46 protein-coding genes, 1 other RNA gene and 4 pseudogenes are annotated in these 50548 nt (G+C 72.9%); 28 read left to right on the plus strand and 23 right to left on the minus strand.

The window, feature by feature from the left end:
* The 6 genes from B9S58_RS04890 to B9S58_RS04915 all read left to right on the plus strand — a co-directional run.
* Positions 1-938 (plus strand): acyl-CoA dehydrogenase family protein (locus B9S58_RS04890; protein ID WP_258044187.1); only part of this gene is annotated, 938 nt, incomplete at its 5' end.
* A 43-nt stretch (positions 939-981) separates the two neighbouring features.
* On the plus strand, positions 982-2175 hold the full coding sequence (locus tag B9S58_RS04895) for a lipid-transfer protein (protein ID WP_103530899.1): 1194 nt from the start codon (positions 982-984) through the stop codon (positions 2173-2175).
* A 129-nt stretch (positions 2176-2304) separates the two neighbouring features.
* Complete coding sequence (locus B9S58_RS04900; protein WP_103530900.1) at positions 2305-3762, plus strand: DHA2 family efflux MFS transporter permease subunit; 1458 nt, start codon at positions 2305-2307, stop codon at positions 3760-3762.
* Between the two features lie 212 nt (positions 3763-3974).
* On the plus strand, positions 3975-4829 hold the full coding sequence (locus B9S58_RS04905) for a MaoC/PaaZ C-terminal domain-containing protein (protein ID WP_103530901.1): 855 nt from the start codon (positions 3975-3977) through the stop codon (positions 4827-4829).
* Positions 4830-4877: 48 nt separating this feature from the next.
* Positions 4878-5954 carry a Zn-dependent alcohol dehydrogenase gene (locus tag B9S58_RS04910; RefSeq protein WP_103530902.1) on the plus strand — a complete coding sequence of 359 codons (1077 nt, stop codon included), beginning with the start codon at positions 4878-4880 and terminating at the stop codon, positions 5952-5954.
* Positions 5955-6037: 83 nt separating this feature from the next.
* Positions 6038-6985, plus strand: a complete 948-nt coding sequence (locus B9S58_RS04915) for a 3-oxoacyl-ACP reductase (RefSeq protein WP_103530903.1) — start codon at positions 6038-6040, stop codon at positions 6983-6985.
* A 430-nt stretch (positions 6986-7415) separates the two neighbouring features.
* Here B9S58_RS04915 and B9S58_RS04920 read toward each other — a convergent pair whose 3' ends face one another.
* Entirely contained in the window at positions 7416-8759 is a 1344-nt protein-coding gene (locus B9S58_RS04920) for a hypothetical protein (RefSeq protein WP_103530904.1), read from the minus strand.
* A 210-nt stretch (positions 8760-8969) separates the two neighbouring features.
* On the opposite strand from B9S58_RS04920, the gene B9S58_RS04925 reads away from it, so the two are divergent.
* The 4 genes from B9S58_RS04925 to B9S58_RS04940 all read left to right on the plus strand — a co-directional run bounded on the left by B9S58_RS04925 (position 8970) and on the right by B9S58_RS04940 (position 13056).
* Positions 8970-10004: an ABC transporter substrate-binding protein gene (locus B9S58_RS04925; protein WP_103530905.1), complete on the plus strand. Its 1035-nt coding sequence runs from the start codon at positions 8970-8972 to the stop codon at positions 10002-10004.
* Positions 10005-10151: 147 nt separating this feature from the next.
* Positions 10152-10988, plus strand: a complete 837-nt coding sequence (locus B9S58_RS04930; protein ID WP_103530906.1) for a Nif3-like dinuclear metal center hexameric protein — start codon at positions 10152-10154, stop codon at positions 10986-10988.
* Positions 10985-11728: a zinc ribbon domain-containing protein gene (locus tag B9S58_RS04935; RefSeq protein WP_181009190.1), complete on the plus strand. Its 744-nt coding sequence runs from the start codon at positions 10985-10987 to the stop codon at positions 11726-11728. The genes B9S58_RS04930 and B9S58_RS04935 overlap by 4 nt, the downstream gene beginning before the upstream one ends.
* Complete coding sequence (locus tag B9S58_RS04940) at positions 11728-13056, plus strand: bifunctional RNase H/acid phosphatase (protein ID WP_103530908.1); 1329 nt, start codon at positions 11728-11730, stop codon at positions 13054-13056. The genes B9S58_RS04935 and B9S58_RS04940 overlap by 1 nt, the downstream gene beginning before the upstream one ends.
* Before the next feature lie 107 nt (positions 13057-13163).
* Here B9S58_RS04940 and eda read toward each other — a convergent pair whose 3' ends face one another.
* Both eda and yaaA read right to left on the minus strand, forming a co-directional pair.
* Positions 13164-13814: a bifunctional 4-hydroxy-2-oxoglutarate aldolase/2-dehydro-3-deoxy-phosphogluconate aldolase gene (gene eda / locus B9S58_RS04945; protein ID WP_103530909.1), complete on the minus strand. Its 651-nt coding sequence runs from the start codon at positions 13812-13814 to the stop codon at positions 13164-13166.
* Between the two features lie 92 nt (positions 13815-13906).
* Complete coding sequence (gene yaaA / locus B9S58_RS04950) at positions 13907-14707, minus strand: peroxide stress protein YaaA (RefSeq protein ID WP_103530910.1); 801 nt, start codon at positions 14705-14707, stop codon at positions 13907-13909.
* Between the two features lie 218 nt (positions 14708-14925).
* Between yaaA and B9S58_RS04955 the strand changes: the two are divergent.
* A pseudogene (locus B9S58_RS04955) lies at positions 14926-15684 on the plus strand (RNB domain-containing ribonuclease); the annotation flags it as partial.
* On the opposite strand, the gene B9S58_RS04960 reads toward B9S58_RS04955, so the two are convergent.
* Both B9S58_RS04960 and B9S58_RS04965 read right to left on the minus strand, forming a co-directional pair.
* A complete protein-coding gene (locus B9S58_RS04960) occupies positions 15594-16466 on the minus strand; it encodes a hypothetical protein (protein WP_258044188.1) in 873 nt (290 codons plus the stop codon). The pseudogene B9S58_RS04955 and the gene B9S58_RS04960 overlap by 91 nt on opposite strands.
* On the minus strand, positions 16463-17209 hold the full coding sequence (locus tag B9S58_RS04965; RefSeq protein ID WP_103530911.1) for a MerR family transcriptional regulator: 747 nt from the start codon (positions 17207-17209) through the stop codon (positions 16463-16465). The genes B9S58_RS04960 and B9S58_RS04965 overlap by 4 nt, the downstream gene beginning before the upstream one ends.
* A gap of 191 nt (positions 17210-17400) precedes the next feature.
* Here B9S58_RS04965 and B9S58_RS04970 point away from each other — a divergent pair, with 191 nt between their 5' ends.
* Both B9S58_RS04970 and rnpB read left to right on the plus strand, forming a co-directional pair.
* Positions 17401-17970: a Uma2 family endonuclease gene (locus tag B9S58_RS04970; protein ID WP_103530940.1), complete on the plus strand. Its 570-nt coding sequence runs from the start codon at positions 17401-17403 to the stop codon at positions 17968-17970.
* A 57-nt stretch (positions 17971-18027) separates the two neighbouring features.
* Positions 18028-18436, plus strand: an RNA gene (rnpB, locus tag B9S58_RS04975) — RNase P RNA component class A.
* A 35-nt stretch (positions 18437-18471) separates the two neighbouring features.
* Here rnpB and B9S58_RS04980 read toward each other — a convergent pair.
* The gene (locus B9S58_RS04980) at positions 18472-18876 is read right to left on the minus strand and encodes a hypothetical protein (protein ID WP_103530912.1); all 405 of its coding nucleotides are present in this window, start codon (positions 18874-18876) and stop codon (positions 18472-18474) included.
* A 171-nt stretch (positions 18877-19047) separates the two neighbouring features.
* Here B9S58_RS04980 and B9S58_RS04985 point away from each other — a divergent pair, with 171 nt between their 5' ends.
* Complete coding sequence (locus B9S58_RS04985) at positions 19048-19548, plus strand: GNAT family N-acetyltransferase (RefSeq protein ID WP_103530913.1); 501 nt, start codon at positions 19048-19050, stop codon at positions 19546-19548.
* 16 nt (positions 19549-19564) lie between these two features.
* Here B9S58_RS04985 and B9S58_RS04990 read toward each other — a convergent pair whose 3' ends face one another.
* The 3 genes from B9S58_RS04990 to B9S58_RS05000 form a co-directional block, all read right to left on the minus strand.
* Positions 19565-20467 (minus strand): glycosyltransferase family 2 protein, encoded by a 903-nt coding sequence (locus B9S58_RS04990; RefSeq protein WP_103530914.1) that lies wholly within the window; start codon positions 20465-20467, stop codon positions 19565-19567.
* A gap of 79 nt (positions 20468-20546) precedes the next feature.
* Positions 20547-21206, minus strand: a complete 660-nt coding sequence (locus B9S58_RS04995; protein WP_103530915.1) for a GNAT family N-acetyltransferase — start codon at positions 21204-21206, stop codon at positions 20547-20549.
* A gap of 55 nt (positions 21207-21261) precedes the next feature.
* A complete protein-coding gene (locus B9S58_RS05000; RefSeq protein WP_258044190.1) occupies positions 21262-22716 on the minus strand; it encodes an MFS transporter in 1455 nt (484 codons plus the stop codon).
* 109 nt (positions 22717-22825) lie between these two features.
* On the opposite strand from B9S58_RS05000, the gene B9S58_RS05005 reads away from it, so the two are divergent.
* Positions 22826-23452 (plus strand): TetR/AcrR family transcriptional regulator, encoded by a 627-nt coding sequence (locus B9S58_RS05005; RefSeq protein WP_181009188.1) that lies wholly within the window; start codon positions 22826-22828, stop codon positions 23450-23452.
* A 67-nt stretch (positions 23453-23519) separates the two neighbouring features.
* Entirely contained in the window at positions 23520-24542 is a 1023-nt protein-coding gene (locus B9S58_RS05010) for a hypothetical protein (RefSeq protein WP_103530916.1), read from the plus strand.
* A gap of 61 nt (positions 24543-24603) precedes the next feature.
* Here the strand turns inward: B9S58_RS05010 and B9S58_RS05015 are convergent, their stop codons facing one another.
* Together B9S58_RS05015 and B9S58_RS05020 are read right to left on the minus strand one after the other, a co-directional pair.
* Positions 24604-25488, minus strand: coding sequence for a PhzF family phenazine biosynthesis isomerase (locus tag B9S58_RS05015; RefSeq protein ID WP_103530917.1), 885 nt, complete (start codon positions 25486-25488; stop codon positions 24604-24606).
* A 128-nt stretch (positions 25489-25616) separates the two neighbouring features.
* Positions 25617-26390, minus strand: coding sequence for an SDR family oxidoreductase (locus B9S58_RS05020; RefSeq protein ID WP_103530918.1), 774 nt, complete (start codon positions 26388-26390; stop codon positions 25617-25619).
* 144 nt (positions 26391-26534) lie between these two features.
* Here B9S58_RS05020 and B9S58_RS05025 point away from each other — a divergent pair, with 144 nt between their 5' ends.
* Positions 26535-28202: an alkaline phosphatase gene (locus B9S58_RS05025; protein WP_103530919.1), complete on the plus strand. Its 1668-nt coding sequence runs from the start codon at positions 26535-26537 to the stop codon at positions 28200-28202.
* 41 nt (positions 28203-28243) lie between these two features.
* Here the strand turns inward: B9S58_RS05025 and B9S58_RS05030 are convergent, their stop codons facing one another.
* Entirely contained in the window at positions 28244-29239 is a 996-nt protein-coding gene (locus B9S58_RS05030) for a Gfo/Idh/MocA family protein (protein ID WP_103530920.1), read from the minus strand.
* An 88-nt stretch (positions 29240-29327) separates the two neighbouring features.
* Here B9S58_RS05030 and B9S58_RS05035 point away from each other — a divergent pair, with 88 nt between their 5' ends.
* Positions 29328-30719 (plus strand): multidrug effflux MFS transporter, encoded by a 1392-nt coding sequence (locus tag B9S58_RS05035; protein ID WP_103530921.1) that lies wholly within the window; start codon positions 29328-29330, stop codon positions 30717-30719.
* A 20-nt stretch (positions 30720-30739) separates the two neighbouring features.
* Here the strand turns inward: B9S58_RS05035 and B9S58_RS05040 are convergent, their stop codons facing one another.
* Entirely contained in the window at positions 30740-32062 is a 1323-nt protein-coding gene (locus B9S58_RS05040; protein WP_103530922.1) for a hypothetical protein, read from the minus strand.
* A 219-nt stretch (positions 32063-32281) separates the two neighbouring features.
* Here B9S58_RS05040 and B9S58_RS05045 point away from each other — a divergent pair, with 219 nt between their 5' ends.
* A complete protein-coding gene (locus B9S58_RS05045; protein WP_103530943.1) occupies positions 32282-33280 on the plus strand; it encodes a small ribosomal subunit Rsm22 family protein in 999 nt (332 codons plus the stop codon).
* Positions 33281-33347: 67 nt separating this feature from the next.
* Here B9S58_RS05045 and ddaH read toward each other — a convergent pair.
* A pseudogene (gene ddaH / locus B9S58_RS05050) lies at positions 33348-34184 on the minus strand (dimethylargininase); the annotation flags it as partial.
* Between the two features lie 183 nt (positions 34185-34367).
* Between ddaH and B9S58_RS05055 the strand changes: the two are divergent.
* Together B9S58_RS05055 and B9S58_RS05060 are read left to right on the plus strand one after the other, a co-directional pair.
* Positions 34368-35018 (plus strand): TetR/AcrR family transcriptional regulator, encoded by a 651-nt coding sequence (locus B9S58_RS05055; protein ID WP_103530924.1) that lies wholly within the window; start codon positions 34368-34370, stop codon positions 35016-35018.
* A 165-nt stretch (positions 35019-35183) separates the two neighbouring features.
* Entirely contained in the window at positions 35184-35930 is a 747-nt protein-coding gene (locus B9S58_RS05060; RefSeq protein ID WP_103530925.1) for a bifunctional DNA primase/polymerase, read from the plus strand.
* A 64-nt stretch (positions 35931-35994) separates the two neighbouring features.
* On the opposite strand, the gene B9S58_RS05065 is transcribed toward B9S58_RS05060, so the two are convergent.
* The 4 genes from B9S58_RS05065 to B9S58_RS05080 all read right to left on the minus strand — a co-directional run bounded on the left by B9S58_RS05065 (position 35995) and on the right by B9S58_RS05080 (position 40178).
* Positions 35995-37017 (minus strand): hypothetical protein, encoded by a 1023-nt coding sequence (locus B9S58_RS05065; protein WP_103530926.1) that lies wholly within the window; start codon positions 37015-37017, stop codon positions 35995-35997.
* Positions 37018-37150: 133 nt separating this feature from the next.
* Complete coding sequence (locus tag B9S58_RS05070) at positions 37151-37990, minus strand: heme ABC transporter ATP-binding protein (protein WP_103530927.1); 840 nt, start codon at positions 37988-37990, stop codon at positions 37151-37153.
* Entirely contained in the window at positions 37987-39105 is a 1119-nt protein-coding gene (locus B9S58_RS05075) for an iron ABC transporter permease (protein WP_181009189.1), read from the minus strand. Before B9S58_RS05075 ends, B9S58_RS05070 begins: the two co-directional genes overlap by 4 nt.
* Positions 39102-40178 (minus strand): hemin ABC transporter substrate-binding protein, encoded by a 1077-nt coding sequence (locus tag B9S58_RS05080; RefSeq protein ID WP_103530928.1) that lies wholly within the window; start codon positions 40176-40178, stop codon positions 39102-39104. Before B9S58_RS05080 ends, B9S58_RS05075 begins: the two co-directional genes overlap by 4 nt.
* A 134-nt stretch (positions 40179-40312) precedes the next feature.
* Between B9S58_RS05080 and B9S58_RS05085 the strand changes: the two genes are divergently transcribed.
* From B9S58_RS05085 to B9S58_RS05095, 3 genes are all read left to right on the plus strand, one after another.
* Entirely contained in the window at positions 40313-41788 is a 1476-nt protein-coding gene (locus B9S58_RS05085; RefSeq protein ID WP_103530929.1) for an HtaA domain-containing protein, read from the plus strand.
* 92 nt (positions 41789-41880) lie between these two features.
* A complete protein-coding gene (locus tag B9S58_RS05090) occupies positions 41881-43527 on the plus strand; it encodes an HtaA domain-containing protein (protein WP_103530930.1) in 1647 nt (548 codons plus the stop codon).
* Positions 43528-43641: 114 nt separating this feature from the next.
* Entirely contained in the window at positions 43642-44319 is a 678-nt protein-coding gene (locus tag B9S58_RS05095) for a PhzF family phenazine biosynthesis protein (RefSeq protein ID WP_103530931.1), read from the plus strand.
* 33 nt (positions 44320-44352) lie between these two features.
* Here the strand turns inward: B9S58_RS05095 and B9S58_RS05100 are convergent, their stop codons facing one another.
* Both B9S58_RS05100 and map read right to left on the minus strand, forming a co-directional pair.
* Positions 44353-45018 carry a heme oxygenase (biliverdin-producing) gene (locus B9S58_RS05100; RefSeq protein WP_103530932.1) on the minus strand — a complete coding sequence of 222 codons (666 nt, stop codon included), beginning with the start codon at positions 45016-45018 and terminating at the stop codon, positions 44353-44355.
* Between the two features lie 254 nt (positions 45019-45272).
* On the minus strand, positions 45273-46130 hold the full coding sequence (map, locus tag B9S58_RS05105; RefSeq protein ID WP_103530933.1) for a type I methionyl aminopeptidase: 858 nt from the start codon (positions 46128-46130) through the stop codon (positions 45273-45275).
* A gap of 58 nt (positions 46131-46188) precedes the next feature.
* Between map and B9S58_RS05110 the strand changes: the two genes are divergently transcribed.
* Positions 46189-46425, plus strand: a complete 237-nt coding sequence (locus tag B9S58_RS05110) for a hypothetical protein (RefSeq protein ID WP_103530934.1) — start codon at positions 46189-46191, stop codon at positions 46423-46425.
* 136 nt (positions 46426-46561) lie between these two features.
* On the opposite strand, the gene B9S58_RS05115 is transcribed toward B9S58_RS05110, so the two are convergent.
* On the minus strand, positions 46562-47872 hold the full coding sequence (locus B9S58_RS05115) for an MFS transporter (protein WP_103530935.1): 1311 nt from the start codon (positions 47870-47872) through the stop codon (positions 46562-46564).
* Positions 47873-47945: 73 nt separating this feature from the next.
* A pseudogene (locus B9S58_RS05120) lies at positions 47946-48184 on the minus strand (hypothetical protein); the annotation flags it as partial.
* A gap of 199 nt (positions 48185-48383) precedes the next feature.
* Here B9S58_RS05120 and npdG point away from each other — a divergent pair.
* Both npdG and B9S58_RS05130 read left to right on the plus strand, forming a co-directional pair.
* A complete protein-coding gene (gene npdG, locus B9S58_RS05125; protein ID WP_103530936.1) occupies positions 48384-49094 on the plus strand; it encodes an NADPH-dependent F420 reductase in 711 nt (236 codons plus the stop codon).
* 79 nt (positions 49095-49173) lie between these two features.
* On the plus strand, positions 49174-49353 hold the full coding sequence (locus tag B9S58_RS05130; RefSeq protein ID WP_103530937.1) for a hypothetical protein: 180 nt from the start codon (positions 49174-49176) through the stop codon (positions 49351-49353).
* Positions 49354-49370: 17 nt separating this feature from the next.
* Here B9S58_RS05130 and B9S58_RS05135 read toward each other — a convergent pair whose 3' ends face one another.
* Positions 49371-50177 (minus strand): site-2 protease family protein, encoded by an 807-nt coding sequence (locus B9S58_RS05135; protein ID WP_103530938.1) that lies wholly within the window; start codon positions 50175-50177, stop codon positions 49371-49373.
* A 180-nt stretch (positions 50178-50357) separates the two neighbouring features.
* Between B9S58_RS05135 and B9S58_RS05140 the strand changes: the two are divergent.
* Positions 50358-50548, plus strand: a pseudogene (locus tag B9S58_RS05140) (helix-turn-helix domain-containing protein); the annotation flags it as partial.

Here is a 50548-nt window from a genome sequence, read left to right on the forward strand (position 1 = left end):
GCGCGGGTCCCGTACAACAGCTGGCGATCCAGCAGGAGTCGAGAGAGCAGGGCATCCGGCTCAGCGATCTCTCCATCGCCACCTGGGTGGTGCCGTCCCTCATCGCGTACGGCACCGAGGAGCAGCGCGAGCGCTATCTGCCCGCGACCCTGCGCGGCGACCTCCAGTGGTGCCAGCTCTTCTCCGAACCCGACGCCGGCTCCGACCTGGCCGCGCTGCGCACCCGCGCCGTACGGACCGACGAGGGGTGGCGGATCACCGGGCAGAAGGTCTGGACGAGCGCCGCCCGCACCGCCGACCACGGCATCCTGCTCGCCCGCACCGACCCGGACGTGCCCAAGCACCGCGGGCTCACCTACTTCCTGGTCGACATGAAGAGGGCCCGGGGCATCGACATCCGTCCGCTGAAGGAGATCACCGGCGAGGCCCTCTTCAACGAGGTCCGCTTCGACGACGTCCTGCTGCCCGCCGACGCCGTCGTCGGCGAGGTCGGCGGCGGCTGGCGGGTCGCCCGCAACACCCTCGGCAACGAACGCGTCCACATGGCCGACCAGATGACCTTCGACAGCGGACTCGAAGCCCTGATCGCCCGCTCGGCCGGGCTGGACGACACGACCCGCACCCGGATCGGCGCGCTCGCCGCCGAGGCCCACGCGCTCGCCTGCGTCGGCCTGCGCACCACCCTCCAGCAGGTCTCCGGCCGCGAACCCGGCGCCTGGGCCTCCGTACGCAAGCTCGTCCAGACCGTCCACCAGCAGAAGGTCGCCGAACTCACCCTCGAACTCCTCGGCCCGGACGGTGCGGTGGACGAACCGGAGGCGGGCGAACAGGCCCTGCACGGCTTCCTGATGTCCCGCTGCCTGACCATCGCCGGCGGCACCACCCAGATCCAGCTCAACGTCGTCGCCGAACGGATCCTCGGCCTCCCCCGGGACTGACCGCAGAAGAACAGAAGAACAGAAGAACAAGAGGAGTCGGAAGATGAAGGCCTACATCGTCGGCGTCGGCATGACGAAGTTCGAGAAGCCCGAGACCCGCGACTGGCAGTACTGGGACATGGTCCGTGAGGCGGGCGCCGCCGCACTGGAGGACGCCGGGATCCGCTACGACCACGTCGAGCAGGTCCCCGTCGGCTACTGCTTCCAGGCCTCCACCGCCGGACAACGGGCCGTCTACGAACTGGGGCTGACCGGGGTCCCCGTCTACAACGTCAACAACAACTGTGCCACCGGCTCCACCGCGCTGATGCTGGCCCGGCAGTTCGTCGAGGGCGGCGGCAGCGACTGCGTCCTCGCCGTCGGCTTCGAGAAGATGGCCCGCGGCCCGCTGGGCGGCGGCACGGACGGCGGTGGCGACTTCGCGACCTCGCCCGTCGCCCGGCACTACGGGATCATGGCCGCCGGCCACGGCTTCGAGATGTCCCCGCCCACCGCCCAGATCTTCGGCAACGCGGCCCGCGAGCACATGGACCGGTACGGCACGACGCCCGCGCAGCTCGCGGCGGTCGGGGCCAAGAACCACCGCCACTCCATGAACAACCCGTACGCCCAGTTCCGGGACCCGTACACGGTCGAGGAGATCCTCGCCGCCCGTACCGTCCACCGCCCCCTCACCAGACTCCAGTGCTCGCCCACCTCCGACGGGGCGGCCGCCGCCGTCGTCGTCTCCGAGCGGTTCGTCGAACGGCACGACCTGGGGGAGCGGGCCGTGGAGATCGCCGCCCAGGGCATGACGACCGACACCGAGGCATCCTTCGCCTCCGGCAGCTGTATCGACGCGGTCGGCGCCCCGATGTCCCGGGCCGCCGCCCAGCAGGTCTACACCGCCTCCGGCCTCGGCCCGGACGATCTCGACGTCATCGAGCTGCACGACTGCTTCTCCGTCAACGAGCTCCTCACCTACGAGGCGCTGGGCCTGTGCGGCGAGGGGGAGTCCGGCAGGCTCGTCGAGTCCGGGGCGACCACCTACGGCGGGCGGTGGGTCGTGAACCCGTCCGGCGGGCTGATCTCCAAGGGCCATCCCCTGGGCGCCACCGGCATCGCCCAGGCCGCCGAGCTGACCTGGCAACTCCGCGGCGAGGCCGGAGCCCGCCAGGTCCCCGGCGCACGGACCGCGCTCGCCCACAACATCGGCCTCGGCGGGGCGGCGGTGGTCACGCTGCTGCGGCGCGGCTGAGGCGCCCGGGGCGCGAGCCCGGCGTGGTCAATACACCTGGGACCTGGGACCTGGGACCTGCGACCGGCGACCCCCGGCCCCGGACCTGGATCCGATACCCGATGTACGGGTCGGTCGCCGCCTGGGACCATGACCTTCATGCCCGACGTCTCCGTGCCCGTCTCCGCCCCGCCCGCCGCCTCCCGAATACGGCCCAGTACCTGGGCCGTCGTGCTCGCCGCCTGCACCGGCCAGTTCCTCGTCGTCCTCGACGTCTCCGTCGTCAACGTGGCGCTGCCCTCCATGCGGGCCGACCTGGGGCTGAGCGCGGGGGGCCTCCAGTGGGTCGTCAACGCGTACTCGATCGCCTTCGCCGGGTTCATGCTCCTGGGCGGGCGGGCCGCCGACATCTACGGGCGCAAGCTGATGTTCCTCGTCGGGCTCGGTGTCTTCACCGCCGCCTCCCTCGCGGGCGGCCTCGCCCAGGAGGGCTGGCAGCTCCTCGCCGCCCGTGCCGTCCAGGGCCTCGGGGCCGCCGTCCTCGCTCCCGCCACCCTCACCATCCTCACCGCGGCCGTACCCGAGGGTCCGGCCCGGACGAAGGCGATCGGCACCTGGATGGCGGTCGGCGCGGGCGGCGGCGCGGCCGGCGGGCTCATCGGCGGGGCCCTCACCGATGCCCTCTCCTGGCGCTGGGTCCTCCTGATCAACGTGCCCATCGGTGCCCTCGTCCTGATCGCCGCCGCCCTGCGGATCACCGAGGGCCGCGCGGGCGACCGCCGCCGCATCGACCTGCTGGGCGCGGTCCTCGTCACCGCGGGCCTCGCAGCCGTCGCGTACGGCGTCGTCCAGACCGAGGCCGAGGGCTGGGCGGCCGCCGCCACCCTCGTGCCGCTGCTCTCCGGGGTCGCGCTGCTGGCCGCCTTCGTGCTGGTCGAGGCGCGGACCGCCGTACCGCTGATCCCGCTGCGCGTGTTCTCCGTACGGGCGGTGTCATCGGCCAACGTGTCGATGCTGCTCATGGGGTCGGCGACCTTCTCCATGTGGTACTTCATGACCGTGTACGCCCAGAACGTCCTGGGCTACACGCCGTTGGAGGCCGGTCTCGCGCTGCTGCCGACCTCGGTCGCCGTCATCCTCGGCTCCAAACTGGCCCCCCGCCTCATGGTGCGCACCGGGGCGAAGAGCCTCGCCGTCACCGGGGTCCTGATCACCGCCGCGGGCTTCGGCTGGCAGTCCACGATGGGCGTGGAGGGCTCCTACCTCACCGCGGTCATGCTCCCCGGCGTCCTGATGATGGCCGGGGCCGGGCTCGCCTCCACCCCGCTCGCCACCCTCGCCACCTCCGGCGCGGACCCGGGCGACGCCGGACTCGTCTCGGGCCTGGTCAACACCTCCCGCACCATGGGCGGTGCGCTGGGCCTCGCGGTGCTCTCCACGGTCGCCGCCGCGCGCACCGCGGGCTCCGGCGACGCGGCCGAGGTCACCGCCGGATACGCGCTGGCCTTCCGTACGGCGAGCGGGGTGCTGCTGGCCGGGGTGATCGTGATGCTGATCTGGCTGCCCAACCACCGTGGGCCGCGGAGCTCGCCCCGTCGCACGGTGTAGCCCGAGGACAGCATCGATCTGACGGAACGTCAGCAGTCTTCCCAACTTCCGTGGCCTGCGTTATACATGGGCCATCGGCTAGAACGCGTTCTAGAAGGGGCGTGCCCTGCCGGTCACCGCACGGCCTCGGTGCGGCCGACGGTGCGGACGGCCGTGCCGAGGTCTTCCCGCCATCAAGGACCAACGAAGGACCATCAAGGAGCTGCTCCGTCATGCCCATTGATGCCCGGGCGGCGCTCGCCGCCGAACCCCGCCGAGCCGAGATCGGCTGGAACCACAAGGACGTTCAGCTCTACCACCTGGGTCTCGGCGCGGGCAGCCCCGCCACCGACCCAGGCGAACTGCGCTACACCCTGGAGTCCCGGCTCCAGGTGCTGCCGAGCTTCGCCACCGTCGCGGGCGCGGGAACGGCCGCCCTCGGCGGTATGGGCGCGCAGGGGATCGACGTGGACCTCGCCGCCGTCCTGCACGGCGGGCAGTCTGTACGTGTCCACCGCCCGATCCCGGTGACCGGCCGCGCCGTGCAGACCTCGAAGGTCGCGGCGGTGTACGACAAGGGCAAGGCCGCCGTCATCGTGCTGCGTACCGAGGCGGGCGACGACGACGGGCCGCTGTGGACCAACGACGCCCAGATCTTCGTGCGCGGCGAGGGCGGCTTCGGCGGCGAACGCGGCCCCTCCGACCGGCTCGCCCCGCCGGAGCGGACCCCCGACCGCACGGTCGAGCGGACGGTCCGCGAGGACCAGGCGCTGCTCTACCGCCTCTCGGGCGACTGGAACCCGCTCCACGCCGACCCCGCCTTCGCCGAGCTGGCCGGCTTCGACCGGCCGATCCTGCACGGGCTGTGCACGTACGGCATGACCCTGAAGGCCGTCGCCGACACCCTGCTGGACGGCGACGTCTCCCGGATCACCGCCTACCGCACCCGTTTCGCCGGCGTGGTCTTCCCCGGCGAGACCCTCCGCATCCGGATGTGGACCGGGGGTGGCCGCGTCGGGGTGGCGGTCACCGCCGCCGAGCGGGACGACGCGCCGGTACTCGCCGACACGCTCGTCGAACACTCCTGAACACACCGACACCACCATGAAGATGGCGATTTGAGGGGAGCCGTACCCATGCGCGCAGCCGTACTGCACGAGATAGGCCAGGAGAAACTCGAAGTCCTCGACGACGTAGAGGCGGTGGGTTTCGGACCTGGGAAGGTCAGGCTCCGCATTCGCGCCACCGGCCTCTGTCACTCCGACGTCTCCGCGATGAGCGGCGTACTCCCACAGCCCGCCCCGTTCATCCCCGGCCACGAGGGTGCGGGAGAGGTCGTCGACATCGGCGACGGGGTGACCGGGCTGAGCGCCGGCGACCGGGTCCTCGTCTGCTGGCTGCCCGCCTGCGGCGCCTGTCCGTCCTGCAAACGCGGCCAGACCCAGCTGTGCCTCGCCGGCTTCATGAACGCGGGCACCCCGAACTTCAAGCGCCCCGGCGGCGACGTCTTCGGCTTCGCGGGCACCGGCACCTTCACCGAGGAGGTCGTCGTCGGCGCGGGCTGCGCGGTGCCGATCCCCGACGACGTACCGTTCGAGATCGCCGCCCTGATCGGCTGCGGGGTCACCACCGGCCTCGGCGCGGCCATCAACACGGCGAAGGTGGAGCCCGGTTCGTCGGTCGCCGTGATCGGATGCGGCGGCGTAGGCATCTCCACGATCCAGGGCGCCCGGGTCCAGGGCGCGGCCCAGATCATCGCCGTCGACCCGGTCGCCTCCCGCCGCGAGGCCGCCCTCCGCTTCGGCGCCACCGAGGCCGTCGCCCCCGACGGGCTGGCCGACGCAAAGCAGCGCGTCACCGGCGGCGAGGGCTTCGACTACGTCTTCGAGGTCGTCGGCAAGTCCGCCACCGCCCGCACCGCCTACGAGAACACCCGCCGCGGCGGCACCCTGTGCGTCGTCGGGGCCGGGGCCATGGACGACAACTTCCAGGTCAACATGTTCGAGCTGTTCTTCGACGAGAAGCGGATCCTGCCCTCCATGTACGGGGGAGGGGACGTCCTGCGCTCCTACGAGAGGGCCATCGCGCTCTGGCGGGCGGGCCGTATCGACCTGGAGTCGATGATCACCCACCGGGTCCGGTTGGACGGGGTCAACGACGCCCTGGACCAGATGCGCACGGGTGAGTCGCTGCGTACCTGCATCGAGCTCTGAACCCCGTACCCGAGCACTCCCGCCGAGCACTCCTACCGGAGCGGCCGTACCTGAGCACCTGACCACCGACGTTGAGGAACGCCATGTCACTTCCCCTCCCGCTGGACGGGCTGGCCGCCATCGTCACCGGCGCGGGCCGCGGCCTCGGCCGGGCCGAAGCACTCGAACTTGCCCGCCTGGGCGCGGCCGTCGTCGTCAACGACTACGGGCAGGCCGGCCGCGACGGCTCCGGCGAGGCGTCCGCCGCCCCCGCCGAGGAGGTCGCCGCCGAGATCCGGGCGGCCGGCGGCCGGGCCGTCGCCCACCTCGGTGACGTCTCCGATCACGAACAGGCGCGCGCCCTCGTCGAGTTGGCCGTCACCACCTACGGCCGGCTCGACATCCTGGTCAACAACGCGGGTATCCTGCGCGACCGGATGGTCTTCTCGATGACCGAGGAGGAATGGGACTCGGTCGTCCGCGTCCACCTCAAGGGCCACTTCAACACCACCCGCTTCGCCGCCGCCCACTGGCGCGCCCGCTCCAAGGAGAGCGGCGGCCCGGTCTACGGACGGATCGTCAACACCTCGTCCGAGGCGTTCCTCGCGGGCTCGGCGGGCCAGCCCAACTACGCGGCGGCCAAGGGCGGCATCGTCGGTCTCACCACCTCCACCGCGCTGGCCCTCGCCAAGTACGGCGTCACCGCCAACGCCATCTGCCCGCGCGCCCGGACCCGGATGACCGAGGACGTGTTCGCGGGCTTCCAGGAGCCGGCGGACGGAACCCTCGACCCGCTGGCGCCCGAGCACGTCTCCCCGCTCGTCGGCTATCTCGCCTCACCGGCGGCGGCCGGGGTCAACGGCCAGCTGCTCGTCGTCCACGGGGGCATGGTCGCCGTCGTCGAACGGCCCCGGGTGGCCGCCCGGTTCGACGCGGCGAAGGAGACGTTCACCTTCGCCGAGCTGGACGGGCTGCTCACCCCGTACTACGCGGGCCGGCCCGCGAACGAGACCTTCGCCGCCGCCGAAGTCCTCGGTCTGAAGCGGCAGTAGCGGTAGTAGCGGGCAGAAGCGGCAGAAGGGACAGAAGCGGGGGAGTGCCGCACGCCGGAGGGCCCGGACCGGCTGTCCGCCGCTTGGGTTCCAACGGTCCGGGCCCTCCCCTGTTCGCCTGCTGCGCGGCTCAGGCCGCCCTGGATCCCCCTTCGGCCGGCCGGCGGTGGCGGCCGTGCGGCTGCACCGACGTGTTCTCCGCCGACGCACCCCCTCGGTGCTTTCCGGAACCACCGGTTCCGGACTCCTCGTACGCCCCCGTCGGGCGCTGCTGGATCGTGTCGGTTCGGGCTTCGGACATGTGGGAAGTCACCCCGTTGTGATCGCTTACCTGTGTCGCACCTACGTGTGTCGCAAGCCCCGCCACCGCCATTCGACGCGGTTACCGTCGGTACCCGCGCGGTACGGTCGCGTAGCCCAGGGTTCAAGCTTAGACCGACCGGTCGGAGCGAGCGGCTCGGTGCAGAGGCGCCTGCCCCAACGGAACGGGCTTACACGCAGCAGGAGCGGCGACGGCTGCGCACGGTTCCCTTCCGCTCTCGCCGCCATGCGTGGGGCCGGTCGCGGAGCAGGGTTCCACGTCCTCCGGGGCGTCCAGCCGCGCCACGCCGCAGGGCGTCGTTCCGTTCGCGTACGGGAGGCGCAGCACCCCGTCCCGGCTCCAGTACCCGGCCCCCGGCGCCCAGCCCGGCGGGGCCGCGAACTGGTGCAGCCGCCGGCCCGCCGGACGCCAGACGCCCAGCCAGCTGCCCGCCGCCCCGTCGATCCGCAGCGCCACCGCACAACTCTCCGGCATCAGCATCTGGCCCGGCTGTACGGCGAACGGTGTCACCGCCACGTCCGCGAGGCGCAGGCACTCCGGGAATCTGACCGGCAGGCAGCTCCCCAGCACCCCCCAGCCGAGCCGGTCGTGGCCCGGCGCGTCGGAGCGGAGCAGCAGCAGCCCGCTGTCGGCGTCCGCGAGCAGCAGCCGGTCATTGCTTCCCGGCGCGATCTGGAGCAGCGGCGTCACCTCGGCCCCCCGCCCCAGGTCGACGGCGACCGCCTTGACCGGTCCGCCGCCCGGCGCCTGCCGGTCCAGCGCCAGTAGCCGGCCCGCCCGGTCCAGCCACACCCCGCCCGAGCAGCGCCCGGGGATCCGTGCGACCTCCTCGGGTCCGAACGCTCCGCCCGCCACCAGCCAGAGCGACGAGTCGTGCTCGCCCGCCGACAGGGCGTACACGCACCGGCCGTCCGGCGACGGAGGCAGCAGGGTCATCTCCGCGCACTCGACCGCGCCCAGGGGGAGCTCGCCGGTCCGGGGCCCGGTCGGGTAGAGCAGCGAGAACATCTGCCGGTCCGCCACCCGCCGCCGGATCAGTACCCGTCCGTCGGCCAGCGGCGCCACCTGGGCGTCCGGCTCCTCGGGCTGGTGGAGGGGGAGGGGCACCGCGTACGGCTCGGGCCCGTCCAGCGTCCACCGCTCCGGATACCAGGCGCGCTCGCCCGGCGGGCCGGGAGCCGCGGTGAGCCGGGCGGCGTACGCCCCGTCCGCGGTGAGCGTGAAGCCGCCGGGAAGCGGCGCGTCGTCGGCCGGCGCCGTGGCGCCGCTCGCGGCGGACGATGCTTCCGGTTCCTCGTCCGCGGTGGGTCCGGGCAGGGCGTAGCCGTCCGTCCCGGTGGGCTTTCCGGGCCCGCCGGACTCTTCCGGGTCGGGTTCTGCTCCGGGTTCCGCTTCGGGGTCCGCCGTCGTGGCGGCCCCGGCGGTTCCGTCCTCGATGGCACAGGCAGTCATGGACTCGTCACCTCCGGCTACGAAAGCTAGTTTTCGCACTTCCAGCCGAACAGCACGAGCCACCGCACTTCACACATAAGGGTGGCGATGCCCGGATTCTCCTGAGGTGGCAGGGGTGAGTGTGCTGTCGGGGGCGGCCGTGTTTATGGTGAGGCAGCCCTAACCGAGTACGCGTGCCCCTTGCACGTATGTGGACAACTGGAGCAAGCGATGTCCCTCCGACCCCGCGGTACCGCCGCAGTCGCCCTGGCCGTGGCGGCCGCCCTTTCTCTGTCGGCCTGCGGGGGCGGGGACGCGGACGCGGCGAAGTCCGACGCGGGCGGCGGCAAGAAGGCCGCCGTCGCCACGGGCGGAAAGGACTTCGCGGACGCGGCGAAGAAGACGGCGGCGTACGGCACCGACGCCGCAGTCGGCGAGTTCCCCCGTACGGTCACCCACGCCATGGGCAGGACCGAGATCAAGGCCGCGCCCGAGCGCGTGGTCGTGCTGGACGTCGGTGAGTTCGACAACGTCGTTTCGCTGGGCCTGAAGCCGGTCGGCTACGCCCCCAGCGAGGGCGACGCGGCCATCCCCTCGTACCTGAAGAAGGACGCGGGCGAGCCGAAGAGCGTCGGCACGATCAACAGCCTCAACCTCGAAGCCATCGCGGGCCTCCAGCCGGACCTGATCCTCGGCAGCCAGCTCCGCGCCGCGGACAAGTACGACGAGCTGTCCAAGATCGCCCCCACCGTGTTCTCCATCCGCCCGGGCTTCACCTGGAAGGAGAACTACCTCCTCAACGCCCAGGCGCTGGACCGCACGAAGCAGGCCGAGGCGAATCTCACCGCGTACGAGGCGAAGGCGGTCGCGCTCGGCGAGGACATCGGCCCCGACAAGCCGACCGTCTCGATGGTCCGCTACCTGCCCGACCGCCTCCGGCTCTACGCCAAGGCCTCGTTCATCGGCACGATCCTTGAGGACGTCGGCCTGCCGCGTCCCGAGAACCAGCAGATCAACGACCTCGCCGCCGAGATCAGCCCGGAGAGGATCGACGAGGCGGACGCCGACTGGATCTTCACCGGCGTCTACGGCGACGCGAAGGCCACCCAGCGCGACACCGCCCGGTCCAATCCGCTGTGGAAGAACCTGAAGGCCGTCAAGGAGGGCCGGGCGAAGGACGTCTCCGACGAGACCTGGTACCTGGGCCTCGGCGTCACCTCGGCCGGCCTGGTCCTCGACGACCTCCGGGCGGACCTGGTGAAGTAGCCGGAGTCGGCGGACCGGTGAGGCAGCCGGACTCCGCCGGCCCGGTGAAGCGGCCAGAAGTAACGATTCGTGCCTGGCCGCCGGTCCTGACGTACAGGTCCGGTGGCCAGGGGCGGCGGACACCGCCGGACAGGTAGCCTTTCCCCCGTGCCCCGTCTGTCTGAAGTCATCGCCGCCCTCGACGCCCTCTGGCCCCCCGAGCGGGCCGAGGGATGGGACGCGGTCGGGACGGTCTGCGGCGATCCGGACGCGGAGATCGACCGGGTGCTGTTCGCCGTCGACCCGGTCCGCGAGATCGCCGACGAGGCCCTGGAGCTCGGCGCCCAGCTGATCGTCACCCACCACCCGCTCTATCTGCGCGGGACGACGACGGTCGCCGCCGACACCTTCAAGGGCCGGGTCGTCCACACCCTCATCAAGCACGGCATCGCGCTCCACGTCGCGCACACCAACGCCGACACCGCCGACCCCGGCGTCTCCGACGCCCTGGCCGGCGCCCTCGACCTGCGGATCACCGGCCCCCTCGTGCCGGACCCCACCGACCCCGAGGGCCGGCGCGGGCTCGGCCGGATCTGCGAGCTCGACCACCCCGAGACCCTGGCCGACTTCGCCGCCCGGGCCGCGGCCCGGCTCCCCGCCACCGCGCAGGGCATCCGGACGGCCGGCGACCCGGAGGCGCTCGTGCGCACCGTCGCCGTCAGCGGCGGCTCCGGCGACAGCCTCTTCGAGGCCGTGCGCGCGGCGGGAGTCGACGCCTTCCTCACCGCCGACCTGCGCCACCACCCGGCGTCCGAGGCCGTGCAGCACTCGCCGCTCGGCCTCGTCGACGCCGCGCACTGGGCCACCGAATGGCCCTGGTGCGAGCAGGCGGCCGCCCAGCTCGACGCGCTTTCCGACCGCCACGGATGGGACCTGCGGGTCCATGTCTCGAAGCAGGTCACCGACCCCTGGACCACCCACCATTCCTCTGGAGCCCCCAACTGAACGCCGCGCCCGCCGACCAGATCCGACTTCTCGACGTCCAGGCCCTCGACCTCCGTCTCGCCCAGCTCTCCCACCGGCGCACCTCGCTGCCGGAGCACGCCGAGATCGAGCAGCTCAGCCGCGACCTCGCCCAGCTGCGTGACCTGCTGGTCGCCTCCACCACCGAGGAGAGCGACACCACCCGCGAGCAGACCAAGGCCGAGCAGGACGTCGACCAGGTGCGTCAGCGCGCCGTCCGCGACCAGCAGCGCCTGGACTCCGGCGCGGTCTCCTCGCCCAAGGACCTGGAGAGCCTCCAGCGCGAGATCGTCTCGCTCGCCAAGCGCCAGGGTGACCTGGAGGACGTCGTCCTGGAGATCATGGAGCGCCGCGAGGGTGCCCAGGAGCGGGTCGCCGAGCTGACCGAGCGGGTCGCCGCCGTCCAGGCCAAGGTCGACGACGCCACCGCCCGCCGCGACGCCGCGACCGCGGAGCTGGACGCCGAGGCCGCCACGGTGACCAAGGACCGCCAGGTCGTCGCCGAGGTCATCCCCGCCGACCTGCTGAAGCTGTACGACAAGCTCCGCGCCCAGCAGGGCGGGGTCGGCGCCGCCCGGCTCTACCAGCGCCGCTGCGAGGGCTGCCGGCTGGAGCTGAACATGGCCGAGGTGGGCGACGTGCGCGCCGCGTCCCCCGAGACGGTCCTGCGCTGCGAGAACTGCCACCGCATCCTGGTCCGCACCTCGGATTCGGGCCTGTAATGAGCGTTGCCCGCCAGGTGGTGGTCGAGGCCGACGGCGGCTCCCGGGGCAACCCGGGGCCCGCCGGTTACGGCGCGGTCGTCATCGACCCGGCCACCGGCGAGCCCCTCGCCGAGGCCGCCGAGTACATCGGCGTCGCGACGAACAACGTCGCCGAGTACCGGGGCCTGATCGCCGGTCTGACGGCCGCGAAGGCGCTGTTCCCGGACGCGGGGGACGCGTTGCGCGTCCACGTCCGGATGGACTCCAAGCTGGTCGTCGAGCAGATGTCGGGGCGCTGGAAGATCAAGCACCCCGACATGAAGCCGCTGGCGGCCCGTGCCGCCGCGGTCCTGCCGCCGTCCTCGGTGACGTACGAGTGGATCCCGCGTGCGCAGAACAAGCACGCGGACCGGCTCGCCAACGAGGCGATGGACGCGGGCCGCGACGGCAGGCAGTGGGAGGCGTCCGCCTCCACGGCCGCGCTCGACGCCCCGGCACGCACCGTGAGCACCCCGCCGCCGGTCCAGGGCACGCCCGGTGACCACGTCGCGGGTGCCGCCAAGGCCCGTGCGGCCCTCGCGGCCGCGCGCGGCGCGGCCGCCCCGGCGGCCGACACGCTCTTCCCCGTGCCCGAGACGGCTGGATCCGTGCCGGAGTCGGCCGGGGTCCGTCCCGATGCCGCCGGAGCCCCGCAGGTCGGCTGGGGTCCGGCCCCCGACCTCGGTGCGCCCGCCACGTTCATCCTGCTCCGGCACGGCGAGACCGCCCTCACCCCCGAGAAGCGGTTCTCCGGCAGCGGCGGTACCGACCCCGAGCTCTCCGCCACCGGCCGTGACCAGGCCGCCCGGGCCGCCGAGCACTTCGCCGCCCCGGGTACCGTCCAGGAGATCGTCAGCTCCCCGCTGCGCCGCTGCCGCGAGACCGCCGCGGCCGTGGCCGGCCGCCTCGGCCTCGACGTCCGGATCGACGAGGGCCTCCGCGAGACGGACTTCGGCGCGTGGGAGGGCCTGACCTTCGGGGAGGTGCGGGAGCGGTACGGGGACGACCTCACCTCCTGGCTGGCCTCCCCCGACACCGCCCCGACCGGCGGCGGCGAGAGCTTCGCGGAGGTCGCCGAGCGGGTCGCGGCCGCCCGGGACCGGATCGTCGCCCGGTACGCGGGCCGCACGGTCCTGCTCGTCACCCATGTGACCCCGATCAAGACGCTCGTCCGGCTCGCCCTGGGGGCCCCGCCGGAGGCGCTGTTCAGGATGGAGCTGTCGGCGGCCTCGATCTCCACGGTCGCCTATTACGGGGACGGCAACGCCTCCGTACGCCTGCTCAACGACACCTCGCACCTGCGTTAGCGGCAGGGGGCGGCAGGAGGGGGCGGCAGGAGGAATCCCTGCCGCTCGGATGGTGCGCCAGAGTGTCTGCGCCGAAAGCGTCCCCGCGCTTCGGCGTCCCCGCGGGACTACGGGGCGAGCGTCGCGGCCTCGGCCGCCAGACGGGCCACCCGGTCCCAGTCCTTCGCCGCCACCGCGTCGCCCGGGACCATCCAGCTGCCGCCCACGCAGCCCACGTTGGGCAGCGCGAGGTACGACGGCGCGGAGGCGAGCGAGATGCCGCCGGTCGGGCAGAACCGGGCCTGGGGGAGCGGTGCGGACAGGGCTTTGAGGTAGGCCGTGCCGCCCGCCGCCTCGGCCGGGAAGAACTTCATCTCCCGCACCCCGCGTTCCAGCAGGGCCACCACCTCGGAGGTGGTCGAGACACCGGGCAGGAACGGCACCCCGGACGCCTTCATCGCCTCCAGCAGCGCGTCCGTCCACCCCGGGCTGACCAGGAACCGTGCCCCGGCGTCGACGGTGTCGCGAACGTGCTGCGGCGAGATCACCGTGCCCGCGCCGACCACCGCGCCCGGGACCTCGGCGGCCATGGCCCGGATCGACTCCAGCGCGGCGGGCGTCCGCAGCGTCACCTCGATCGCCGGGAGCCCGCCCGCCACCAGGGCCCGCGCCAGCGGCACCGCGTCGGCGGCGTCGTGCAGGACGACGACGGGGACGACGGGTGCGAGATCCAGCACGGAGGCGTGGGACGGGGCGGAGGGAGTGGCAGAGGAGGTCATGGGGCCATCCTGCCGCGAGCAAGGCAGTGTCTGCAACGAGCGTTGCGCAGTATGCAACGCACTTGTTGCTGTCCCGGCCCGGCCCGGCACGGTCAGTGGATCTCGGTCACCACCACGTCCAGCGACCACGGCCGCCCGGCCCGCGCGGGGGCCCCGGCCTCGACCACGTACCCGAGGTCCCGCAACACTTCCACCAACTCCGCCGGGCCCTTCGGCCGCGCACCCGCCAGCAGCAGATCGCGCACAAGACGGCCCTTGGTCGCCTTGTTGAAGTGGCTCACCACGGACCGCTTCTCCACCCCGCCCACCAGCTGGGAGTGCAGCACCCGCACACTCGCCGTACGTGAGGCCACCTCGCCCGTCGGCTTCCACGCCGCCGCGTACGCGGAGGACCGCAGGTCCAGGACGAGCCCGTTCCCGGCGGCCTCGGGCAGCACGGTCTCCATCGGGGTACGCCAGTACGCGCCGAGCGCGCCGAGACCGGGCAGCTTCACCCCCATCGAGCAGCGGTACGGCGGAATCCGGTCGCCGATCCGGACCGCGCCCCACAGCCCCGAGAAGACCAGCAGCGACTTCGCCGCCCGCCGCCGCGCCGCCGCCTCCAGCGAGGCCAGGTCGAGGGCGTCGTACAGCACGCCGGTGTACAGCTCCCCGGCCGGCCGGGTCCCGACGGTGCGCAGCCCGGTGTTCTTGCCGACCTCGCCCCGCAGCCCCACGCTCAGCCCCAGCACCTCACTGGCCTTCTCCTCGTCCGCCCGGCACAGCTCGACCAGCTCGTCCAGCACCGCCGCACGGGCCGGGGCGAGCCCCGGCAGTGACAGCGACTCCGGCTTCAGCGAAGCCCCGCGCCCCGAGGCGGCCTTTCCTTCGGAGGGCGGCAACAGCACGAGCACGGCGGTTCTCCTTCGTACGTACGGCGCAAGCGCGGACCCGGTCGGCGTGCGGGCTCTCCGGGTCCTCGGCAAGGGTACGGGGACGGGGCGGCGGTCCCCGTACGGCGTTGGCCACGCCCCCTGCGCACGCCCCCTGCGCGCGCGGGACCGTGAGCGCCCCGGATGCCGCCCGCCCCCTCCCGGCCTACGCTCGGTCCATGCCCCGCCGCCACCTGCGTATGACCGGTGCAGCCGACTGCTCGCTCGGGGCCGCCCTGCGGGCGCTGCGCACCGAGCCCGACCTGCCCGGAGCCTTCCCTCCCGGGGTGCTCGCGGAGGCGGCGGAGGCGGCGCGCGCCCCGGACCTGTCGGCCCACGAGGACGCCACGGACCTGCCGTTCCTCACCATCGATCCGCCCGCCTCCACGGACCTCGACCAGGCGATGTACCTGGAGCGCCGCCGCCGTGGCTTCCGGGTGCACTACGCCGTCGCGGACGTCGCCGCGTTCGTCCGGCCGGGCGGCGCGCTCGACGCGGAGGCCCACCGCCGCGTCACCACCCTCTACTTCCCCGACGACCGGATCCCCCTCCACCCCACCGTCCTGTCCGAAGGCGCCGCCAGCCTCCTCCCCGGCGAGACCCGCCCGGCCGCGCTGTGGCGGATCGACCTGGACGGAGACGGGCGGGCCGTCGCCGCCGACGTACGCCGGGCCCTGGTCCGCAGCCGTGCGAAACTCGACTACGCGGGCGTCCAGCGGCAGATCGACGCGGGCACCGCCGAAGGGCCCCTCGCCCTGCTCCGGGACATCGGACGGCTGCGCGAGGAACAGGAGCTGGCCCGCGGCGGCATCTCGCTCGACGTCCCCGAGCAGGAGATCGTCCAGCGGGACGGCTCCTACGGCCTCGCCTACCGCGCCCCGCTCCCCGCCGAGGGCTGGAACGCCCAGGTCTCCCTGCTCACCGGGATGGCCGCCGCGCGGCTCATGGCCGACACGGGCACCGGCATCCTGCGCACCCTGCCGATCGCCCCGGACGGAGCCGTCGCCCGGCTGCGGCGCTCCGCCCAGGCCCTGCGCATCGACTGGCCGCACCACACCGCCAGATCGAGCGTCCCGCCCTCGTCCACCCGGACCGGCCCCCCGCCCGGGAAGCGCCGGTCCACCCGGGCGGAGGCGATGACGGATGCGGGCACCCGGAGGTCGAACAGGGCACCGTAGCGCAGCCGCAGCGAACCGTCCGCCCCCACCAGGTGCGGCCGGGTCACGCAGGACGCGTGGATCGCGAAGACCACGACCACGCCGTACACGTCCACCACGAGCAGGATCGCGTGGACCAGCGGCCAGGGGATCACCAGGGCCAGCACCACCGTCTCCAGAACGGACACGAAGGCGAAGGTGTACATCACCCCGGTCTGGGGCTCGGTGTACGGGACGGGCAGCGCGCCCTCCGGAACCCGGTGGCGGCGGCGCACGACCCACAGCCCGAGGCTGTGCAGAGCCCGGAACTCGTGCACCACGAGCCGCCGCAACGCCACCGGCACCAGAGCGCCCACCGCGGACCGCAGGGCCTCCCGCCGCACGGTCCCGTCCCGCCGGCGGGACGCGTACATCCGCCACAGAACCCGGGCGTCCAGGACGAGCACGGCCAGCACCAGGGCCTCGGCCCCCAGCACGACCGCGGCGGGAATCCGCACCCCGGCCACCACGCAGACGACCAGTACCAGCTCGGCGGGCAGCACCGACCACGCCACGGCCCTCGCCACCCGCAGCCCCGCCGTCACCGCCTGCTCCCCTGCACCCGTACGGCCAGTGTCTCCATCACCCGGCGCACCACCTCGCGCTGCGCGGGCGGGTAGTCGTCGAGCAGCACCCGCCCGAGCCCCGTCCCCGACGGCTCGCCCTCGGGGATCACCGCCAGCACCTCGTCCGGTACGGCGGCCGCCACCGCGGCCGCCAGCGGCGCGATACGCGGATCGTCCGTCCCGGCCCCGGCCAGCTCGTCGAGCCGGTCGTACAGTGCGAGTGCGCCCGGGTCCTCGGCCAGCGGCCGCAGCGCGGCGAACACCTCGCTCCCGTCCCCGCCGCCCGCCGCGTCCAGCAACCCCAGATGCTCGCGGTCCTTCGCGGCGGCCGGGGACGTGGTGGCGGGCGCGTGCTCCAGGAGCGCGGCGAGGGCGGGGGAGAGCGGCCCGTCCGAGGTGAGCGGTGCCGCCAGCAGCGCGGCCAGAAGCTGCCGCCGCTCGCCGATCTCCCGCTGCTGCCGCGCCAGATCGGCGTCCAGCTCCCCGAGCACCTCGGCCAGCTCCCGCCCAGCATCGTCGGCGAGCACGTCCCGCACCTCGTCCAGGGAGAGCCCGATCTCCGTCAGCCGCCGGATGCGGGCCAGCAGCACGGCATCACGGACGGTGTACGCGCGATAGCCGTTGGCCTGCCGGGCGGGCTCGGGCAGGAGGCCGATGTGGTGGTAGTGCCGGACGGCCCGGGACGTGACTCCCACGAGCGCGGCGATCTCTCCGATACGCATGCGGCCAGTAGAAACGCTGACGCTGCGGCAAGGTCAAGCGAAAGCCTCGCCGGTACCGCCACCGCTGTTCTTCCGCCCCCTCCCCGCAGTCCTGTGCCACGATCGGGGGAAGAACTCCCCTCTCACGGACGGCTGGTCTTCCGATGCCCCAGTCTGGCGAGCGACCGAGGAAGGAGCGTGACATGACCGCCATGGCGCACGAGCCGCTCACGCAGGCAGAAGTCCTTCTGGAGGGCTTCCTGGCCCTGGACACGCCGGAAGGCTTCCGGGCGGAACTGATCGAGGGGGAGATCGTTGTGGCGCCGCCGCCGGACGGGGATCATGAGGACTACATCAACGTGGTCCTGAAGCAGGTGCTGAGGAAGTCCCGCACCGACATGGACTACTCCGGGAACAAGGGCCTGAAGCTGAGAAGCGGGGGTGCCTGCCCGAAGAACCACGCGATTCCCGACGGTACGTTCGCCCCCGCGGGACTCCGCCTCTTCCGCGGCGCCGAATCCTGGATGGCCCCTGAGGGCATCGCCCTGGTGGTGGAGGTGACCTCCACCAAGCCGCAGGCCGACCGCGAGGCCAAGCGCCGCTGCTATGCCCGAGGCGGCATCCCGCTCTACCTGCTCGTCGACCGGGACGAGAGCTCGGTGACGTTGTTCAGCGAACCGGAGAACGACGACTACCGTCAGCTCCTCACGATTCCGTACGGCAAGCCGCTCCCCCTCCCCGAGCCCTTCGCCTTCGATCTGGAGACCGGGGACTTCGGCTGAGGGACACCGGCAGGGCTTTCTGTCTGTACAGCCCGGTAGGATGGCGATCACGGCAGACGAGTCGTGCGGACGGCCGCGTGAGGATCCTCGGATCCTCCCGAGGAACGTCCGGGCTCCACAGGGCAGGGTGGTGGCTAACGGCCACCCGGGGTGACCCGCGGGACAGTGCCACAGAAAACAGACCGCCCGGGACTTCGGTCGCGGGTAAGGGTGAAACGGTGGTGTAAGAGACCACCAGCGCCTGAGGTGACTCAGGCGGCTAGGTAAACCCCACCCGGAGCAAGGTCAAGATGGGGTCGTGCCGGAAACGGGACGGCCCTGCGTGAACGTCCGAGGGCTGCTCGCCCGAGTTCACGGGTAGACCGCACGAGGCCGGCAGCAATGCCGGCCCTAGATGGATGGCCGTCTCCCCGGCCGCCGCGAGGCGACCGGGAGACAGAACCCGGCGTACAGCACGACTCGTCTGCCGGCGCGCTGACAAGAGGGCTTCGGCCGGGTGTCTCACCCGGCCGGAGGCTCTTTCGCCGTCGGGGGATCGATCGGCCAGCGGTCCGTCAGCTCTTCCGCGTACACCTGCGAGAGCGGCTGCGGGCCCACGTACTGCTGGCAGGTGCACTGCCCGGCCTCGTAACGCAGCGGCTTCTTGTTCTCGTCCCAGGCCGTCGGCACCTCGACATGCTCATGGCACCGGCCCTGCCTGTCGTGCTTGGCGAGATGGTGGGTGCAGCCGCACACGGGCTCCGGCGGCTTGTTCGCGGTCTCGATCGCGAGCTGCCCCCGCGTCTTCGCCTTCAGCAGTTCCAGCTTCCGCTTGTGCCGCTTGCGCAGGGCCTTGGAGACGGTGTCCTGGGTCCAGACGAAGCCCCCGACCCAGAAGAAGATGAGTATCCACCAGAACCAGCTCATCGCGACTTTCCTCCCCCTGTGTTCCCCAGCATGTTCCCCGGGCGTGTTCCCCGGCCGTCTCGCCGCACCGGTAGTTCGGCTGCGCGCCGACGCCTTCGTGTGGTCCGCTGCCCGCGGCCATTGTTCCCCACCCGCACGGGCGGGGACGTAGCGGCCCTGGGACAGGGAGTGATGAGAGTGGCGGAGAACGTGCCCGTGGGCGGACGTACGGCACCGGACGCGGTACGGATACGCCGGGCCACGGCCCGGGGCGCGGAGGCCGTCACCGGCCTCTTCCTGGCCTCCCGGGCCGCCGCCATGCCGTATCTGCCCCGGGTCCACAGCGATGAGGACACCCTCGCGTGGATCACTCATGTCGTGCTGCCCACCAGCACCGCGGTGTGGGTGGCCGAAGACGTGGGCGGCGAGGCGCTGGGGTTCGCCGTGCTCGCCGGGGACGACGAGCTCGATCATCTCTACCTGCGGCCCGACTCGCTGCGGCGCGGGATCGGGAGCCGGCTGCTGGCGGAGGTGCGCGGGGCGGTGAAGGGGCCCCTGAACCTGTACGTGTTCCAGCGCAACGCCGCCGCCCGCGCCTTCTACGAGCGGCACGGGTTCACCGCCGTCGCGTTCGACGACGGCGGCCGCAACGAGGAGAACGAGCCGGACGTGCTCTACCGCTGTAAGCCGTAGCCCGCCGAGCGGTGGGTCAGATGACCGGCGGCCGGCCCAGCCGCGTCATCTGCCACACGGTGGACCAGCGCATCGGGCGCCGCTCGCCGCACGGGGTGCGGACGCCCTCGGCGAAGCCGCCCGCCCAGGCGCGCAGGCCCTTCGGGTCGCGGGTGCGGGCCAGGGTGAGCAGGGTCCAGGTGCCGAGGTAGGCGGGGACCAGGGGGAGGGGCAGGTTGCGGCGGGCGAGCCAGACGCGGTTGCGGGCCGTCATCCGGTAGTAGACCGCGTGCCGGGCCGGGGACGTCTTCGGGTGCTGGAGCAGCAGCTCGGGTTCGTACAGCACCTTCCAGCCCGCGTCGAGCGCACGCCAGGCGAGGTCGGTCTCCTCGTGGGTGAAGAAGAACTCCGCGGGCCACGGGCCGGTCTGCTCCAGCATCTTCATGGAGAACGCGTGGCCGCCGCCGAGGAAGGCGGTGACCTCTCCGCCGCGCATCGGGTCGCCGGCGCGCAGTCGCGGCACGTGGCGGCGCTGTGTCTCGCCGAGCTCGTCGGCGATCCGGAAGCCGACGATGCCGAGCCGGTCGTCGGCCGCGAAGTGGTCCCTTACCCGGCGGAAGACGTCCTTGTCGACCAGCAGCCCGTCGTCGTCCAGCTCGATCACCACGTCCACGTCGCCGATCTCGGCGAGCCTGCGCAGTCCCTCGTTCCGGCCGCCCGGGCAGCCGAGGTTCTCCGGCAGCTCGATGGTGGTCACCCCGCCGTCGAGGTCCGCCAGGCCGGGGAACGCGGTGAAGTCCGGGAGCGCCGTGCCGTTGCCGATGATCACGAGCCGGGTGGGCCGGACGTCCTGCATGGCGACCGACGCCAGCAGCGCCTCGACCGCCTGCGGGCGGTCTCCCATGGTCACGATGGATACGCCGATGCGTGGTGCGGACAAGTTCGGTACTCCTGGGGCTCGGCTGCCGGTCGTCGGCTGCTGGTCGGCAGCGGTGCCCGCGATCGTAACGCCTCGCTGTTCAGTTCGCGGTCGCCGCCCGGCCATCCGCGGGCCCGTCGGTGTTCAGCAGCGCGTAAACGGCCATGTCCCGCCGCCGGTCGCCCACCTGCTGGCAGCCGCGCAGCAGCCCCTCCCGCCGGAAGCCGGCGTCCTCGGCGATCCGGGCGGAGGCGGTGTTCCACGGTTCCACGAAGAGCTGGAGGCGGTGGACGCCGAGGTCGTGCAGGGCCCAGCCCGTCACCGTACGCAGTGCGGCGCGGGCGACGCCCTGGCCGCGGGCGGGGGCGATGAGCCAGTAGCCGAGGGAGGCGCGGCCCTCGGGCAGGCCGCGCAGCCACAGCCCGATCGCGCCGACCGGGCGCCGGTCCCGGGAGCGGACGATGGCGAACGGGTACCCGGCGCCGGTGGCCGCGCGCTCCCACTGTCTGCGGACGAACGCCTCGGCGGCCGCGTCCGAGTAGCGGGTCGGGATGGTGGTGATGAGCGGGATGTACGGGTCGAGCGAGGCCTCGCGGACCAGCGGGAGGTCGCTCATCTCCCAGGGGCGCAGCACGAAGTCCGGGCCCGCGGACATGCTCGGAACGGTCAGCGGTTCGGGGCCGGGACCCGGCTCGGGACCGGGACCCGGCTCGGTGTCGGTACGGGGGCCGGGCTCGGGACCGCGCTCGGGAGCAGCCATGTCCGTATCCTCCCGCCGTCGATCCAGTTCCGCCCCCGGGCCGGGCCCGTGCGGCTCACGCCTCCGCCGCTGCCGTCCGGTCCCTTTCCGCCAGGAAGTACCCGGCGAGCAGGGCGCCGGCCAGGACCAGGGCGGAGTTCACGAGGATGGCGGTGGAGACGCCGGACAGTACCGCCTCCGGCCCGGTCTCGGCCCCCGTCCGGGCGGTGACGACCGCGCTCATCACCGGGATGCCGAGGGCGATGCCGATCTGCTGGGTCATCGTCGCCAGCCCGGTGGCCCGCCCCTGCTCCTCGTCGGGCAGGCCCGAGGTGGCCGTGACCATGAAGCCGACGATCATCAGCATGTTGCCCACGCCGCCGACGAAGGTGGCCGCCAGCAGGAGCCAGATCCAGGCGCCGGACGTGCCGAGCGCTACGAGGGAGAGCGTGGCGACGGCCTGGACGACCCCGCCCAGCGCGATGGCGCGCCGGTTGCCGAACCGGCCCACCGCCCGTCCGCCGAGCACCCCGCCGACGACCGTGCCGATGCCCAGCACACCGAACGCGAGACCGGTGGCCAGCGCGGAGTAGCCGAGGACCTCCTGGAGGTACAGGGTGAGCAGGAACACCAGTGAGGTCTCGGTGACGAAGGCGATCAGCCCGGCGGTGTTGCCCCAGACGACGCTCCGCCGCTTCAGGATGTGCATCGGGACGAGCGGCGCGGCGGCCCGCTGCTCGATGCGGACGAAGGCGGCGAGGAGCGCGGCGCCCGCTGCCAGGGCTGCCAGCGTGGTGGGGGCGGTCCAGCCGGTCTCGCCGGCCTGGGTGAGTCCGAGGACGAGCAGCAGCAGCCCGCCGGTGACGGTGACCGCGCCGGGCACGTCCAGCCGGGGCCGCCGCTCGGGCCGGGAATCGGTGATCACGGCCGGGGCCAGGATCACGACCAGGGCCGCGACCGGTACGTTGATGAAGAAGGCCCAGCGCCAGGAGAGCAGGTCCGTCAGGAGGCCGCCGAGGATCGCTCCGGCGGTGAACCCGGCCGACATCAGGGCCCCGTTGAGCCCCAGGGCCCGTTCGCGCAGCGGCCCCTCCCTGAACGCGGTGGTCAGCAGTGCGAGTCCGGTGGGGGTGACGGCCGCGGTGGCCAGGCCCTGGAGCACGCGGGCGGTGAGGAGGACCTCGGGCGAGGTGGCGAGACCGCCGAGCGCGGAGGAGAGCCCGAGGACGACCATGCCGCCGATGAACAGGTTCTTGCGGCCGACGAGGTCGGCGACGCGTCCGAAGAGCAGCGTGAATCCGGCTGCCGCGAGCGCGAAGGACGTGGCGATCCACTGGAGGTGGGCGAGGGAGAAGCCGAGCCCTTCCCCGACGACGGGCAGCGCCACGTTCAGGATCGAGAAGTCCACCGCGATCATGAACTGGGAGCCGAGCAGCAGTGCCAGCACGAGCTTCTGGCAGCTCGTCATGCGGGGGCCGGCGATGCGCGGGCCGGTCGTCGGCCCGGTGGACGGGGGAGCGGTGCGGGGCATGGCAAGGGCGCCTTCCTGGGCACGGAAATGGCTTAACGGGATGCGTGTTCCGTTAAGGTGAGTGTCACCGTAACAGGGGGAGCGTTATTAATGGAACTGGAGGACCGTTATGACTTCTGAAGGTGTCGACGCCGACGGGGTGGAGCCGGGCACCGTGCGCCCCGGCGGCCGCACCGCCCGGGTGCGGGAGGCGGTGCTGCGTGCGGCCGGGGACGCGCTGGTCGAGCACGGCTTCGACGGGCTCGACCTGGCCGACGTCGCCAGGCGGGCAGAGGTCGGCAAGACGACCGTCTACCGGCGCTGGTCCGTTCCCGCCGGGCTGGTGGCCGATCTGCTCTCGGACATGGCGGAGCAGTCGCAGCCGCGCGCGGACACCGGATCGCTGGCCGGGGACCTCAGGGCCAACGCCCGCCTCGTGGTCCGCACGCTGACCGACCCCCGGCAGGGGCCCCTCTTCGCGTCCGTCATCGCCGCAGCCACCTGCGACCCGCGGACCGCCGATGCCCTGCACCGCTTCTACGCGGTGCGGATCGGGGAGTGGTCCGGCTGTGTCGAGGCGGCGGTCGATCGCGGCGAACTGCCCGCCGGCACGGACCCGGGCGAGGTGATCGCGGCGGTGTCGGCACCCCTGTACTACCGGCTGCTGGCCAGTGGCGCCCCGCTGGACGAGGAGGCGGCCGACCGGGCCGCCGCCGCTGCGGTCGCCGCCGCGCGGGAGGGGACGTACGTGCGGTGAGGAGCGCGGGGACCCTGGGTGGTGACCGGCTTCGTGGTGTCCGACGGCGCGTCGATAAAGTGCTGGAATGATATTCGGTAAAGCCGGGTTCGCCGGTGCCGTCGCCGACTTCGAGGCCGCGGTGACGGCGCGGGACGCCAAACGGTCCGGCAAGGCGTTCGCCCGGTTGCAGGAGACCTTCGGCCAGGCCAGGGAGTCGGAGCTGCTGGACGGCGGGCCGCGGCTCGCCGCCGTGCTGGAGCAGGCGCCGCCCGGCCCCCGTGCCGTCGTCGCCGTCCTCGTCGGGGCCTGCGTCGAGCGCGGTGCGGACGCCGAGCGCTGCGCACCGGGGGTGCTGGCCGGGCTGCGGTGGGCCCTGGGGCAGGCAATGGTGTTCTCCGAGGCGTGGGCGGCGACCGGTGGCGGCGCGTTTCCCGCTCCGGACGGCGGCGAGCCGGGCCCGGAACTCGTGGAGCGGGCCGGCTTCGACGCGGCCGTCGGCTGGTGGACGCTGGCCCAGTGGGAGACGGCCGCCGTCGCGATGCTGAACCACCCCGGCGTGCGCCGGTCGGCCGGCCCCCGGGGCGAGGTGCTGCGGCTGCTCGGCGCGGTGGAGCGGGTCTCCGGCGTGGAGCTGAAGTCCCTCGCCCACGCCCTCCTGGTGCTGGACGACGAACCGCTCGTCGCCCTCCACCGGACGAGCGGCACCGGCTACCTCCTGCGGCTCTCCGGTATCGGGGACAACTTCCAGCTGCACACCCTGCTCGCCGCCGCGCTCATCGGCGGCGGCCATGTGGAGGGCCGCGCGCCGTCGGCGCAGGAGGCGGCCGTCTGCCGGGAGACTCCCGGGCAGGTGGACACCGTGGGCTCCTTCGACCTGGTGGCCCCGGACGGCGAACCGGTCCGGAACGAGGGCGCCCCCGCCGACATCCCCGTCGTCGACGGCGTCCGGCTGCTGGTCCTGGACGAGCCGTCCTGCCGGCACTCCTGGTCCGCGGGCCGTTTCTTCCCCGGTATGCGCGGTGACGTCCTGCTGGAGCGCACCCTCGATCCGGAGGAGACGGAACGCTGGTACGCGCATGTCTCCCCGGTCAAGGACGCCACCGGCTGAACCGGGGCGCCCTCCGCGCCTTGTCCGGCCTCCCCGCGGACCCGGCGGATCCGGGCGGTCCTCAGTCGATCCGGGTGCCCGTTCCGCCGACCCGGACCCGGGCGTCGCCCGCCCGCAGTTCGACGGTGAGCGTGCCGGGGCGGCCCATGTCCGCCCCCTGGTGCAGGGTCAGCACCGCCGTCTCCGGTACGAGCCCCAGCTCCCGTGCGTACGCGCCGAAGGCCGCCGCCGCCGCGCCCGTCGCCGGGTCCTCGACGACCCCGCCCACCGGGAACGGGTCGCGGACGTGGAAGAGGTCGGGCCCCTCGCGCCAGACCAGTTGCAGGGTGGTCAGGTCCAGCCGGTGCATCAGCGCTTCGAGGCGCGCGAAGTCGTAGTCCAGGTCCGCCAGCCGCTCCCGGGTGGCGGCGGCCAGCACCAGGTGCCGGGCCCCCGCGAAGGCGATCCGGGGCGGCAGGGCCGGGTCGAGATCGGTGGCCGCCCAGTCCAGGGCGGCCAGCGCCTCCGCCAGGTCGGCCGCTGCGGTCTCCTCGACGTGCGGTGCCACGCTGGTCAGAGTGGCGCGGAGTTCGCCGCCCTCCCGTACGACGGTGACCGGCACCCGGCCCACCGGCGTGGCGAACTCCAGCTCGCCCGGTCCGTCCCGTTCGGCCAGGGCGAGCGCCGTGGCGACCGTGGCGTGGCCGCAGAAGGGCACCTCGGCCTTCGGGCTGAAGTAGCGGATCGTGTACGCGCCTTCGCCGGTCCGCTCCGTCAGGAACGCCGACTCGCTGTAGCCCAGCTCGGCCGCGACGGCGAGCATCCGTTCCTCGTCCAGCCCGGAGGCGTCCAGGACGACGCCCGCGGGGTTCCCGCCCGCGGGGTTCCCGCCCGCGGGGTTCCCGCCCGCGGGGTCGGCGGAGAAGGCTGTGTAGCGCAGGACTTCGGGCTGGTTCTCAAGCGTCATGCAGCAGTCAACCGTGCTGCCGCGCCTGTCATTCCCGATCCCGGTACGGCGCGGGGGAGGGGGCGCGATGTGTGTGAGGGCTGTCGCGGCGCCCTTCGGCACCGCGTCCGGCCTCTTCGTGCGCGGGCTCAGCCTCGTCCGACGTACGGCATGTTCGTCGCCAGGACCGTGGCGAACGGGATGTTCGCCTCCAACGGCAGTTCGGCCATGTGCAGCACCGTCCGCGCCACGTCGGACGCCGCCATCACCGGTTCCACCGTCAGTTCCCCGTTGGCCTGCAGGATTCCGGTCCGCATCCGCTCGGTCATCTCCGTCGCCGCGTTGCCGATGTCGATCTGCCCGCAGGCGATCCGGTAGGGGCGGCCGTCCAGCGACAGCGACTTCGTCAGCCCGGTGATCGCGTGCTTGGTCGCGGTGTACGCGATCGAGTGCGGGCGCGGCGCGTGGGCGGAGACCGAACCGTTGTTGATGATCCGGCCGCCCCGCGGTTCCTGCTCCTTCATCAGCCGGTACGCCGCCTGCGCGCACAGGAACGCACCTGTCAGGTTCACGTCCACGACTGCCCGCCAGTCCTCGGCGGCGAGGTCCTCCAGCGGTACGCCGCCGGGGCCGAACGTGCCCGCGTTGTTGAACAGCAGGTCCAGTCGGCCGAACCGCTCCCGTACGGCGGTGAAGAGCGCGCCGACCTCATCGGCGTCGGTCACGTCCGTGGTGACGCACAGTGCCTCGGTGTCCCCGGCGGCGGCCGCCGTCTCCGCCAGCGGCTCGGCCCGCCGGCCCGCGAGCGCGAGCGACCAGCCCGCACTCGCGAGGGCGAGCGCGACGGCCCGCCCGATCCCTGATCCCGCACCCGTGACGACGGCGACCTTCCGGCCGGTCTGCTCGGTCTGCTCAGTGTTCATGGCCCGGCAGCGTACGGGACGGATCGGTGCACGGGGCACGCGGTGCTCATCGACCCGCCATGCGGATGTTGTGCACGCGACAACGGTGCGTCGTCGTGGGCGGCTGCCATGAATCCCGACAGTATCCGGGCTGAGGAGGGGCATATGACATCCGCACAGATCATCATGACGCCCGATCAGAGCACCCGAGCAGCCGAACTCCGCACCGCCGCCCGCCTACTCGAACCAGGGGTGGGGCGCCGGCGTTTCCTGACCGCCACCGGAGCCGCCGCAGCGCTCGCCTTCGCCGTGAACCTGCCCGCCGCCGGCACGGCGAGCGCCGCCGAACTCGACTCCCGCCGAATCACCGAGGACCCGTTCACCCTCGGCGTCGCCTCCGGCGACCCGCACCCGACGTCCGTCCTGATCTGGACCCGGCTCGCCCCCCGCCCCTACGAACCGGGCGGCGGACTGCCGCGCGGCCGGGTCGTGGTGCGCTGGGAGGTGGCCCGCGACGAGCGCTTCCGCCGTATCGAGCGGCGCGGATCGGTCACCGCCCACCCCGAATTCGCCCACAGCGTCCGCGCCGAGGTCCGGGGCCTCGGCGCCGGCCGGGTCCACTACTACCGCTTCCGCACCGGCAGCTGGACCAGCCCGGTCGGCCGCACCCGCACCGCCCCGGCCCCCGGAGCCCGCAACACCTCCCTGACCCTGGCCGCCGTCTCCTGCCAGGCGTACCACGACGGCTACTTCACCGCCCACCGCCACCTCGCAGCCGAGGACGTCGACGTCGTCCTCCACCTCGGCGACTACCTCTACGAGTACGCCGTCACCGCCACCGGCGGCGCCCGCGGCTACACCGACCGCCGGCTCCCCGCGCACTACAACCGCGAGACGGTCACCCTGGAGGACTACCGGCTGCGCTACGCCCTCTACAAGTCCGACCCGGACCTGCGCGCCGCCCATGCCGCCCACCCCTTCGTCGTCACCTGGGACGACCACGAGACCGAGAACAACTACGCGGGCGGCACCCCCGAGAACGACGTCACCCCCGAGGAGTTCCTGCTGCGCCGGGCCGCCGCGTACCGCGCGTACTGGGAGAACCAGCCGCTGCGCACCCCGCAGCGCCCCACCGGACCCGACATGCGGCTCTACCGCCGCCTGACGTTCGGGCGGCTCGCCCAGTTCGACATCCTCGACACCCGCCAGTACCGCAGCGACCAGGCGTACGGCGACGGCTGGCGCACCCCCGGGCCCGAGTCCGAGGACCCCACGCGCACCATGACCGGGGCCACCCAGGAACGCTGGCTGCTCGACGGCTGGCGCGCGTCGGACGCCACCTGGAACGTCGTCCCGCAGCAGGTCACCTTCGCCCAGCGGCGCAATGTGCCCACCGACGCCTTCAAGCTGTCGATGGACTCCTGGGACGGCTACCCGGCCTCCCGGCAGCGGCTGCTGGCCGGCGCCGAGGCCGCCGGGGTGGACAACCTGATGGTCCTCACCGGCGACGTCCACGTCTCCTACGCCTTCGACCTCAGAAAGGACTTCGACGACCCCGCCTCGCGCACCGTCGGCACCGAGATCGTCACCACCTCCGTCTCCAGCGGCAAGGACGGCGCGGACCGGCCCGCCAACTGGGAGAACCTGACCCGCGCCAACCCGCATCTGAAGCACTACAACGGGCGGCGCGGCTACACGCTCGTCACCCTCGGCACGGAGGAGGCCCGCGCCGACTTCCGTACGGTGGCGGCCGTCACGACCCCCGGAGCGCCGCTCACCACCGCCGCCTCCTTCGTCACCGAGGCGGGCAACCCAGGGCTCACGCCCGCGTAAAGCCTCACGCCCGTGTCGGCCTCACTCCCGCGTCAGCGGGTTCAGCGGTCCGCCAGGTAGCGGACGCCGATGCGGTCCCGTACCGCGTCGAGCGTCCGCATCACCGCCAGCGAACCCTCCAGCGGGACGAGCGGGGACTCCAGCTCGCCCGCCCGTACCGCGCGCATCACCTCGGCGGCCTCGTACTGCATGCCCGAGAGCCCCAGCGGGCCAGGACCTGAGGTGATCGTCTCCGGCTCCGCGCCCGCCCGCCGCAGGACGAAGTGGTCCGGGTGGAAGAAGTCGCGTGGGACGTCGATCCGCCCGGCCGTGCCGATCACGGTGGCCGCCGTCGGGTGGTGGCCGACGATCGAGCAGGACAGCAGCGCGTTCGCACCGGAGTCCCAGCCGAGCAGCATCCCCGTGTTCAGGTCGACGCCCTCCGGGGACAGCAGCGCGTCCGCACGCACCCGGTCCGGCTCGCCCAGCAGCAGATGCGCGAACGACACCGGGTAGACCCCGAGGTCCAGCAGCGCCCCGCCGCCCAGGTCCGGATCGCGCAGCCGGTGCCCCGGGGCGAAGTCGCCCGCGAAGCCGAAGTCCGCCTGCACGGTGCGGATCTCGCCGATCGCCCCGTCCCGCACCAGCTCGGTCAGCCGGCGGACCACCGGGTTCAGATAGGTCCACATGGCCTCCATCAGGAACAGGCCACGCTTCCGGGCCAGCGCCACCAGCTCCCTCGCCTCCCGGCTGTTGAGCGTGAACGCCTTCTCGCACAGCACATGCTTTCCGGCCCTCAGCGCCAGCCCGGCCGCCGCGTGGTGCGCCGAGTGCGGGGTGGCCACGTACACCACGTCCACCTCGTCGTCGGCGACCAGCTCCGCCCAGCTGCCGTAGGCCCGCCCGATCCCGTGCCGCTCGGCGAAGTCCCGCGCCGAGGCCTCCGTGCGCGAGGCCACCGCCACCACCTCGGCGTCGGGCAGTCCCTGCACGTCCGCCGTGAAGGTCGCGGCTATGCCGCCCGTCGCCAGAACACCCCAACGCACCGTCCCACCCATGCATGCCACCCCAGCCCGCCCGAAAAGGTATCGACCACTCCGGCCGAGCTGAGAGCATAGATGCGGATTCAACGATGTGGAGGAGCGAATGCCGGACAGCGGCGGCAGCCGGGCCCAACGAGCACACATACCCACCTCCGGGACCCGTCCCGGAGCCGATGCCGACCCGACCATCCCGCACGGTGACGCGGGCGCCCTCTCGGCCGACCCGGCCGCCCCGCAGGTCACCGCCGCCGCCGGCCTCCCCGGCCCGGCGGCGAACGCGACCCGGCGCACCGGACTCCTGGTCACCATGGTCCTCGGCGGGCTCACCGCACTGCCGCCGCTCTCGATGGACATGTACCTCCCGGCGCTCCCCGCCGTCACCGACTCCCTGAGCGCGCCCGCCGCCACCGTCCAGCTCACCCTGACCGCGTGCCTGGCCGGAATGGCGCTCGGCCAGCTCGTCGTCGGACCGATGAGCGACCGTTGGGGCCGCCGCAGGCCGCTGCTCCTCGGCATGGTCGTCTACGTCCTCGCCACCGCGATCTGCGCCCTGGCCCCCACCGCCGAACTCCTCATCGGCTTCCGCCTCCTCCAGGGGCTCGCGGGCGCGGCCGGCATCGTCATCGCCCGGGCCGTGGTGCGCGACCTCTACGACGGCGTGGAGATGGCCCGGTTCTTCTCCACCCTGATGCTGATCTCCGGCGCCGCCCCGATCATCGCGCCGCTGATCGGCGGCCAGGTTCTGCGGGTCACCGACTGGCGCGGCATCTTCGTCGTGCTGACCGGCGTCGGCATCGCCCTCACCCTCGTCGTGGCCAAGTGGCTGCACGAGACACTGCCGCCCGCCGACCGCCACACCGGCGGGGTCACCGACGCCCTTCGCACGATGCGCGGGCTGCTCGCCGACCGGGTCTTCACCGGCTACATGGTCGCGGGCGGTCTCGCCTTCGCCGTCCTGTTCGCGTACATCGCCGCCTCCCCGTTCGTCGTGCAGGAGATCTACGGGGCCTCGCCCCAGACCTTCAGTCTGCTCTTCGGGCTCAACTCGATCGGTCTCATCATCGTCGGGCAGATCAACGGCAAGCTGCTCGTGGGCCGGTTCCGCCTCGACAAGGTGCTCGGCTTCGGCCTCGCGGTGATCGTGCTGGCCGCCGTCGCGCTGCTGCTCATGACGACCGGAGTCTTCGGCGAGGTCGGCCTCGTGCCGGTCGCGGCCGGGCTGTTCGTGCTGATGTCGGCCATGGGCCTCGCGATGCCGAACACCAACGCCCAGGCCCTGATGCGGACCAAGCACGCGGCGGGCTCCGCCTCCGCGCTGCTCGGCACGTCCTCGTTCCTCATCGGCGCGATCGCCTCCCCGCTGGTCGGCATCGCGGGGGAGGACACGGCCGTCCCGATGGCCCTCGTCCAGGTGGTCTGCGCGGTGGCGGCGGTGGCCTGCTTCCTGCTCCTGTGCCGCCCCTGGCAGCGCGCGGGGCGCGAGGGCGGCCTCTGAGGGAGCCGGCCGGGGCGGATTCAGCCCGTGCGCGGGTAGCCGATCAGGTGCGTGCGGTCCTGCCGGTCGGTCCAGCGGAACACCCCGACCCCGGTCGTCTCCGTCCCCGGCAGTCGCGCGTTGCGCGACAGCCGCTCGGTGCTCCAGGTGGCGAAGTCCATCATGACCGGGAGCCCGCCGCCGGACAGTGCCTCCGAGGCGTCGCGCGCGTTCTCGGCCCCGTAGGCGAGGCCGTCGTCCGTCGCCGTGGCCAGCGTCAGATGAGCCGCGCCGCCCTCGTCCTCGAAGCAGCGGCCCTGCTTCGCCGCCAGGTCGAAGGCCAGGTTCCCGGCGATCAGATAGTCGCCCGAGGGGGAGAGGACCGCCTGCGGGTAGTGCCCCGGCTTTATGGCGGGCTTGTGGCACTCCACCGAGACGAGCACCTCGCCGGTCGCCGCGTCGTGCACCGCCCACAGCTCGTGGGTCGCCGCCCGCTCGGTCTTCTTCGCCGGCGCCCACTTCGCCAGCACCTGGTCCGGGGTCGTCGACGTCACCACACCGCTGCCCCGGTCGGTGTCCTTGGGTGCGACGTTCCGGCTGAACCAGCCACCGCGCACCCAGAACTCCCGTGCCCCGCCCAGCAGCAGCCCCCCGGCGGTCTGACCGTGCACCTCGGTGAGCTGCTTGCAGGCCCCGCAGCCCTTGGGGTACTTCAGCTCGTCCGCGCCCAGTTCGGACACCTCGCCGGTGACCGGGTCGACCAGGGTGCTGTTCGCCTTCGCGTCGCTGACCACGATGTCCGGACCGGCCGTATGGACGTCCGGGGCCCCGGACCACGGCACTTCGACGCGCTGCCGGTTCCCGTTCGTGACGTCGTACAGATCGAGCGCGAGGAAGGTGCTCGCCGGGGACAGCCCGTCGCCGGCCTTCCCGTAGGACCAGGTCACGAAGAACTGCCGGTCGCCCTTGGCCACCGTGGCGAGCCTGGGGTAGTGCGGCGGGTCCGGCGGCCGCCAGGCCCGACCCCGCCAGCCCAGCTCGCCGGTGGCCGTGTCGACGGTGCGCAGCCGGTAGCGGTTCCCGTCGGTCCGCTCCAGGTAGGCGAGCAGGCCCGTCGCATGGGAGACGGCGACGTCGGGGGATGAGCCGATGATCTCCCAGCCCCGGTCCGTCGTGTACTGCGGCGGAACGGTCAGCCGGGTCACCTGACCCGCGCTCGGCGGCACCGGCTTCGCCGTCCCGGCGGCCGCGCCGTCCTTCCCGCCCCCGTCGCGGGGACCGCCGCCGCAGGTGGCCAGCAGGAGGAGCAGGGCGAGCAGGACCACCCCGCCGACCAGCGTCAGCCGCACGATCCTCTGCCTCATGGCTCCCCCGCTGGACCATCCTGGTCTGGTGCCGTCCACGCGCGGGCCAGCGTAGCAACAGGCCCACGGAGCGGTGGAGTTCGCCGGATTCCCGTTCCGTACCGGTGACGTGGGGTCCTGGTGCGGCCCCCGCCCCGCCGCCCGCGCTCCCTCCGTGCCCCCTCCGTTCCCGGCGCAGCGGAATGCGTCCGCCGGGTCGCCTCCGCCTACAATTCGGCGGTGAACGTCACCCTCCCCACCCCACAGACCCTGCGCGCGGCGCTGGCCGGGCTGCTGGACGGACTGCCGCCCAAGCAGGCCGCACAGGCCGTCGACCGGCTGATCGCCACCTACCGCGGGGAGACCCCGACGAACGCCCCGATCCTGCGGGACCGCTCCGACGTCGTCGCGTACGCCGCGTACCGGATGCCCGCCACCTTCGAAGCCGTACGGTCCGCCCTCGACGCCCTGGCCGGGGCCGCGCCCGACTGGACGCCCGCCACGCACACGGACGTCGGGGGCGGCACGGGCGCGGCGAGCTGGGCGGTGGCGGGGGTCTGGGAGGGCCCGGCGACGACTGTCCTGGACTGGGCCGAACCGGCCCTCGCGCTCGGCCGCGAACTGGCCGAGGCATCCGGGGTGCCGTCGCTGCGCGACGCGCGCTGGGAGCGGGCCCGGATCGGTGCGGCGCTGGAGCTGGACCCGGTGGACCTGGTCACCGTCAGCTACGTACTCAAGGAGCTGACCGCCGGCGCCAGGACCGAACTGGTCGAAGCGGCGGCGGCGGCCGGGCAGGCGGTGGTGATCGTCGAGCCCGGCACCCCCGACGGATACGCCCGGATCATCGAGGCCCGCGACCGGCTGGTCGCCGCCGGGCTGCGCGTCGCGGCCCCCTGCCCGCACAGCGACGCCTGCCCGATCGAGCCCGGGTCCGACTGGTGCCACTTCTCGGCGAGGGTCAGCCGCTCCTCGCTGCACCGGCAGGTCAAGGGTGGCTCGCTGAGCCACGAGGACGAGAAGTTCAGTTACGTCGTCGCCACCCGCTTCCCCGCCGTCCCGCCGGCCGCCCGGGTCATCCGCAGGCCGCAGATCCGCAAGGGCCAGGTGCTGCTGGAGCTGTGCACCCGCGACGACGGCCTGGCCCGCTCCACGGTCACCAAGCGCCACGGCGAGCTGTACCGGGCGGCCAGGGACATTGCCTGGGGCGATCCCTGGCCGCCCGCTGACCCCACTGACTAGGGTCTTTCGTGTGGATCAGGTCGGATCACGCACCGGTGCCCGCGAGCCCGACATGATCCGAGAGGCCCTAGGCCCGCAGCTCCTGGGTGCAGCACTTCACGCTGCCGCCGCCCTTGAGCAGCTCGCCCAGGTCCATCGGGACCGGCTCGAAGCCCCGGTCCCGCAGCGGGTCCAGGAGCCCCGTCGCCCCCTGCGGCAGCAGGACGTGACGCCCGTCGCTCACCGAGTTGAGGCCGAACGCCGCCGCGTCCGCCTCCCGGGCGAGCAGCGCGTCCGGGAACAGCCGGCGCAGCACCGCCCGGCTGCCGGGGGAGAAGGCGTCCGGGTAGTACATGATCTCGTCGGCCGCCGCGTCCAGCACGCACAGCGCGGTGTCCAGGTGGTAGTAGCGCGGATCCACCAGATCGAGCCCGACGACCGGCAGCCCGAAGAACTCCTGGGCCTCGGCGTGCGAGAGCGGACTGGAGCGGAAGCCGCGTCCGGCCAGCAGATACGAGGCGGTGACGGCGAAGTCCCCCTCGCCCTCGTTGACGTGCTCCGGCTCATGGACCTCGGTGAAGCCGTGCTCCCGGAACCAGTCCCGGTGGGCTCCGGCCTCCTCGTAGCGCTCCCGGTACGCGAACAGCGCGCCGAGGACCCGGCCGCCGATCACCGTGGCGCCGTTGGCGGCGAAGACCATGTCCGGCAGTTCCGGACGGGGGGCGAGCAGTTCGACGGTGTGGCCGAGGGCGCGGTAGCGGTCGCGCAGGTCCTCCCACTGGGTCTGGGCCAGCGGCAGGTCGACGGGTTTGGACGGGTCCATCCACGGGTTGATGGAGTAGGTGACCCGGAAGTGCGTCGGTGCGCACATCAGGTAGCGACGAGGGGTGGCGTCACGGTTCAACTCGGGCTCCTCGCGAACGGCGGCCGGGGCCGCGGAACGGTGGGATGCGCACGGTCTGTGCGTGAGCCCATGGTGCGCCGTGCGCGCCGGATCCGCAGTGAACCGATCGGGTGGTTCACCGGACCGCCCGGTCAAGGCCACCGAGCCGATACCCACCCGCGCCAAGACGATACGTATCGGCTCGTCCGGCGCTAGATTTGCCGCATGGCACCCACCAAGGCACCCGACTCCAGCCGCCGCAGCGACCGCTCCCGCCGCGCGATCCACGACGCCGCCCTCGCCCTCGTCGGGGAGGTCGGCTACCGGCGTACGACGATCGAGGGTATCGCCGCCCGCGCCGGGGTCGGCAAGCAGACCATCTACCGCTGGTGGCCCTCCAAGGCCGCCGTGCTGATGGAAGCCTTCCTGGACCTGGCGAGCAGGACCGCCGATGACGCCGGACCGCAGCCGGGCGACACCGGGCGGAGCGCCCCCGACGCCGCGCGGGGCATCCCCGACACCGGCGATCTGGCCGCCGACCTCAAGCTCGTCCTGCGGGCCACCGTCGACGAGCTGAACGACCCGGCGCTGGAGATCCCGACCCGCGCGCTGACCGCCGAAGGCATCGTGGACGCGCGACTGGGCGCCGAATTCGTCGAGAAGCTGCTCGAACCGCAGCTCGCGTTGTACGTCACACGGCTGCGGGCCGCCCAGGAGGCCGGGCACGTGCGCGCCGACGCCGATCCCCGGATCGCCCTGGAGCTGCTCGTCGGCCCGCTGATGCACCGCTGGCTGCTCCGGACCCAGCCGCTCACCCACGCGTACGCCGACGCGATCGTCGACTACACCGTCGGCGGCCTCGCCCCACGACCTTGATCCCCGGACCGCCGGCCTATCCGGTATGTGGTGACATCGGGCGTGATGGTGCTCACTCGGTGCAGTGGTACACGGCCTCACTGGTGAACTCTGGCCACCCGAACCGCAGGATGGTGCGACGATGGACAGGCAACGCTGAGGTGAACTGCTGAGGTGAGGGGATAGATGGGCGCCGAGTCCGGCCGTTTCCGCGGCACAGAGAGCAGGATCTCCCAGTGGCTGCGGCGACGTCCCAAATCACCGGGGGCCGAGGACGAGGAGTCGGCCAGAGTGGCGCTGCTCCTGGCGGTCGCCGAAGCTGGCATGCCCATCGCCCCCGCCGCCCACCCCCTCGGATACCGATGTTCGTGCGAACGCATCGGCTGTCCCACCCCCGCCCGGCATCCCATCTCCTTCGCCTGGCAGACGCAGTCGACCACCGACCGCGCCCAGATCGAGCGCTGGGCCGCCGGCCAGCCGCTGGCCAACTTCATCACCGCGACCGGCATGATCCACGACGTGCTGGACGTCCCGCTCACCGCCGGCCGCAGTGCCCTGGAGCGTCTCCTCGACGCGGGCATCGACGTCGGCCCGGTCGCCCAGTCCGGCGAGGACCGGATGCTCTTCTTCACCGCCACCCGCGGCACCCCCGAGGACGAGGACGAGTGGTGGCCCTGCGAGCTGGACTGCCACCCCGAGACCATGGACGCCCATCCGGGCCTGCGCTGGCACTGCCGGGGCAGCTACGTCCTGCTGCCGCCCGCCCGGCTCCCCGGTGAGCTCGACGTCCACTGGGTGCGCGGCCCCGAGCACGAGCTGCCCGACCCGCTGACTCTGCTGGAGACGCTCACCGACGCCTGTGCGCGGTACGCGGGCAGTGCCGAGCAGAGCGAGCTGGACCATGACTCGATCGCCTGGCCGCTGAGCCGCTGAGCCGCCTGTCCGTCTGAGCGGACGCTCGGCCGCCGGACCGCGTGCGGTCCGGCGGCCGACGCCGTCATTCGCCCTTCGCCGCGATCAGGCCCGGCAGCCGGTTCAGCATCCGCACCTTGCCGCCGACTCCCGCGTCGGAACCGGCACCGGCCCCCGTGGCGCGCGGTGGGACGTGCACCAGCTGGCTGGAGACCCGCTCCTTGGTGAGGCTGCTGTTCACCTCGCCGGTGAGCAGCGCCTTCACGTCCGCGTTGACCTCCGGCTTGAGCCCCTTCGCCGCGGTCTGCCGCTCGAAGTGCTTGCTGCTGAAGAAGACCAGCGCCCCGCCGTCCTCGGTGCGCAGCCCGAGCGGCGCGAACGTGGTGCCTGTCAGTGGCTGGTCGATGTACTGGTACGAGAACCCCGCCCGCCGGGTCTTGCGGCGCGTCTCGCGCCAGCCCGAGGTCGCCGCGCCCGGGGTGAACACGTCGGGCTCACCGTCCCGCAGATACGCCGCGTAGGAGGTGCTCAGCTCCGCCGGGGCGACGGCCAGTGACTCGTCCCCCGGCTCCACCGGGGTGGCGAGCCCGTCCCCGTTCAGGGTGAACTCCGGCACCTGGGACGGTGGGACGACCGCGAGATACGACGCCTTCCACAGTGCGTCGGGGCCCGACCGTACGAACACCACCAGCCAGCGGGTGTCCAGCTTCCCGCCGTCCTGGTCCCGGTTGGAGTCGGTGTCCGCGAGGAACCAGCGTGGCCAGCCGGCCTTCTTGGGGATGACGTACGTCGCGTCGTCCAGCACCAGCGGCTTGTGCGCCTTGTTGCCGTCGGGGTTGTACGTCTGCCGCGCCTTCAGCCCGGCCTGGTTGATCGCGCCGAGCGACCCCGTCACCCGGTCCGCGTCCAGCGCCGGATCGAACGCCTTGTCCGCGGCGTTGTAGGCGTCGGTGAAGTCCTTGAGCGCCTGCGCGGCCTCCGACTTCTTCGCCCCGGGCAGCACTTCGAGCTCCCCGTGCACCGTCACACAGCCACTCGCCGTCACACACAGCACGGTCGCCGTCGCGAGCCCCGCCGTCAGCCGGCCCAGCCCAGGGTGTCTCGTCATCCGTTGCTTCCGCGCCTTCTGATCCGTCGCCCGCACTGACCGTCGAAACCCTACCGGGCGGCGAACGGCGTGCGGGCGGGGACCGGATTCAGCGTCCGCACCGTGACCTGGCGGGGCGAGAGGCGAGGCCGCCTCAGGACCGGCGTACCGGCACGATCAGCGGCCTGCCCGTACGCGGATGGGGGAAGACCTCCACCGGCTGCCGGTAGACATCGCCGAGCAGCTCGCCGGTGAAGACCTCGTCCGGCGGGCCCAGTTCCGCGATCCGCCCGTCGTGCAGGACGGCGGCCCGGTCCGCGTACGCCGCGGCGAGGCCGAGGTCGTGCAGCACGACCACCACCGCGTCCCCGGCGGCCGCCCGGTCCCGGCAGATCCGCAGCACCAGCTCCTGGTGGCGCAGGTCCAGGGCGGCGGTCGGCTCGTCGAGCAGCATCAGCGGGGCCCGCTGCGCCAGCACCCGGGCCAGCGCCACCCGGGCCTTCTCGCCGCCGGACAGCGCCGAGAACGGGCGGGCCGCGAACCGCGTCACCTCGGTGGCCGTCATCGCCGCGGCCACCGCCGCGTCGTCCTCGTCCTCCCGCTCCGTACCGGCCCAGGGCGCCCGCCCCATCCGTACGACGTCCTCCACCGGGAACGGGAAGGACAGCGCGGCGGACTGCGGCAGCACCGAGCGGCGCAGCGCCAGATCGGGCGGCGACCACGCGGCGGCCGGACGGCCGTCGATCCGGACCTCGCCGCTCCCGGCGGGCAGATCGGCGGCCAGCGCCGCCAGCAGCGTCGACTTCCCCGCGCCGTTCGGCCCGACCAGGGCGACCACCTCGCCCGCGTGCGCGGTCAGGCCGACGGAGTCCAGCACCTGCCGCTGCCCCAGCCGGACCGACAGCCCGACGGCCTCGACGACGGGGGAGCCGGGGGCGACGGGCGAGGGCAGCTCCCGGGTGCGTACCGCGAACAGGTCTCTCAGCGTCCTCATGCCCAACCACCTTGCCTACGACGGGTCCTGCGCAGCAGCCAGAAGAAGAACGGGCTGCCGAAGAGCGCGGTCAGCACCCCGAGCGGCAGTTCGGCGGGGGCCGCCACCGTACGGGCCGCGAGGTCGCCCGCCACTAGGACCAGGGCGCCGCCGAGCGCGCTGCCCGGGACGAGGAAGCGGTGGCCGGGACCGTTCGCCATCCGCAGCAGATGCGGGACGAGCAGTCCGACGAAGGCGATGATCCCGGCGACGGCGACCGCGGCGGCCGTCAGCAGAGCCACCACCAGCACCAGGATGATCCGCAGCCGCTCCACGTCCACGCCCAGGTGCCGGGCGGGCCGTTCGCCGAGGGCCAGCAGGTCCAGCTCGCGGGAGTGGAACGGGGCGATGAGCAGCCCGGCCAGCGCGCACGGCAGCACGGCGAGCACCTTGGGCCAGGTGGCCTGGGAGAGCGAACCGAGCTGCCAGAAGGTGATCTGGGTGATCTGCGCGTTGTCCGCGAAGAAGATGAAGAGTCCGATCAGCGCGCCCGCGAACGCGTTGACGGCGATACCGGTGAGGATCAGCGTCACCACCTCGGTCCGGCCGCCGGACCGCGAGAGCGTATAGACGAGCAGGACGGTGGCTAGGCCCGCGACGAACGCGCAGGCCGTGATGGTCCAGTTGCCGAAGAAGGACAGCCCCAGCGCGATCGAGGCGACCGCGCCGACCGCGGCGCCCGCCGAGATCCCGATCACGCCGGGCTCGGCGAGCGGATTGCCGAACACGCCCTGCATCAGGGCCCCCGCACAGCCGAGGGAGGCGCCGACGAGCAGCGCGAGGACGACCCGGGGGAGCCGCACGTTCCACAGGACGCTCTCGCCGACCCGGTCCAGCGCCTGGCCGCCGAGCCCGATCCGGTGCTGCACGGAGGACAGGACGTCGCCGAGCGGGATGCTGTACGCGCCGATCGCGGCGGACAGCAGGCAGCCGGTGAGCAGGGCGAGGGAGAGCGCCACGGTGAGCACGAACGCCCTGCCGCGGGAGGACTCGGGAGCGGTGCCCCCCGCTTCCTTCGCCTCTTTGTCCGTGGACTCCTCCACGGGCTCGGTGCGTTCCTCGTACGAGGTGGTCACTGGCCCTTGCCGCCCTTCGCGTACAGCTGCTCGACGATCTCGGTGAGCACCCGGTCGGTGCGCGGCCCGTAGTTGAGCAGCACGCCGTCGTCGACCGAGACGATCCGGCGGTCCATCCCGGCCGGGGTCTCCGCGATGCCGGGGATCTTCACCAGGCCGTCCATGCCGCCGACCGACTCGAATCCCTTGGTCATCAGGAGGATCGCGTCCGGAGCGGCCTTGGCGAGCGCCTCGCTGGTGATGGCGGTGAAGTCCTTGTCCAGGCCCGACTCCTTGCCGGCGTCGACCGCGCCCGCCGCCTCCAGCAGCGAACCGGCCCCGGACTCCGCGCCGCCCAGCAGATAGACGGAGGCCGAACCCCGCAGGTAGAGGAAGGCGACCCGGGGCTTCTTGCCGTCCGCGGGGGCCGGGACGGACTTCTGGACGGTGGCGATCCGGTCCTCGGTGCGCTTCTTCAGCTCGGTGCCCGCCGACGGTACGCCGAGGGCCTCGGCGACGGTGTCGATGCGGCGGCCGACGTCGGCGAGTGCCTTGGCGGGCTCGACGACGAGCAGCGGGATGCCCGCGTCGCGGATCTGGGCGATCGCCTCGCCCGGTCCGGTGCTGGTGTCGGCGAGGACGACCGTCGGCCTCAGCGAGAGCACGCTCTCCGCCGAGACGTCGTGGGCACGGGTCACCACCGGGAGTTTCCGGGCCTGTTCGAAGGTGGCGGTGATGTCCCGGGCGACGACCTGCTCGCCGAGGCCGAGGGTGAAGACGATCTCGCTCAGCGACCCGGTGAGCGGCACGATCCGGTCGGTGGAGTCGATCGTGACCTTCGTGCCGTCCGCCGAGTCCACCGTCACGGGCAGCTTCGGTGCCGGCGGGGAGGACAGCGGCTCGACCCGGTCGGCGTCGGCGGCGCTCCTGGCGGACTCCGGTGCGGAATGACCGCCTCCGCCGCAGCCGGTCAGGACCAGGGCGAAGGCGACGGCAGCGGTGAGCGCGACGGCAGTCCTGCCCCGGGCCGGGCGACGGCGGGCCGTCCGTCCGGCGTCCGGGCCCGTCGGGGCGAAGTCCTGCGAGATGCGCACTGGGCACCGTCCTGTCGTTCTGCGGCGTGCGGTTGGCCGTCCGTCGGCAACGGCGTGACCGGAGGGGTTCCGGCCCGGGCTGGGGATAGCTTAGGTTAGCCTTACCTGCGTATCCAGTCCTCGGAGGGTCCCTCATGCCGTCGTCCAGATCCACCCGCGCGCTCGCCGTCGCGCTTCTCGCGGTATTGCTGGGAGCCCTGCTCCCCGCCGCCACCGCGCAAGCGGCAAGCCGCACGGTGCAGGGCGGGCGGCTGGACTGGGGCATCAAGTCCTCCTTCCAGAGTTACGTCACCGGGCCCATCGCGGGCGGCAGCTGGAGCCTGACCGGTGGCGCGGCCACCGTCGGCGGCAGCCAGTTCCGCTTCCACTCGGCGACCGGCTCCTACGACCCGGACACCGGAGCGCTCAGCTCCGGCTTCTCCGGCGGAGTGCACTTCACCGGCCACAGGAAGGCCGACGGCAGCAACGAACTGGACCTCACGATCAGCCGCCCCACCGTCCGGATCAGCGGCGGCAGCGGCACGCTCCACGCGGACGTGGTCAGCAAGGAGCGGGGGACCGGCAAGGTCTCCCACCGCTCCCAGGTGCCGCTTGCCACGCTCGGCCTCGGCGGGATCGACATGAAGGGCGGTTCCACCCCCATCGCCCTCACCGGCGTTCCCGCGACGCTGACCACGCAGGGCGCCTCCGCCTTCGCCGGCTACTACACCGCGGGCACCCCGCTCGACCCGATCAGCCTCTCCGTCGACACCAGGGGCGCGGCCGCCGAACCGAAGCAGTCCGCCCCGGACGAGAAGCAGTCCACCCCGGACAGGGACAAGGCGGAGCAGAAGGAGAAGGAGAAGGAGAAGGCGGGCCGCTTCGAGGACGCCGCCGTCGACTGGGGCGTACGCCGCACCTTCCGTGAGTACGTCACCGGCTCCATCGGCCAGGGCAAGTGGACGCTCGCCGACGGCGCCCAGGACGGCGGAGCCCTGTTCCGCTTCCCGCGGGGCAAGGGGACGTACGACGCGAAGAAGCAGACGCTGGTCGCGGACTTCAGCGGCAGCATCCGCTTCACCGGCGCCCATGACCTCGACCTGAGGTTCGCCGGTGTCACCGTCACCGTCGCCAAGGGCGAGGGCACCCTGTCGGCGGACGTCACCAGCGAGGGCGTCACCAGCGAGGGCGTCCCCCTCGTCACCTTCCCCGCGAAGGACCTCGCGCCGAAGGAGGGCCTCGCCGTCCTCACCGAGGTCCCCGCCACCCTCACCGCAGACGGAGCCGAGGCGTTCGGCTCCATGTACACGGCGGGCACCGCGATGGACCCGGTCTCGCTCGCCGTGGCCGTCGACGAGAAGGCCCGGATGCCCGCGCTGCCGGACCTCGGCAGTGAGCCGACGACGGCCGCCGAGCCTCCGAAGAAGGCCGCCGAGGAGCACTCCGCCGCACCGGCGACCGTCTCCTCCGACTCCGGTCCGGGCACCGGCACCTACCTCGCGATCGGCGGCGGCGTACTGCTGCTCGCCGCGGCGGGAGCGGCGTTCTTCGCCCTGCGCCGCCGCGCGGCGCAGTCGGCCCCCGAGGCGGCCGACACCTTGGCGGGCCCCGACTCGCCCCGGACTTCCTGACCCCGGCATCCCCCCATGCATGCCTTATGGATCATCACCCCCTCCCCCCACTCATCTCTTCCGCCCCCTGTCCCTTGAGGAGACCCACCGACATGGCAGCAACCCGCCGCCCCATAGCCCTCGCCGCGGCCGTCGCCACGGCCGCCGCCCTCGGCGCGGCCTTCGCCCTCCCGGCCCTCGCGGCCGACGGCTCCTCGGCCAAGGCCGCCCCCGCGGCAGTCGGCGCCCCTACGGAGGTCTACCAGCTGGAATCGGGCACCCTGGACTGGGGCCTCAAGGCCTCCTTCCGCTCCATGATCGACCGCCTGGGCGGCACCGCCACACTCGCGGACGGGGCAACCAGGAACGCGGACGGCTCGTACGAGTTCCCCCTGGAGAAGGGGGAGTACGAGCTCGGCACCCACGCCGTGACGTCCTCCTTCAAGGGCAGCGTGCACTACGAGGCGCACGGCGGTGTCTTGGACATCAAGCTCGCCGACGTCAAGGTCCTCACGCTCGGGAAGAGCGGCAGGATCACCGTCGACGTGACCATCAACTCCCCCGGCGAGGACGCCGTCGTCACCGACGACCTGACGATGGCCGAGCTCGACCTCACCGACGTCGAGCCCTCCCGGGGCGCCGACGGCATGAAGTACGCGGACATCCCCGCCACCTTCACCGAGGAGGGCGCGGCCGTCTTCGGTTCCGCGTACCAGGAGGGTGACCCGATCGACCCGGCCACGCTGACGGTCAAGCCGGCCACCGGCCGGCCGACCGAGCAGCCGACGGGCCGCCCCACCGAGCAGCCGACCGAGCAGCCGACGGGCCGCCCCACCGAGCAGCCCACCGAGCAGCCGACGGGTCAGCCGACCGAGCAGCCGACCGGGCCGACCGCCCGGCCGAGTGCCGACCCGACCCCGACCCCGGCCGCCTCCGAGACCGCCGCGCCCGTCAGCGGCCCGGTCGTCGACGGCACCCTGAACTGGGGCGTCAAGGAGAAGTTCCGCACCTACGTCGTCGGCAACATCGCGCACGGCAAGGTCGAGACGAGCGGCGGCGCCACCACCGTCACCGACGGCTACCGCTTCACCGGGGCGACCGGCCACCTCGACGCCGACAAGAACACGCTGACCGCCGCGTTCAAGGGCAAGGTGCGCTTCCTCGGCCACGAGACGGGCGGCGCGTACGACCTCGACCTCGCGCTCAGCAACCTGAAGGTCGACATCGAGGGCGCCTCCGGCAAGCTCGTCGCCGACGTCACCACCAAGGAGCGCGCGACCAAGGAGAACCCGCACCCGAAGGCCCAGGAGTTCACCGGCGTGCCCTTCGCCGACCTGAAGGTGCCCGCGGGCGCGCTCGCCGCCAAGAACGGCGTCGTGAACCTCAAGGGCATCCCGGCGACCCTCACCGAGGGCGGCTCCAAGGCGTTCAGCGGCATGTACCCGAAGGGCGGGGAGCTCGACGCCCTGAACGTCGCGGTCTCCCTCGACAAGGACGCGCAGCTCCCGGGCGGTTCGGCCGGCGGCTCCGGCTCCACCGGCGGTTCGGGCTCCACCGGCGGCTCCACGGCCGGCGGTTCCACCACCGGCGGCGGCACGGTCGGTGGCTCAACCGGCGGCACGGTCGGTGGCTCCGGCGCCCTGGCCTCCACCGGCTCCGACATCCCGACCGGCGCCCTGATCGCCGCCTCCGGTGTCGTCGTGGCGGCCGGTGCCGGTGTCGTGATCGCGGCACGCCGTCGCCGTGACGCCACCTCCTGACCCGCCCGCACCTCCCTCGGGGCCGTACCGGCAGCGGCAGTGCTCGCCGATGCGGCCCCGCGGCCGTACCCGATCGGTTCCCGCCCCGGCACCGGGCAGTGCTTGAATGCCCCCGTGAACGACTACGACGCACCCCGGGGCATCGACGTCCTGCGGGTGTTCTGCGGACCTGACGGCCGGCACGGCAACGCCCTCGGCGTCGTACGCGACGGAAGCGGCCACCCCGACGAGGCGTCCCGGCAGCGGCTCGCCCGGCGACTCGGCTTCAGCGAGACCGTGTTCGTCGACGACCCGGAGCGCGGGCGGGTGGACATCCACGCCCCGGGGCTGCGGTTGCCGTTCGCCGGGCACCCGCTGGTGGGCACCGCCTGGCTGCTGGACCTGGAGGTCCTGGAGCTGGCGGTCGGGGAGGTGTTCGCGCGCCAGGACGGGGAGTTCACCTGGATCACCGCCCGCCCCGAGTGGGTCCCGCCGCGCACGCTCCGGCAGTACGCGACGGCCGCCGAGGTCGAGGCGCTGCCCGGACCGCCGCCCGGTGAGGGGTGGCTCTACGTCTGGGCCTGGGAGGACGAGGCGGCCGGGCGGGTGCGCGCCCGGGCCTTCCCGAGGCGCGGGGAGGAGACCGGGATCGTCGAGGACGAGGCGACGGGTGCGGCGGCCCTGCTGCTGAGCGCGCAGCTCGGCCGGGCCCTCAACATCACCCAGGGACGCGGCTCCCAGATCCTCACCGCACCCGCGCCGGACGGCACGGTGGAGGTCGGGGGCCGCGTCCTGTTGGCCGTCCGCGGCTGAACCCCGGACGGCCGGCTGTCGCACGCCGGTGGTTCACGCACTGAGCGGGAAGACCTCGCCCAGGTCGCGGAAGACCGCGGTGTTCAGCGCGAAGGCCCGCTTGCACTCCTCGATGATGCGCTGCTTCTCCAGATCGTCCGCGTTCACCGCGTCCAGCAGCTCGCGGTACCCCCGCTTGAAGGCGGCCGGGTTGGTGATCTCCTCGAAGACGTAGAAGCGCACGCCGTCGCCCTTGCGCTCGAAGCCCCAGGTCTTCTCCGCCTTGTCACGGATGATCTGGCCGCCCGAGAGGTCACCGAGGTAGCGCGTGTAGTGGTGGGCGATGTAGCCGGCGGGCCAGGTGCGCGCGCACTCCGCGACCCGGGCCGCGTAGGCGGCGGTGGCCGGCAGCGGCTCCAGGCCCTCGCGCCAGTCGGCCCCGCGCAGATGCGCCAGATCGCGCTCCAGTTCGGTGGAGCGCATCAGCTCGGGCTGTATGAACGGGCCCGCGACCGGGTCGTCGCGCAGAGCCTCCGAACCCTCCTCCAGTGCCCGGTACACGAACCACAGCTGCTCGGTGTAGCGCGTGTACGCGTCCACTCCCAGCCGCCCGCCGAGCAGGTCACTCATGAAGGTCGAGGTCTCGGCCTCGGTGTGCTGCTCGTGCGACGCGGTACGGATGAGCGTCGAGAAGGGAGTGACGGTGGCGGTTGCGTCCAAGGCGGGCCTCCGGGGACCGAGGGGGACGGGAAGTCCAGAGAGAGACGAGATACACCGGCAGGCGACCGCCGCGACGGTACGGCGGCGCGTGCCAGTAGGCCCGATCCTCCTACTTAGGTTTACCTAAGTCAACTGGTTCCCGACTGTCTGTCGGTAAAAACCTACGCGCAGGGGGAGTGAAGGGTGCGGTTATGGATGCTTCGGGGTGATGTGCGGGTGATCCGAGGCGAATCCGCGGGTGATCTACGGGTGATCTACGGGAGGGTCAGGATCTCCGCTCCGGTCTCCGTGACCACCAGTGTGTGCTCGAACTGGGCCGTCCGCTTCCGGTCCTTCGTCACCACGGTCCAGCCGTCCTCCCACAGGTCGTACTCGTGGGTGCCCAGCGTCAGCATCGGCTCGATGGTGAAGGTCATCCCCGGCTGCATCACCGTGGTGGCGTGCGGGCTGTCGTAGTGCGGGATGATCAGGCCGGAGTGGAACGAGGAGTTGATCCCGTGCCCGGTGAAGTCGCGGACCACCCCGTAGCCGAACCGCTTCGCGTAGGACTCGATGACCCGGCCGATGACATTGATCTGGCGTCCGGGCCGGACCGCCTTGATGGCCCGGTTCAGCGACTCCCGGGTGCGCTCGACCAGCAGCCGTGACTCCTCGTCCACGTCGCCGCAGAAATAGGTGGCGTTGTTGTCGCCGTGCACCCCGTTGATGTACGCGGTGACGTCCAGGTTCACGATGTCGCCGTCGCGCAGCACGGTGGAGTCGGGGATGCCGTGACAGATGACCTCGTTGAGCGAGCTGCACAGCGACTTCGGGAAACCCCGGTAGCCGAGCGTCGAGGGGTACGCGCCGTGATCGACCATGAAGGCGTGGGCGACCCGGTCGAGCTCGTCCGTGGTGACCCCCGGGGCGATGTGCTTGGCGGCCTCCTCCATCGCCTGCGCGGCGATACGGCCCGCGACGCGCATCCGCTCCACGGTATCGGCGTCCTGGATCTCCGGGCCGGTGTACGGCTTCGGAGCCGGCTTCCCCACGTACTCGGGACGCCGGATGTTTCCGGGTACGGAACGGACGGGAGTGATCTCCCCTGGTACGAGAAGCGACTGGCCAGACATGTCAGCGAGTCTAACCAGCGGCCCCGGGGCACCATGGCAGGGAGGAAAGGAGCCGTCGATGGCCCTGTTCAAGAAGCGCACGGTCGGCAAACCGGGCGAATGGTACTACTGCCTGGAGCACAAGAAGGTCGAGGAGGGTCCGGAGTGCCCGGCGCAGAACCGCTTCGGCCCCTACACCTCCCGCCAGGCGGCACAGCACGCGATGGACACGGCCCGCGACCGGAACCTGGAGTGGGACACGGACCCCAAGTGGCACGACGAGGACAAGGGCACATCGAGCCCGCCCGAGAACTGACCCTCAGCCCGCGCGGGGGCGAATCAGGCCCGTCCGGGGTGCAGGCCAAGCCCGACCGGCGCTTGAGGACGTCCTTCCAGCCCCTCCGGCGCCTGACGAGCGGGGGCGGGGGTGGACCCCGGAGACGGCACACCGCTCACGCCTCCGCCCCCGCCGCCCGCCTCCGCACCGCGTCCTCATCCGTCTCCGAGTCGTACCGCACCAGCTTCGGCAGCGCGGCGGTCAGCAGCGCCACCGACGCCACGCACGCCACCCCGCCCGTCCAGATCGCCGACCGGGTCCCCGTCCAGCCGGCCATCGCCCCGGCCCGCACCTGACCCAGCTGCGGGCCGACGCTGTACGAGAGCACCTCGATGCCCGCGAGCCGGCCCCGCAGCTCCTCCGGGATCGTCTGGTTCCAGATCGTCGCCCGCCCCAGCCCGCTCAGCATGTCGCCCGCCCCCGCCACGGCCAGGCAGAGCAGCACCACCCACACACTGGAGAACCAGCCCGCCGCGGCGATGGCCAGCCCCCAGGCCGTCGCACCGAACACCACGAACAGCCCGTGCCTGCGCACCCGTGACGTCCAGCCGCTGGTCAGCCCCAGGGCCAGCGAGCCGACCGAGCCCGCCGCGTACATCAGGCCCAGCGACCACTCCGCGTCCAGCTCGTCCGCCAGGAACGGGAAGATCGTGTTCGGAAAGGCGAAGAACATCGCCGCCAGGTCGATCGCGTACGTCCCCAGCAGCACCGGCCGGCTCCACGCGTACCGCGCCCCCTCGACGATCCCGCGCAGCGACGGTTTCTGCGCGTCACGGGCAGGCGGTGCGGGGGAGAGCCGCAGACAGAGCACGACGGAGACGGCGAACGTGCACACCGTCACCCCGTACGCCGTGCCGTGACCGGCGTACGCCACCACCAGACCGGCCAGCGCCGGGCCCGCGATCGCCCCGATCTGCCAGCGCAGCGAGTTCAGCGCGGCCGCCGCCGTCTGCTGCGCGTGCGGCACGATCCGGGCCATCAGCGAGTCCAGCGCGGGCCGCTGGAGCCCGGCGAGCGCGGACACCCCGCCGGCCACCACGTACAGCGGCCACAGCAGCGGCTCCGGGAGGAGGGCGTTCACCAGCAGGACCGCGGCGAGCACACCGAGCCCCGCCTCGGTGAGCAGGATGACCCGGCGGCGGTCCACCGAGTCCGCGAGCGCCCCGCCGTACAGCCCGAAGACCACCAGCGGCACCAGCTCCACCGCGCCCATCGCCCCGACCGCGAGCGGCGAGCCCGTGAGGTCCTTGATCTGGAGCGGCAGCGCGATGAGCGCCATGAAGCTGCCGAAGAACGTGATCAGGCCCTGGACCCACAGCAGCCGGAAGTCCGTCGAGGAACGCCACGGCGAGAGATCCGGCAGCAGGGCGCGGATCTGGGCCGACCGCGGCGAGGGGGAGGAGGGCGAAGGAGGCGCTGAGGTCACGATGGGCCATGATCCGTACTGCCGGGCGCCCTCGGCAAGCAGATATTCCGGTACGCCCCGGGCCCGCCCGCCACCAGCGCGCGGGCGGCGGCCGGGTCAGCCGGCCGGCCGGGCGAGCCGGTCCCGGAAGGTGCGCCGGCCGCGCCCCGGAGGTCTCCCGTTCTCCCCGGCGGCCGCGCTCACCAGGTGCTGCACGATGTCCAGGTCCACGTCCTCGTCCCCCGCGACCACGAGCGACTCGTGCGCCGGGCCCCCGACCTCCGGGTCACCGCCGTCCAGCGTGAGCACCCGTGCCCCGGCCCGCCGGGCGTCCTGCGGCCACCGGGTCCCGGCCGGCGCATCGCGGAGCAGGGCGACACGTACGGCAGCCATGGCCCGGCATCCTGCCCCGGCGGCACGCCCCGGCCGGGCCCGGCGGCCGCTCCCTCACCCGAACGGGGGACCGCGAGGTGAGCGGAACAGGGCGCCCGGGGGCGGTTTCCCGGGCGCTACCTGGCAGTAGGGTCGGTCCATGACTACACAGGACAGCGGCAGCGCGCCCAAGCCCCCCGCCAAGGACCCCTGGGACCTTCCCGACGTCTCAGGTCTGCGCGTCGGCGTGCTCGGCGGGACCGGACCGCAGGGGCGTGGCCTCGCCTACCGGCTCGCCCGCGCCGGACAGCGGGTCACCCTCGGTTCCCGGGACGCGGCGCGTGCCGAACAGGCGGCGGCCGAACTGGGCTTCGGCGTCGAGGGCGCGGACAACGCGGAGTGCGCCCGGCGCAGCGACATCGTGATCGTCGCCGTGCCGTGGGACGGCCACGCCAAGACGCTCGAATCCCTGCGCGGGGAACTCGCGGGCAAGCTCGTCATCGACTGCGTCAACCCGCTCGGCTTCGACAAGAAGGGCGCCTACGCCCTCAAGCCGGAGGAGGGCAGCGCCGCCGAACAGGCCGCCGCCCTGCTGCCGGACTCCCGCGTCACCGCCGCCTTCCACCACCTCTCGGCCGTGCTGCTCCAGGACGAGTCCATCGAGGAGATCGACACCGACGTGCTGGTCCTGGGCGAGGCACGGGCCGACACGGACCTCGTGCAGGCGCTGGCCGGCCGGATCCCCGGGATGCGGGGCATCTTCGCGGGCCGGCTCCGCAACGCCCACCAGGTCGAGTCGCTGGTCGCCAACCTGATCTCGGTCAACCGCCGCTACAAGGCCCACGCCGGGCTGCGCACCACCGACGTCTGACCGGGCCCGGTCGGGGCACGACGGGGCATGGGGGACACTGGACGGGACCGCGACCCGTTCCCGACAGGAGCCGACCCCCATGCCCCGCATCGCTCTCTACGCCCTCGTCGTCTGCGTCCTCGCCGTCGTGGCGGCCGTGGTCTCCTTCGTGCAGGGCAGCCTGCTCGGGATCGTCTGGGTGCTCATCGCGGGGCTCTCGTCGAACATGACCTGGTTCTACATCCGCAGGCACCGGCTGACCGCCGCCGACGCGGGCTGAGCCGCCCGCCGCTCCCGTTACGCGACCGCGCAGCCCGGATCCCGCTCGTCGAAGAGGCCCCGCCAGAAGCGGTAGAGGTCATAACCGCAGTACCGCTGGAACTCCTCGACGCCGAGTCCGCCCAGCAGCGTGTGGATCCCGTCGAAGAAGACGATGTTCACCTCGGGGATCCACAGGATCGCGAACACCGCGATCAGCCCGAACGGTGCGATCGGCTCCACCTGACGCCTGATCCGGTACGACAGCCAGGGCTCGATCACCCCGTAGCCGTCCAGCCCCGGGATCGGCAGGGAGTTCAGGATCGCCGCCGTCACCTGGAGCATCGTCAGGAACGCCAGCGCGTACCGGAAGGCGACCGGCACCCCGTCGAGCGCGTCCAGCCAGAACGGGGCCGTGCACACGATCGCGAAGGCCACGTTGGTCAGCGGGCCCGCCGCCGAGATCAGGCTGTGCTTCCACCTGCCGTGGATCCGGCCGCGCTCGATGTACACCGCGCCGCCGGGCAGCCCGATCCCGCCCATGATCACGAAGAGGACCGGCAGCACGATGCTGAGCAGCGCGTGGGTATAGGCGAGCGGGTTGAGGGTCAAATACCCTTTTGTGCCGACTGAGGTGTCCCCGCTGTGCAGCGCGGTACGGGCGTGCGCGTACTCGTGGAGGCAGAGCGAGACGATCCAGGCCCCGGTGACGAACAGGAAGACCGCGAAGCCGGTGGCGTCCGCGAAGCCCGTCCACACCGCCCAGCCCGCGACCGCGGTGACGGCGGCGATGCCGAGGAAGACCGGGCTGATTCTCCGGTCGCCGCGTTTGGCTGCGGTGGTCATCGGCACTCGACTCCTGGGGGTGGGTGGCCCCAGGGGGTGGGGCCGGGAGGGCGATAGTACGGTTCGCACTCCGACGGTTCGTATGGTTCCGATGGTTCCGACACGGCGGGAACGTCGGGGACCGGGGGCGGAGTTCGACCCAGTCGACGCCGTTTCCGCCCCGTCACGGACAATGGGCCCGTGCGCTACTGCATCCTCGGCACCACCCGGGCACTTCGCGACGACGGCACGGCTGTCGCCCTCGGCGGGGCGCGGCTGCGCGCCCTGCTCACCGTTCTCGCGCTGAGCCCCGGACGGACCGTCCCGGCCGGGGTCCTCATCGACGAGGTGTGGGACGGCGACCCGCCCGCCGACGCGGCCGGCGCCCTCCA

Origin of the sequence: Streptomyces sp. SM11, assembly GCF_002910905.1 — a bacterium.
Lineage (GTDB): Bacteria > Actinomycetota > Actinomycetes > Streptomycetales > Streptomycetaceae > Streptomyces.

Bases quoted from the DNA above. Each gene is read 5' to 3' on its own strand.
- B9S58_RS04920 (WP_103530904.1), bottom strand. From the start codon at position 8,759: ATGACTGCCTGTGCCATCGAGGACGGAACCGCCGGGGCCGCCACGACG.
- B9S58_RS04900 (WP_103530900.1), top strand. From the start codon at position 2,305: ATGACCTTCATGCCCGACGTCTCCGTGCCCGTCTCCGCCCCGCCCGCC.
- map (WP_103530933.1), bottom strand. From the start codon at position 46,130: ATGTCTGGCCAGTCGCTTCTCGTACCAGGGGAGATCACTCCCGTCCGT.
- B9S58_RS05000 (WP_258044190.1), bottom strand. From the start codon at position 22,716: ATGCCCCGCACCGCTCCCCCGTCCACCGGGCCGACGACCGGCCCGCGC.
- B9S58_RS05060 (WP_103530925.1), top strand. From the start codon at position 35,184: ATGGGCGCCGAGTCCGGCCGTTTCCGCGGCACAGAGAGCAGGATCTCC.
- B9S58_RS04905 (WP_103530901.1), top strand. From the start codon at position 3,975: ATGCCCATTGATGCCCGGGCGGCGCTCGCCGCCGAACCCCGCCGAGCC.
- B9S58_RS04985 (WP_103530913.1), top strand. From the start codon at position 19,048: ATGAGAGTGGCGGAGAACGTGCCCGTGGGCGGACGTACGGCACCGGAC.
- B9S58_RS05015 (WP_103530917.1), bottom strand. From the start codon at position 25,488: ATGACGCTTGAGAACCAGCCCGAAGTCCTGCGCTACACAGCCTTCTCC.
- B9S58_RS04895 (WP_103530899.1), top strand. From the start codon at position 982: ATGAAGGCCTACATCGTCGGCGTCGGCATGACGAAGTTCGAGAAGCCC.
- B9S58_RS04995 (WP_103530915.1), bottom strand. From the start codon at position 21,206: ATGGCTGCTCCCGAGCGCGGTCCCGAGCCCGGCCCCCGTACCGACACC.
- B9S58_RS04915 (WP_103530903.1), top strand. From the start codon at position 6,038: ATGTCACTTCCCCTCCCGCTGGACGGGCTGGCCGCCATCGTCACCGGC.
- B9S58_RS05040 (WP_103530922.1), bottom strand. From the start codon at position 32,062: ATGAGGCAGAGGATCGTGCGGCTGACGCTGGTCGGCGGGGTGGTCCTG.
- B9S58_RS05085 (WP_103530929.1), top strand. From the start codon at position 40,313: ATGCCGTCGTCCAGATCCACCCGCGCGCTCGCCGTCGCGCTTCTCGCG.
- B9S58_RS05110 (WP_103530934.1), top strand. From the start codon at position 46,189: ATGGCCCTGTTCAAGAAGCGCACGGTCGGCAAACCGGGCGAATGGTAC.
- B9S58_RS05005 (WP_181009188.1), top strand. From the start codon at position 22,826: ATGACTTCTGAAGGTGTCGACGCCGACGGGGTGGAGCCGGGCACCGTG.
- npdG (WP_103530936.1), top strand. From the start codon at position 48,384: ATGACTACACAGGACAGCGGCAGCGCGCCCAAGCCCCCCGCCAAGGAC.
- B9S58_RS04940 (WP_103530908.1), top strand. From the start codon at position 11,728: ATGAGCGTTGCCCGCCAGGTGGTGGTCGAGGCCGACGGCGGCTCCCGG.
- B9S58_RS05135 (WP_103530938.1), bottom strand. From the start codon at position 50,177: ATGACCACCGCAGCCAAACGCGGCGACCGGAGAATCAGCCCGGTCTTC.
- B9S58_RS05020 (WP_103530918.1), bottom strand. From the start codon at position 26,390: ATGAACACTGAGCAGACCGAGCAGACCGGCCGGAAGGTCGCCGTCGTC.
- B9S58_RS04980 (WP_103530912.1), bottom strand. From the start codon at position 18,876: ATGAGCTGGTTCTGGTGGATACTCATCTTCTTCTGGGTCGGGGGCTTC.
- B9S58_RS04965 (WP_103530911.1), bottom strand. From the start codon at position 17,209: ATGCGTATCGGAGAGATCGCCGCGCTCGTGGGAGTCACGTCCCGGGCC.
- B9S58_RS05065 (WP_103530926.1), bottom strand. From the start codon at position 37,017: ATGACGAGACACCCTGGGCTGGGCCGGCTGACGGCGGGGCTCGCGACG.
- B9S58_RS04910 (WP_103530902.1), top strand. From the start codon at position 4,878: ATGCGCGCAGCCGTACTGCACGAGATAGGCCAGGAGAAACTCGAAGTC.
- B9S58_RS04925 (WP_103530905.1), top strand. From the start codon at position 8,970: ATGTCCCTCCGACCCCGCGGTACCGCCGCAGTCGCCCTGGCCGTGGCG.
- B9S58_RS05030 (WP_103530920.1), bottom strand. From the start codon at position 29,239: ATGGGTGGGACGGTGCGTTGGGGTGTTCTGGCGACGGGCGGCATAGCC.
- eda (WP_103530909.1), bottom strand. From the start codon at position 13,814: ATGACCTCCTCTGCCACTCCCTCCGCCCCGTCCCACGCCTCCGTGCTG.
- B9S58_RS05090 (WP_103530930.1), top strand. From the start codon at position 41,881: ATGGCAGCAACCCGCCGCCCCATAGCCCTCGCCGCGGCCGTCGCCACG.
- B9S58_RS05130 (WP_103530937.1), top strand. From the start codon at position 49,174: ATGCCCCGCATCGCTCTCTACGCCCTCGTCGTCTGCGTCCTCGCCGTC.
- B9S58_RS05055 (WP_103530924.1), top strand. From the start codon at position 34,368: ATGGCACCCACCAAGGCACCCGACTCCAGCCGCCGCAGCGACCGCTCC.
- B9S58_RS05010 (WP_103530916.1), top strand. From the start codon at position 23,520: ATGATATTCGGTAAAGCCGGGTTCGCCGGTGCCGTCGCCGACTTCGAG.
- B9S58_RS05070 (WP_103530927.1), bottom strand. From the start codon at position 37,990: ATGAGGACGCTGAGAGACCTGTTCGCGGTACGCACCCGGGAGCTGCCC.
- B9S58_RS04970 (WP_103530940.1), top strand. From the start codon at position 17,401: ATGGCGCACGAGCCGCTCACGCAGGCAGAAGTCCTTCTGGAGGGCTTC.
- B9S58_RS05025 (WP_103530919.1), top strand. From the start codon at position 26,535: ATGACATCCGCACAGATCATCATGACGCCCGATCAGAGCACCCGAGCA.
- B9S58_RS05035 (WP_103530921.1), top strand. From the start codon at position 29,328: ATGCCGGACAGCGGCGGCAGCCGGGCCCAACGAGCACACATACCCACC.